Origin of the sequence: Nocardiopsis sp. FR4 (assembly GCF_009830945.1) — a bacterium.
Classification (GTDB): Bacteria; Actinomycetota; Actinomycetes; order Streptosporangiales; family Streptosporangiaceae; genus Nocardiopsis.
Genome location: NZ_VWVV01000013.1, coordinates 113,905 through 171,575, shown reverse-complemented (window position 1 = coordinate 171,575; position 57,671 = coordinate 113,905). Strand labels below are relative to the sequence as shown.

The following is a 57,671-nucleotide window of genomic DNA, read 5'->3' as shown; positions in this document are numbered from 1 at the left end:
TGGGACTCCCCGAACTCCGCGGGCATCATCATCGACGCCGTCCGCGCGGCGAAGATCGCCAAGGACCGCGGGATCGGCGGCCCCGTCCTGGAGCCGTCCTCCTACTTCATGAAGTCCCCGCCCGTGCAGTACAGCGACTCCGAGGCGCACGAGAAGGTCGAGCGCTTCATCGCGGGCGAGTAGCCCCCGGGCGGACGCCCAGCGCGCCGCGGCGGACCCGGTCGGGGGGTTCGGAGCCGCCGCGGCCGTGCCCCCTCCCGTGCGCGCCCTACCCTGGGAGCGTGTCCTTCTTCGGCGATCTGCGCACGGTCCTCCGGGGACCCCGGTTCCGTCGGCTGTTCGGTACCCGGCTGGTCTCGCAGTTCTCCGACGGGGTCTACCAGGCCGGACTGGCCGGTTTCGTCTTCTTCAACCCCGAGCAGCACACGAGCGCCGGGGCCGTCGCCGCGGCCTTCGCGGTCCTGCTCCTGCCGTTCTCGGTGGTGGCCCCGTTCGCCGGGGTCCTGATCGACCGGTGGCCCCGCCGCCAGGTGCTGCTGCTGTCCGCCCTGGCCAAGGCGGCGCTCGCCGCGGTGAGCGCGCTCCTGGTCGCGGGCGGCGAGGGCCCGGCCTTCTTCGTCGCGGCGCTCCTGGTGCTGAGCGTCAACCGCTTCTTCCTGTCCGGACTGTCCGCCGGGCTGCCGTACGTGGTGCCCCGGGAGAAGCTGATGATGGCCAACGCGGTGACACCGACCAGCGGCACCGCGGCGAGCTTCCTCGGCGCCGGGACGGGTGCCGCGATCGGACTGCTCGGCGGGGACGACGCACTCGGCACGGGGGCCGTCCTCCTCGTGGCCGCGCTGGGCTTCGCGGGAGCGGGTCTGGTCTCGCTGACCCTGGGGTACCGGGAGCTGGGGCCGCACCTGGAGCGGGAGCCCGAGGAGGTCCGCGCTGCCGTGCGCGACGTGGTGCGGGGCATGGTGTCCGGCGTGCGGCACCTGTGGTCCCGTCCGGAGGCGCGTGACGCGCTGGCCACGATCGGCGGCCACCGGATCCTGTTCGGCATATCCACCCTGGTCACACTGCTGCTCTACAACAACACGTTCACCGACGGCGGGGTGGCCGGTCTGGCCGGTTTCTCGGTGGCGATGGGCCTGTCCGGGGCGGGGTTCCTCCTCGGCGCGGTGGCCACGCCGTGGGCGACCGCCCGGATGGCGCCGGGGACCTGGATCGCCCTGCAGCTGGCCGCGGCGGCCGCGGTGCTGGTGGTGTTCGGACTGCCCTTCTCCCCCGCCCTGTTCCCGGTGGCCGCGTTCTCGCTGGGCTTCGTCTCCCAGGGGGTGAAGGTCACGGTCGACACGTTGGTTCAGCGACATGTCGACGACGCGTTCCGCGGGCGGGTGTTCTCGGTCTACGACGTGCTGTTCAACGCCACGTTCGTGCTGGGCGCGGCGCTGTCGGCCGCGCTGGTCCCGCCCTCGGGGGCCAGCACCCCCGTGGTCTCCGCGATGGCCGCCGCCTACCTGGCGATGGGCGCGGCCTGGGCCGCGCGGGGACGGCGCACGGACCCGAACGCGACCGCGGTCCGCGAGGGCGCCGCCTAGCCGGCCGGAGGGGCCGCTGCGGCGGAGGGGGTCCGGGCACCGGGCGCTCTCCGGGTACGGGGGGCGCGCAGGGCACCGAGGGCCGGCGGCATGTCGACAGGACGGCTTGTCGTCCTGTCCCCCAGTCGGCACGTCGACGCAGGTGAGAGCTCTTCGTCGCTTTGTGGTCACCTGCTGTAGTGTCCCCGCAGGGAAGTCGTCGACACAGCGGGGATGGTGGGGTATGACCGTCGATCACGCACCGGGGAACGCCTCCAGCGCCTTCGGCTCGCGCGGGGTGACCAGGCGGATCGGCGCGCTGGCCCGGCACCTGCCCTTCCACGGCGACCGGCTGCTCGACGTGGGCTGCGGGGACGGCACCTACACGGTCGAACTGGCCGGGGGCTACGTGCGGGTGGACGCCGTCGACCTGGAACCGGACCGGCTCAACGCCTTCGCCCGCCGGATCGCCGGAACCGCCCTGGAGGACCGCGTCGGCGTCCACAAGATGTCCGCCGACGGGCTGGCCTTCGAGGCGAACACGTTCGACCGGGTGACCGCGTTCGACCTGTTCGAGCACGTCGACGACCCGGAGGCGGGGCTGCGGGAGGTCCGCCGCGTGCTCCGGCCCGGCGGCGCGCTCTCCCTGACCGCGCCCAACCGCTGGTTCCCCTTCGAGACCCACGGCGTGCTGTGGGGCCGACGGCGCCGCTCGACGCTGACCGCGCCCTTCCTGCCGTGGATCCGCCCGCTGCACGAGCGCATGTCGGACACGCGGGCGTTCACCACCCAGCAGATGGGCCGCCTGCTGCGCGGCGTCGGGCTGCGGGTGTGCGCCATCGACTACCTGATGCCGCCGCTGGAGCGGCGGCCCGCGGGCCTGCAGACCCTGTCCGACACGATGGAGGAGACGCCGCTGCGGGTGTTCGGCATGGCCATGGCGGTCACGGCGGTCAAGCCCGGCCGCTGACGCCCGGTACGGGAGGGCGCGACCTACATGTGCTCGGCCGCCCAGGCGCGCAGCGCCTCGGTGGCGGCCTCCCGGCCCATCGGCCCGTTCTCCAGGCGCAGCTCCAGCAGGAAGCGGTACGCGCGGCCCACCACCGGCCCCGGACCGATCCCCAGGACCTCCTGGATCTCGTTGCCGTCCAGGTCCGGGCGGATGCGGTCCAGCTCCTCCTGCTCGGCCAGCTCCTTGATGCGGCGCTCGATGTCGTCGTAGGCGCGCGCCAGGGCGGCGGCCTTGCGCCGGTTGCGGGTGGTGCAGTCGGCACGGGTGAGGATGTGCAGCCGCTCCAGCTGGGAACCGGCGTCTCGGGCGTAGCGCCGCACCGCCGAGTCGGTCCACTCCCCCTTGCCGTAGCCGTGGAAGCGCAGGTGCAGGCCGACCAGGGTGCTGACGTCGGACACGACGTCCTTGGGGAAGCGCAGCGCGCTCAACCGCTTGCGGCTCATCGAGGCGCCCACCACCTCGTGGTGGTGGAAGGTGACCCGGCCGCCGGACTCGAAGGCCCGCGTCTTGGGCTTGCCGACGTCGTGCAGCAGCGCCGCCAGGCGCAGCACGAGGTCGGGTTCGTGCCCGCGCTCCCGCTCCAGCTCGATGGCCTGGTCCAGCACGGTGAGGGAGTGCTCGTAGACGTCCTTGTGCCGGTGGTGCTCGTCGATCTCCAGGCGCAGCTTGGGGATCTCGGGCAGCACGTACGGCGCGATGCCCAGGTCCACCATGAGCTCGATGCCGCGCCGGGGGTCGGGGCTGAGCATGAGCTTGGTCAGCTCGTCGCGGATGCGCTCGGCGGAGACGATGGACAGTCGCTCGGCCATGTTCCGGGCGGCCTCGGCCACCTCGGGGGCCAGGGAGAAGCCGAGCTGCGCGGCGAAGCGGACGGCGCGCATGATGCGCAGCGGGTCGTCGCCGAAGGAGTCCTCCGGTCTGCCGGGGGTGCGCAGCACCCCGGCCCGCAGGTCGGCCAGGCCGCCGAAGGGGTCGACGAACTCCAGGCCGGGCAGGCGCACCGCCATGGCGTTGACGGTGAAGTCGCGGCGCAGGAGGTCGTCGTGGATGTCCGTGCCGTAGGCCACCTCGGGCTTGCGGGACTTGGGCGAGTAGGACTCGCTGCGGTAGGTGGTGATCTCCAGCTGCAGGCCCTTCTTGCGCAGGCCCACCGTGCCGAAGTCGATGCCGACGGTCCACACGGCGTCGGCCCAGCCGTCCACGATTTCCAGGATGCGCTGGGGCACGGCGTCGGTGGTCAGGTCGACGTCGTTGGAGGTCCGCCCCAGGAGCGCGTCGCGTACCGGCCCGCCGACGAGGGCGAGCTGCTGGTCGTGCCCGGCGAAGCGCTCGCCCAGCTCCTCGGAGACGAGGGGGAAGGAGTCGGCCAGCGCTGTGACCGCCGCCCGCTGCGCGCCGGTCAGCGAGGCCGCCCCCGGGGAGGCCTCGGCGTCGTGCTGCCGGGCGGTGTCGCTCTCTCGCGAAAACTCTGTGTTCGGCACGGATACGAGACTAGGCGGCGCCCGAGGCAAACCGCGAATCGTCCCTGTCCGGACCGGGTGCCGGTACACGGATCGGGTCCTTCCCCGCCCGGCCGCCGCCGTTCGACGCGGGAGCGCGCCCCCGGGACACGTCGCACGGCTGTGGACAACCGACCTGGGGAGCGGTGGAGGCGGTATCTTCGGGGGAACGGTAGGACGCCCCGGTTGCGCCGCGTCCACCCCACCCGCGTACGCCGTCGCGCCGTGCGGGTGCTACCACCGTCCCCTCCACCGCGATCCCGGCGGGACGGCCATCTGGACCCGACTCAGGAAACCGGTCAAGCGTTGCGTCGATTTGCCTCCGCGTCGGTGGTCACGGCCATGGCCACCGCGCTGTTCCCGATACCGGCCACACCCGCGCACGCGGAGCCCGAGGGCGACGGGGCGGCCGAGCCGCTCGTCGTCGAGCGCGTCACCCCGGACGCCCTCGGCGAGGACAGCACCCTGCGGGTCACGGGTGAGGTGACCAACACCACCGACCACGGTCTGAGCGACGTCACCGTGCGGATGCGCTACTCGCGGCACCCCTTCACCGACCGCGGCGAACTGGACGAGTTCGCCTCGGGCGAGGGGTGGCAGCCCAACGCCTCCGGCCCGGACGACGAGGTGGCCGGGGAGCTGGCGCCGCTGGACAGCCGGGGGTACTCCCTGAGCGTTCCGGTCGAGGACCTGGGCCTGGACGCCTACGGCGTCTACCCGCTGGTCGTGGAGGCCGTGGACGGCCGCGGGGAGGTCATCGGCGCCCAGTACACCTTCCTGCCCTACACGGGCGGCGACGACGTGCCCTCGGTCGGGGTGGCCTGGGTGTGGCCGCTCATGGCCCGGCCCCAGCGGGCGGACGACGACACCTTCCTCAGCGACGAGCTGAACGCGGCCGTGGCCGCCGACGGCCGCCTGGGGCGCCTGCTGGCCGCGGGCGCGCAGACACCGCTGTCCTTCGAGGCCGGTGAGGGGGACCTGGTCGAGGAGCTCGGCCTCGGCGAGGACTCCGAGGCCCCGCCGTCCGACGGCGAGGCCACCGCGGAGGAGACCGCCGAGGCCCTGCCCACCGGCGAGGCCTCGCCCTCGGAGGGGACCGATCCGGCGGCGGAGGACGGGGAGGAGTCCGGGGACGGCGGCCAGGAGGGCGGAGAGGACGCGGAGGGCGGAGAGAGCCCAAGCACCCCCGCGCGGACCGAGGGCACGCCCGTCACCTGGGCCGTGGACCCCGGCACGCTCGACGACGTCCTGCGCATGGCCAGCGCGGGCCACGAGGTCCTGCGGGACCCGCTCGCGGTGCCCGCCGGGGCCGACCCGGTGCGCGAGGGCGCCGGGCCGAGCGAGGCGGCCCAGGTGTGGCTGCGCGAGGCGCGCCGCGTCCTGGCCGCCGACGGCGTGGTGGCCGCCCCCTACGCCAACACCGACCTGGCCGCCCTGCTGCACAACGGCATGGACGCCGACGCCGAGGCCTCCCTGCGGGTCGGGCAGGAGGCCGTGCTGCGCGCGCTGGCGCTGGAGGCGGACGAGTCCTTCGCCCTGCCCCCCGAGGGCCTGATGGACGAGGAGGTCTACGCGCTGCTCTCCTCCTACGGCGCCACCCGCTTCCTGCTGGACGAGTCCGCCATGCCCGCCGCCTCCTGGATGTCGGCCACCCCCGGCGCCCGGGCCCCGCTGCCCGCCGCCCCGACCGGGTCGGACGGGGAACCCTTCGCCCTGGTCGCCGACGCGGGGCTCACCGAGATCCTGTCGATGCCCACGTGGGGGCCGGGGCAGTCCGAGCTCGCCCTCCAGCGCTTCGCCGCCGAGACCGCGATGATCGCGGGCGAGAACGCCGGCGACGACCGGGTGGTCGTCGCCTACCCGGACCCGGCCTGGGACCCCAGCCCCGCGTTCGCGGAGGGGGTGCTGGCCGCCTCCGAGGACCTGCCCTGGCTGTCCCCCGAGCGCCTGGACGAGGTGGGGGCGCCCGAGGCCGGTGAGGGCGGGAACACCCGCGCGTCCCTCTCCTACCCCGGGAGCGCCGCCGGGGATGAGCTCAGCTCCACCTACCTCGACCAGGTCGAGGACGTGGGCCGGGACGTGCGCCTGTTCAACAGCATCCTGGTCGGCGACAGCGACCCGTTCCGCCCGGCCCTGCTGCGCCTGGAGTCGGTGTACTGGCGGGAGGAGGAGGCCCTGGCGGGGGCCACCCGCTCCCTGGTCTCGGCCACCCTTCAGGACCGTATGGACGACGTGCGGATCATCCCCGGCGAGCCGGTCACGCTGGCCAGCCGGACCGGCACCACCGGGATCCTGGTCGCCAACGACCTGGAGGACGAGTCCGTCTACGTGCACCTGTCGGTGTTCTCGGAGAACTCCGAGCGCCTGAGCGTCGGCGAGTACACGCACTCCTTCGAGATCCAGCCCGGCGCCAAGACCACGGTGTACGTGCCGCTCTCGGCCCGCATCAACGGCCGCACGGTGCTGAACGTGAGCCTGCAGAACGCCGAGGGGGAGCCGATCAGCAGCCAGGACACCGAGATCCCGGTGAACGCCACCGGCCTGGGCACGCAGGCCCTGATGGTCAGCGGTATCGGCCTGTTGATCCTGGTCGCCGCGCTGGCCCCGCGCGCGGTGCGCAAGTGGGCGCGCAAGCGGGTGCGCACCGAGGGCGCGGCGGAGACGGCGGCCGGTGGTCCGGCCGCCGGGGAGGTACCAGTAGTCTCCGACCGGGCGGAGGACTCCTCGAAGGAGGAGGCCGGGGACGCCGGGGGCGACGCGCGACGCGACTCCGGCGGTACGGGTTGATGGTCCCGCTCCTTCGGCCGGCCGGTGGGTGACATGGCCCCCCACCGACAGGACGCCTTGTCGACACACCCGCACGTCGCCATGTCGGCACGTGCCGCACGCGTACCCGGTCCGCGGCCGCCCCTGCGCCGCGCCGGACATTCCCCAGTCGGACGAAAGGAACCCTGATCCACGGTGGTCACCGACTCTCCGAACGGCGGCGGGAAGCACCGCCGTTCCCCCCAGCCCGAAGGCGCGCTCCCCGGTGAGAGCGCGGTCCGCCCCCGCGGCGGTCCGACGTCCTCCTTCGAGGGGGGCGAACTGCCCGAGGCGGACGCGGCCCCCGTCCCCGGCTCCGGGGCCGCCGACGGTTCCGGGAGCGGCCGGGGTGCGGGCGGAGGCTCCGAAACGGGCTCGGGGGGCGGCATGATGCGCTCCAGCGCCGTCATGGCCGTGGGCACCATGGCCTCCCGGATCACCGGGTTCGCCCGCACGATCGTGCTGGGCGCCGCCATCGGCACCCACCTGCTCGGTGACGCCTACCACACGGCGCACACGATCCCGTTCATCCTCAACGACCTGCTCATCGGCGGGCTGATGGCCAGCGTCATCATCCCGTTCCTGGTCAAGCGGCGTAAGCGGGACGCGGACGGCGGCAAGGCCACCGAGGACCGGCTGTTCACCACCACGGTGCTGGCACTGCTGGTGCTCACCGCGGCCGCGATCCTGGCCGCCGAGTTCCTCATCCTGATGTACGGCTCCCGGTTCACCCCGGTCCAGTTCGAGGTCTCGGTCCACCTGGCGCGCTACCTGCTCGCGCAGATCTTCTTCGTCGGGCTGAGCGGCCTGCTCAGCGCCATGCTCAACACCCGGGGCAGGTTCGGCGCCGCCGTCTGGGCGCCGGTGCTGAACAACATCGTCATCATGTGCGTGGCGGGCGTCTTCCTGTGGGTGGCGGGCCCCGGCCGCACGCCCGAGACCGTCACGGACGGCCAGCTCACCCTGCTGGGCGCCGGCACCGCGGGCGGCATGGCGCTGCAGGCTCTGGTGCTGTTCGTGGCCCTGACCCGGACCGGTTACCGGTGGCGTCCCCGCATGGACCTGCGCGGCTCCGGACTCGGGGAGGCCCTGCGCACCGCCGGGTGGATGATGATGTACACCCTGCTCACGCAGGCCGGGCTGTGGATCACCACCAACATCGCCAACGCCGCGAACGTGGCGAGCATCGAGCAGGGACTGGACGTCGGCGCGGGCATCAGCGCCTACAACCTGGCGTACCAGCTCTTCCAGCTGCCGTACGCGATCATCGCGGTCTCCCTCATCACCGTGCTGCTGCCCCGGATGAGCGCCCACGCCGACGACCGGAACTGGGACGCCGTGCGCGCGGACTTCTCCCGCACGATGCGCGTCTCGGCCTTCGTCCTGGTGCCGACCGCGTTCGCGGTGGCGATGTTCGCCGAACCGCTGTCCGTCCTGGCCTTCGCCCGCGGGTCCATCTCCGTGGGCGACGCCGCCAACATCGGCCAGATCCTCGCGGTCATGTCCCTGGGCCTGGTGCCGTTCACCACGTTCCAGCTGATGCTGCGGGTGTTCTTCGCCATGGGCGACACCCGCACCCCGGCGATGATCGGTCTGGCCAACCTGGCCGTCCACGGCGGTCTGGCCGCGGCGTCCTACCTGCTGCTGCCGCCGCACCTGGTGGTCGTGGGCGTGGCCGCGGGCTTCATGGTCTCGTTCGTCTCCGGCCTGACCATCGCGGGGCTGGTGCTGAGCAGGCGGATCGGAGGACTTGACGGAAAGCACGTCATTGGCACATTGTTGCGCCTGCACCTGGCCGTCGTTCCGAGCATCGCGGCGGGCTTCGGTGTGCTCTGGGCCTTCGACACCCACGTCGGCCCCGGTCTGGTCACCTACGTCGGCGCCCCGGCCGCCGGATGCCTTCTGGGCGCGCTGCTCTTCCTCGGGTCGGCGCGCCTGCTGCGCGTTCCGGAGCTGAGCGCGGCGGTGGAACTGGTCCGCGGTCGTCTGCGTCGTTGATGCCGTACCGATCCCCCGGCTCTGAACCCGCCGAGGCCCCGAAGCCGCCGCAACGAGAGTGAAGGACAGCCGACGGTGTCCAGCGACCCACCCCAGCAGGTAGCCGGCGACCATTCCCCGGAACGGCCGGAGGAGCCCTCCCCGTCGGCGGACCCCGCGACCCCGGCGGAGCCGGTCCGGGAGACCCTGGGCGCCCCGGCGGGTCCGGGCGGCGCGACCGGGGCCCGCCGACGGCACCTGGTAATGCCCGAGGACGTCCTCGACACCTACGAGCGCGAGGAGCCGGACACCGAGCCCGAGACGGGTCTGAGCACGGTCCGGGACCCGAGCGAGATCGGTGACGTCGGTACCGCCGACCGCTACGAGGACGGCGACGAGATCGGCGGCAGCGCCCACACGGCGCCGGGCAACATCGCCAGGTCCAGCATGGTCATGGCGCTGGGCACCATCGTCTCCCGCGTCACGGGCTTCGTGCGCACCATCATCCTGGCCGCGGCGATCGGCACCCAGCTGCTGGGCGACGCGTACCAGACCGCGGGCATGGTCCCGTACATGATCTACGACCTGCTCATCGGCGGGTTGCTGGCCAGCGTGTTCGTCCCCTTCCTCGTCAAGCGGCGCAAGCTGGACGCCGACGGCGGGAACGGGGTCGAGCAGCGCCTGGTCACGCTGATGCTGCTGGCGCTGTTCGCGCTCACGGTCGTGTCGGTGCTGGTCGCGGAGTGGTTCATCCGGATCTACGCGGGCGGCTTCACCGGGGCCCAGTACGAGGTCTCGGTGGTCCTGGCCCGGTTCCTGGTCACCCAGATCTTCTTCATCGGCGCGAGCGGCCTGGCCGGCGCCATGCTCAACGCGCGGGGCAGGTTCGGCGCCCCCATGTGGGCGCCGGTGCTGAACAACCTGGTCATCATCGGCGTCTGCGTGTGGTTCCTGAACCTGGCCGGTCCCGGCCGCACGCCGGAGACGGTGACCTCGGGCGAGCTCATGCTGCTGGGCCTGGGCACGGCCGCGGGCCAGGTGGTCCAGGCCGCCGTGCTGGTGTGGGCCCTGGCCGCGGCGGGCTTCCGCTGGCGCCCCCGCCTGGACCTGCGCGGCTCGGGCCTGGGCGAGGCGGCCGGCGCGGCCTCGTGGATGATGCTCTACATCGTCGTGGCGCAGCTGGGCGCGCTCGTGTCCACCAACGTGGCCACCCGGGCCGGTGCGCGGGCCGCCGAGGCGGGTTTCGACTCCGGCGCCGGTATCGCCGCCTACAAGTTCGCCTCGATGCTGTTCCAGCTGCCGTACGCGATCATCGCGGTCTCGGTGATCACCGCGCTGCTGCCGCGGATGAGCGAGCACGTCGCCGCCGGGCGCAGGGACCAGGTCCGCAGCGACTTCTCCCGGGGCTTCCGGCTGTCCTCGGTGCTGATCGTGCCGATCTCTGTGGCGATGATCGTCTTCGCGGTCCCGTTCTGCGTGATGATCTACGCGCAGGGCAGCACGAGCGCGCAGGACGCGGCGGCCATCGGGCGCATCCTCATGGTCTTCTGCGTGATGCTGATCCCGTTCACGCTGTTCCAGCTCCAGATGCGCGTGTTCTACGCGCTGGGCGACACCCGCACCCCGGCCCTGGTGTCGATCCCCTCGGAGATCGCGCACGCGACCACGGCGATCGCCCTGCTGTTCGTCATGGAGCCGCAGCACATCGTGGTGTGGCTGCCGGTGCCCTACGGGCTGTACTACATCGTGGGTTCGGTCGTCATGTGGTACCTGCTGCACCGGAAGCTGAACGGCCTCGACGGCCGCAGGACCGCGGCGACCCTGTTCAGACTGCACCTGGCCACCGTTCCGGCGGCGGTCTTCGGTGTGGTGGCGATCCACCTCTTCCGGGGGCTCCCCGGGGACGTGTGGCCGGGGCTGGCCGCGATGGCGACGGGCGGCCTCGTCGGCGCGGTGCTGTTCGTGGCCACCGCCAGACTGCTCAATGTGACCGAAGTCACATCATTCCTCGATTTGCTCAGGACGCGGCTGCTACGCCGCTGATCACCAGGAATACCCGATGTTGGGTGGTCACGCACCGATAGGCCCAGGAAGGGGTATGCGTATCCCATGTCCTCCGAAGATGCTGTTCAGGCGTCCTAGCATGGACAGGCATCGCTTTATCGCCACAGCAATGTTCAACCGAGCTGCCCGAAGGGAGGCTGGGGACAGCAGGCAGGGCCGACGGCCCCCGCGCACGCACCCCGTACCGCTTCAGTCCCGGTCCTCAGGACCGGAGAGACCCGCGCGACCGTTCCGGTCCGCGGGCGGACACGAGGCGACGGAGCGGGCGAACCAACGGCACTTGCGCCCGTCACTCCCATCATGAGCACCTTCCTCATCGAACCCGGGGCGAAGCTGGCCAACCGCTACCGCCTCGACCAGGTGGTGAGCGAGACCGGCGGAGCCACTCGCTGGAAGGCCACCGACGAGACGCTCGCGCGCCCCGTCGCCGTGTGGACCTTCGCCGAAGGCTTCCCGCGCACGTCCGAGGTCGTGCGCGCCGCCAGGGCCACGAGCCGCATCCCCGACGCCCGCGTCACCCAGGTCTTCGACGCCGACGACTCCTCCCCCGTCCCCTACGTCGTCGAGGAGTGGGTCATCGGCTCCTCCCTCGCCGACCTCGTCGCGCAGGGCCCCATGGAGCCCGAGCGCGCCGCCGGCCTGGTCGCCGAGGCGGCCGAGGCCATCGCCGCCGCGCACGCGGGCGGCCTGCACCACCTCTGCCTGACCCCGAGCAAGCTCATGTGGAGCAGCGGGGGCGCGGTCAAGGTGACCGGTATCGGTGTGGACGCCGCGCTGTTGGGCGCCGCCACCGCCAACCCCGCCGCCGACGACGCCCGGGGGCTGGGCAACCTGCTCTACGCGGCGCTCACCGGGCACTGGCCCGGCGGCCCGCAGAGCGGTCTGCCCGCCGCCCCGCAGGGGCCCGCGGGCCCCTACCCGCCCCACCACATCCGGCAGGGCATCAACGAGACCCTCGGGACCATCACCACGCGCGCCGCCCTGCCGCAGCTCGCGGGGCAGACGGTGCCCGGCGGTCCGATCACCTCACCGGCCGACTTCTGCGCGGCCATGGCCGAGGTCCCCCGCCTCATCCCGCTCCCGGTCGCCCCGGCCGAGTCGACGCCGCCGCCCGAGCCCGGGACCTCCCGGCGCACCGGCGAGTTCGACAGCACGGGCAACGGCCGGTCGGGGTACGACCGCGACTCCGGCCCCCACCGCGGCGCCCGTGCCTCCGCCGCGCGCGGGGGCACCGGACCGCAGCGGGGCTCCGGCGTCCGGACCGCGTCCGCCCAGCGCGGCGCGGGGCCGGACGGGGGCCGCGGGCACTCGGCCCCCTCACGCATGGACCGGCGGGCGGAGCGCACCCAGCCCTCCGCCCGGAAGATCCTCATCGGCGCGCTGGCCACGGTGCTGTTCGCCGTCGTGGTGGTGGGCGCCTGGACGGTGGGGGCGAACATGCGCGACGCCGACGACCCGGCCGTGCCGAGCGGTGACACCAGCGACGACGTCTCCGGGGGCGGCTCCTCCGAGGACCTGGTCCCGTTGGACGTCACCGGGGCCCGCGGGTTCGACCCCTTCGGTGACAACGACGAGCACTCGGACAAGGCCGGGAACGCGATCGACGGCGACCCGGCCACCGTGTGGAACACCGAGGGCTACAAGGACCCCCTCCCGAACCTGAAGGAGGGTGTGGGGCTCCTCCTCGAACTCGACTCCGGCCGGGAGGTCCACGCGGTCGACCTGGACATGCCCGCGCACGACTACGCGGTGCAGATCCGTGTCGGCGACAGCGACTCCGTGAGCGACCAGGCCAGTCTGGACGCCAGCCTGCCCGTGGCCGCGGAGCGGACGGTGAGCGGCTCCACGACCGTGGAGATCGAGGGCGGGGCCACCGGGAGCTACGTTCTCATCTGGTTCACCGATCTGCCCAACGTGGACGGTGACTGGCGCGGAACCGTGAACGGGGTCGAGGTGCTCGGCATCACATGACGCAGGGGTTCGGGAGGGCCGACCGGTTCCGGGCCGGACGGTCCTCCCGTATCCTCGCGGACCCAAGGACGCCGATGTGTGGGGATACGTGATCGGAACTGATGGACGCGGCCCAGGAGCCTCCTGACCAGGAGCTGTTGACCAGGCACGCTCAGGGTGACGACCAGGCCTTCGCGGTACTGGTGCGCCGTCACCGTGAGCGCCTGTGGGCTGTCGCCGTACGCATGCTGGGCGACCCCGAGGAGGCCTCCGACGCGCTCCAGGACGCGTTCGTGTCCGCGTTCCGCGCGGCCGACCGCTTCCGCGGCGAGTCCCAGGTCACCACGTGGCTGCACCGGATCGTGGTCAACGCCTGCCACGACCGCCTGCGCCGGCGGAAGGTGCGCCCGGCCACCCCCACCGAGGACTCCGCCCTGGACGTCATGTCCAACGAGCGGCTGGGCCGCATGGGCGGCGCCCCCGACCACGCCGCGCAGACCGAGGCCCGGCTGGACGTGCACGCGGCCCTGGAGGAGCTCCCCCTGGACCAGCGCATGGCGCTCACCCTCGTGGACATGCTCGGCTACCGGGTGGAGGAGGCCGCACAGATCCTGGACGTGGCGTCGGGAACGGTGAAGAGCCGGTGTGCGCGAGGTCGCGCGAAACTTCTGCCCTCACTGGCCCATCTGAGGAACCCTCAGCACCGCGGAGACGTCACAACTGGGAGAGGAGGTGCCAACCCATCGTGACGTCGCATCCAGACGTGGAGGCGCTCGCCTTCTTCGCCGAGGAGCTCCTGGAGCCCGACGAGGAACGCACCGTCGCCGCCCACGTGGACACATGCCCCATCTGCGCGGCGACCCTGGGCGAACTCACCGGGGTGAGCGAGGCGTTGGCCGCCGCGCCGACGCCCCCCATGCCCAGGGACGTCGCCGACCTCCTCGACCAGCGCGTCGCCGAGGCGGTGCGCGAACGGTCGGCGCGGACCGGGGCCGGGGAGGAGCCGCCGGGCGCGGCCCGGGTCGGACCCGTACCCCCGGTCGGCGGCGCCGGGGCCACCGTGGTCCCGCTGTCGCGCGTGCGCCGGGGCCCGGGCGGGGTCAACACGGCCCGGCTGCTGATGGTGGCCGCCGCCGCGGTCGTCGTCGGAGGCGGCGGCGCGGCGGTGTTCAACGGCCTCGTGGCGGGCCAGCAGGACCAGGCCGGGGTCGCGGCGCCGTTGTCCGAGGACGGAGGCGAGGAGGCCGCCCCGGACACCGCCCAGTCCTACACGCCCCAGGTGGTCTCCAGCGGCACGGTCTACGACGGGGCCTCCCTGTCCGCACAGGCCGAGCGCACGCTCGACCTGTCGCCCGTGCACGGCGTGCCCGCGGACGGCGGGGCCGAGCCGATGACCGCGGCGGAGACCGCGCCCCCGGGGGTGGCGGAGTGCGCCGCGCTGCTCGGTGAGGAGCTCGGGACGTCCTTCGCCCTGGTGGACGACGCCCACTACGGCGACGCGGACTCCCGCGCCTGGGTGCTGTTCACCGCGCCCGCGGACGAGGAGGTCGACGTGTACGTGGTCGACCCGCGCTGCGCCCAGGGCGCTCGGGCCGAGCAGAGCGTCCTCGCCCGGGAGACCGTCCAGGCCCCCTGACCGGATCCCCGGCGGGCCTCCGCCGGGTCCTCCTGTCGCCTCACCGATCCGTCGACGTGTCGCCGTGTCGACAGAGCGACCCGTCCCCGGTGTGCCCGGGCCCCTCACCGGCCCGGGCGCACCAGCCCCGTCTCGTAGGCGATCACCACCAGGTTGACCCGGTCCCGGGCCCCGAGTTTGGCCAGGACCCGGCCCACGTGGGTGCGCGCGGTGGCCGGGCTCAGGTGCAGCCGCGCCCCGATCTCCTGGTTCGACAGGCCCCGGCCGACCAGGGCGAGCACCTGCCGCTCCCGGTCGGTGAGCACGCGGAGCCGCTCGGCCGCCTCGGGGGCCACGGAGGTGTCGGCCAGCCGCTCGATCACCCGTCGCGTGACCCCGGGCGAGAGCAGGGCCTCCCCCGCCGCGACCGTGCGGACCCCCTCGCGCAGCTCGTCCGGGCCCGCGTCCTTGAGGAGGAAGCCGGAGGCGCCCAGCCGCAGGGCGGTGAACACGTTGTCGTCCTCGCCGAAGGTGGTGAGCACCACCACCCGGGGCCCGCCGCGCGCCGACGTGTCGACATGACCGTCCGTCGACCTGTCGGCCTCCCGCACCGCACCCGGTGCGGGCCTCCCCCGGCGCCCCAGCTCGCGCAGCACGGACAGGCCGTCCAGGGCGGGCATCTGGAGGTCGAGCAGGACGACGTCGGGGCGGTGGCGGTCGATGTCCGCCAGTGCCTCGCGGCCGTCGGACGACTCGGCCACCACCTCGATGCCGTCGTCGCGCTCCAGGAGGGCGCGCACCCCGGTGCGGACGAGGGGCTGGTCGTCCACCAGCAGGACCCGGATCACCGCTCACCTCCCAGGGGCAGCCGCGCGCGCACGCCGAACCCTCCCCCGAGCCCGGGGCCCGCCTCCAGGGAACCGCCGACCAGGCGCACGCGCTCGCGCATCCCCGCCAGCCCGCTGCCGACCGCGGTGCCGTCTGGTACCGCCTCCCCGCCGCCGTCGTCGGCCACCGTGACTCCGAGCACTCCGCCCTCCCTCGTGAAGTCCACCCGGGCCGTTCGGGCCCGGGCATGGCGCAGGGTGTTGGTGAGCGCCTCCTGGACGATCCGGTAGGCGGTCGCGTCCACCACCCCCGGCAGTTCGCCGGGACGGGGCGCACCGGTCACCGTCACGTCCACCCCGGCGGCGCGGACCGTGTCCGCCAGCTCGTCCAGGTGCGCCAGGGAGGCGATCCGGCCGTCCCCGGGGTCGGCCTCGCGCAGTGCCCGCACGGTGGCGCGCAGCTCGCGCAGGCCCGCACGGGAGGACCGGGTCACGTGCTCCAGCTCGTCGCGGGCGGCGGCCGTGTCCGCCGGATCCTCGGCCAGGGCCTCGGCGGCCACGGAGGCGTGCAGGGACACCACGGACAGGTGGTGGCCCACCGCGTCGTGCAGGTCGCGGGCGACGCGGGCGCGTTCGAGGGACAGCCGCTCGGCCGCCTCGTGCTCACGGGCCCGCCGGTCCAGCAGCTCCATCCGCGCGCGCTGGTGCCCGGCCACGCGGTTCTGCCACCGTGCGTGCCCCAGGGCGACGGCCGCGCCCATGACCGCCACGGTGGAGGCCAGCTCGTACCCGAGCAGGTAGGCGGGGTCCTGTCCCTCGCCCAGGCGGACCGCGGTCGAGACCGCGACCAGGGCGGCCCCCGTCGCCGCCGCCCAGAGCGCGCGTCCGGCCTCGGCGGTGGAGTACAGGGCGGCGGCCATGGGGACCGCCAGCCCGATGACGGGCAGGTCGAGGACGTAGTTGGCGATGACGAGCACCGAGGTGGCCGCCAGGACCGCGACCGGCCAGCGGCGGCGCAGGAGCATGAGCGCCCCGAGCAGCGCGGCCAGCCCGTAGCCCAGCGGCAGGTTGCCCGTGCCGCTGACGTCGGACGCGACCGCGATCGCCACCACGGCGAAGACGGCGAACCCCAGGAGGGCGTCGACGATGGCTTCCTGGCGGTCGCTGGGCATGCGGCGATTCTACGGAGCCGGGGCCCGGCCGTCCGGCGTCCGCGCGCCCGCGCCGTTACGCGTCCGGGCGTAGGCGGCGGGGGCCGGGGGACGTAGGGGCCCGGGGCCGGGAACGGAGGCGCGCGGACGCCCGCGCTTCCTAGCGTGGGGGTGAGGCGGCCCGTCGATCTGTCGACGTGTCGCCTCACCGACACGGCGACCAGCCCGTCCCGACCTGTGAGGCAGACGTGAACCCCGAACCGACACCGTCCGCGCCCTCCCCCGCCGGTCCCTCCACCGACATCCCGTGGTCGCTGGTGCTGGGGCTCGGCGCGCTCGCCCTGCTGCGTCCGCTCCTCAACATCACGGGGGTGAGCGAGTCCCTGGACGCGGGACCGGTCCTGCCGGTGGGGACCACCCTGCTCATCACCGCCGCCTGGGTGCTGGCCGCGGTGCTCGCCCGCGTCCCGCGCCCCGTGCTGACCCTGGTGTACACGGGACTGGCCTACGGTGTGCTCGCCATCGTGCTGAGCGCGGTCCTGTCCCCCCTGACGGGTGAGGGGCTCCGGGGCCCGCTCACCAGCCCGTTCGGGTTCGCGGGCGTGCTGGCGGTGAACGCCGCCTGGGGGCTCGTGGCGGGTGCCGCCGCCTGGGCGGTGCGGGCGGCCCTGCCCTGGCGGTAGGGCGCGTCACCGGGCTTCTGGGCCGCGCCTGGGCGGCGACCCGGCGCCGACCCTGCCCCCGGTCCACCCGGGCGGCGCCGACCCCTCCTGGGACGTCTGAGGCGCTCCCGGGTCCGCGGTCGGCCCCGAGGCCGGTCCGCAACGGCCCCGGGACGGCTCAACACACCGTCCCGGCCCCGCCCCGATACCCCGCCCCCGTAGCCTGGGACGGTGTCCGAGGGGGAATGCCCTACGCCTACCATCGGTTGTGCTAACCATCTTCCCCTGGGGTCACACCGCGTGGCCAGGGCAGTGACTGTGTGAAGGGCCAACGAGCGTGAGTGACGTCCGCAATGTCATCATCATCGGTTCCGGACCGGCCGGGTACACCGCCGCCGTGTACGCCGCCCGTGCCGAGCTGCGCCCCCTGGTGTTCGAGGGGTCCATCACCGCAGGCGGCGCGCTGATGAACACCACCGAGGTCGAGAACTTCCCCGGCTTCCCCGACGGCATCATGGGTCCCGACCTGATGGACAGCATGCGCAAGCAGGCCGAGCGCTTCGGCGCCGAGCTGGTCCCCGAGGACGTGACCTCCGTCGACCTGGCCAAGCCGGTCAAGGAGGTCGTCGCGGGCGGTGAGACCTTCCTCGCGCACACGGTCATCCTCGCCACCGGCTCCGGGTACCGCGAGCTGGGCGTGCCCGGTGAGAAGGAGCTGTCCGGGCGCGGCACCTCCTGGTGCGCCACCTGCGACGGCTTCTTCTTCCGCGACCAGGACATCGCGGTGGTCGGCGGCGGCGACACCGCCATGGAGGAGGCTCTCTTCCTCACCCGCTTCGCCAAGTCCGTCACCGTGATCCACCGCCGCGGCGAGCTGCGCGCCAGTCGCATCATGGCCGAGCGGGCCCAGGCCAACGAGAAGATCAGCTTCCTCTGGAACACCGAGGTCACCGCGGTGCTGGGCGAGGAGCGCGTCACCGGACTGAGCATCCGGAACAACCAGACGGACGAGGCCGGCACCCTGGACGTGACCGGGCTGTTCGTCGCGATCGGCCACGACCCCCGGGTGGAGCTCTTCGCCAAGCAGCTGGAGCTGGACGAGGAGGGCTACGTGAAGGTGGACTTCCCGTCCACGCGCACCAGCCTGGAGGGCGTCTTCGCCGCGGGCGACGTGGTCGACCACCAGTACCGCCAGGCCATCACCGCCGCCGGCACCGGGTGCGCCGCCTCCCTGGACGCCGAGCGCTACCTCGCCGAGCGAGGCAACTGACCATCCCCGGGCGGCTTCCCCGGGGCGACCGGAAAGCCGCCCACCCACCCCCCGCCATCCCGGTTTCGTCGAACCAAGGAGAACCATGTCCACTGTCAAGCACGTTACCGACGACTCCTTCAAGGACGACGTCCTCGCCAGCGACAAGCCGGTCCTGGTGGACTTCTGGGCCGACTGGTGCGGCCCGTGCAAGCAGATGGCCCCGGTCCTGGACAAGATGGCCGAGGAGTACGGCGACAAGATCGAGATCGTCAAGCTCAACACCGACCAGAACCCCAACACGCCGCGCGCCTACAACGTGATGTCCCTGCCGACGATGAACGTCTACAAGGACGGTGAGGTCGTCAAGCAGATCATCGGCGCCAAGCCCAAGCGCGTCCTGGAGAAGGACCTGGCCGAGTTCCTGTAACCCCCGGCCCGACCGCGCTCCGCCGGAGGCCCCCGGACTACTGCTGGAACCTCAGCGTCCGGGGGCCTTCGCCTGCCCGGGGAGCGTGCGGGGCGCCCTCGCGCCCGGAGCGCGCCCGGACGTTTCACGTGAAACAGCGCTCGCGCGGGGCGGCCCCGAGGCCGTGTTTCACGTGAAACACGGCCTCGGGGATCAGGTGTCCATCTGGCCGATGATGCGCTCCAGGTCCTCCATCGTCGCGAACTCCACGACGATCTTGCCCTTCCTCCGGCCGATGTCCACCTTCACGGTGGTGTCCAGGCGGTCCGCCAGACGGGTGGCCCACTCCTCCACCTGGGGCGGGTTGGCGATCCGGGCCGAGGTGCGCCGCGGCCTGTCCTCGTCCGGCGCCTCCCGGAGCGCGACCATCTCCTCCAGGGAGCGCACCGAGATACCCTCCTGGACCACCCGGGCCGCGAGCCGGTCCTGGAGGTCGGGGTCCTCCACGCCCAGCAGGGCGCGCGCGTGTCCGGCGCTGAGCACACCGGCGGCCACGCGCGTCTGCACCTTCGGCGTCAGGTTCAGCAGGCGCAGGGTGTTGGTGATGTGCGAGCGGGACCGACCGATCCGCTGGGCCAGCTCCCCGTGGGTGGCGCCGAAGTCGTCCAACAGCTGCTGATACGCCGCGGCCTCCTCCAGCGGGTTGAGCTCCTGCCGGTGCAGGTTCTCCAGGAGGGCGTCCCGGAGGAGTTCGTCGTCGCTGGTGCTCCGGACGATCGCGGGGATCCGGTCGAGGCCGGCCTCCTTGCTCGCCCGCCACCGGCGCTCGCCCATGATCAGCTCGTACCGGGGCGCGCCCCCGCCCTCCAGCTTGCGCACCACGACGGGCTGGAGGAGGCCGACCTCGCTGATCGAGTCGCGCAGCTCCTCCAGGGCCTGGTCGTCGAAGTAGTGCCGCGGCTGTCGGGGGTTCGGCGTGATCGCGCCGAGCTCGATCTCCTCCAGGTACGTCCCGTCCGGCATCGCCGACACGTGCTGCTCGACCTGCTCGACGGCCTCGGGTTCCGCTGGTTCCCGTACGCTCTCCGACGGAGCGGGGCCCTGGGGGATGAGCGCTCCCAGTCCCCTGCCCAGACCTCGCCGCTGCTGGCTCACCGGCAATTTTCCTTCCTCACGAACTAGGCCCGCCGGGCCGTCTCACTGTGCCCGTCTCGCTGTGCCCGGTGGGCGATCTCCCGGGCGGCCCGCAGGTAGGCCACCGCGCCGGTGGACGCCGGGTCGTAGGTCATCACCGACTGGCCGTAGCTGGGCGCCTCCGACACGCGGACGCTGCGGGGGATCAGCGTCTCCAGGACGGTGTCCCCGAAGTGCGAGCGCACCTCGTCGGCGACCTGCTGCGAGAGCCGGGTGCGGCCGTCGTACATCGTCAGCAGGATGGTGCTGATCGCCAGCCCGGGGTTGAGGTGGGACTGGACGAGCTCCACGTTGCGCAGCAGCTGGCCCAGACCCTCCAGGGCGTAGTACTCGCACTGGATCGGGATCATGACCTCGTCGCACGCCACCATCGCGTTGACCGTGAGCAGTCCGAGCGAGGGCGGGCAGTCGATGAGGATGTAGTCCAGGTCCGAGGTGTCGTAGGCGGCGAAGGCCCGCTTGAGCCGTGCCTCGCGCGCGACGAGGGAGACGAGCTCGATCTCGGCTCCGGCCAGGTCGATGGTGGCCGGGGCGCACCACAGGTTGGGGATGTCCGGCACCGGCTGGGCGAGCTTGCGGATCTCCTCGTCCTCCACCAGGCAGTGGTAGATGGACCGGGTCTGGTTGTCGCGCTCCATGCCGAGGGCCGTGGAGGCGTTGCCCTGCGGGTCCAGGTCCACCACGAGGACGCGCTGTCCGTGCATCGCCAGGGCCGCCGCGATGTTGACCGTGGTGGTGGTCTTGCCGACGCCGCCCTTCTGGTTGGCGACACCGATCACCCGGCAGGAGGCGGGGCGGGGCCAGGTCTCGTCGTGCCGGCGGGCCGCCATGGCCGCGCGGGCGAGCGGGGATTCGGGGGCACCGGCCGGTGTTTCACGTGAAACATCGAGCAGGTCCCCGTAGCCGGGCGACGTTTCACGTGAAACATCGGCGTTGTTGTGGGACACGAATGAGTTCACCTCTTCCGTCCGCGCTTCTTCTTGCCGCTCCGGGGCGGACCACCGTCGGATGTCACCGTGACGCGAACGACCGTGGTAGCGGGATCGACTTTACCCCGACCCACCCTGATCACATCGCTAACGCTAGGCCGCAGTTTCGAAACGTCTTGCCCCGCCGCGGCCAACTCGGCCTCCGCCTGCTCGCCCTTGAGCGCGAGGAGGCTGCCGTCCTTGCGCAACAGCGGCAGGGCCCATCCCGCGAGCCGGGACAGCGGGGCGACCGCGCGCGCGGTCACGAAGTCGGTGTAGAGCTCCCCGTGCGCCTCCTCGGCCCGGCCCCGCCGCACCTCGACGTTGGGCAGGTCCAGGAGCTCGACCGCCTCGTTGAGGAAGACGGTCCTGCGCAGGAGGGGTTCGAGGAGGACCATCCGGATGTCGGGGCGCATCAGGCCGAGCACCAGGCCGGGCAGGCCAGCCCCCGAGCCGATGTCCACCACCTCGGCACCCTCGGGGAGGAGCTCCTCGACGACGGCGCAGTTGATGAGATGGCGCTCCCACAGGCGCGGCACCTCACGGGGACCGATCAGGCCCCGCCGCACCCCGTCATCGGCGAGCAGTTCGGCGTAGCGCCGCGCCTTCGGCAGGGAGTTCCCGAAAACGGCCTCCGCCACGCCGGATTCCTCAGCGCCCGAGGTCATCGGTCACCACCTGTACTCGTTCATCGTCGTTTCCTTGGCCCCGCGCTGGAGCCAGCGCGGCCCTCCATGATCCTACGCGCGGGGAGCACCGGGGTTTCACGTGAAACAGGAAGGGGGTGGCGACGTTTCACGTGAAACATCGCCACCCCCTCGGGGTGCCCGCTCCCTCAGGAGGCGGGGTGCACCACCACGTAGCGGTTCGGCTCCTCGCCCTCGGACTCGCTGCGCAGACCGGCGGCGGCCACCGCGTCGTGCACCACCTTGCGCTCGAACGGGGTCATCGGCTCCAGCGAGTACGCCTCGCCGGACTCCTTGACCTTGTCGGCGGCCTCGGTACCGACCTGGAAGAGCACCCTGCGCCGGCCCTCGCGGTAACCGCCGATGTCCAGCATCAGACGGCTGCGCTCACCGGTCTCCCGGTGCACGGCCAGGCGGGTGAGCTCCTGGAGGGCCTCCAGGACCTCGCCTCTCTCGCCGATGAGCTCGTCGAGGGTGGCGCCGACGACGGAGACCAGCGCGCGGTCTCCCTCGACGTCCATGTCGATGTCGCCGTCGAAGTCGGCGATGTCGAGGAGTCCCTCGATGTAGTCCGCGGCGATGTCGCCCTCGTTCTCCAGGGCCTCGATGTCGATTCCGGCCTCAGGCGCCTCAGCCACCGCTACTCCACCGCTCTCTTCCACGCTACTTGCCACAGCGATCCCGTCTCCTCATCCCGCCGTACGCCTCAGGGGCATCGTCGCCTGCGCACTCGAACGCGTCTCCAAGCGACGCTAGCGGGAACCGCCACCGGAGCGCTTGGAACGCGGCTGCTTCTTGGGCTGCTTGCGTTCGATCTTAGGCTCTTCCTTCGGCTCAGGCGCGGATTCGGCCGTCTTCTTCCGGCTGAGCATCCCCTTGGCGGAGCCGTTGGCCTTGGTGGCGTCCTTGGCCGGTTCGCCGGGCTCCGGCTGCCTGCTGTAGAGGAAGTGCTGCTGCCCCATGGTCCAGACGTTGGAGGTGACCCAGTAGACGAGCACGCCGACCGGCATCATGAGACCGAAGAGCCCGAAGAGGGGCGCCATGTACATCATGATCTTCTGGGTCTGCATCATGGGGTTGTCGGGCATCTGCGTGATGCTGCGCTTCATGCTCTGGCGCATGGTGAGGAAGGTCGTCGTGCCCATGACCACACAGGCGATGGCGATGATCACCTTGGCCATGATCGGGTCGCTGGATCCGAGCGCGAGGAGGTCGTCGGGGGAGCTGTTGAACTGCGCCGCGATGGGGGCCTCGAAGATCAGCGCCGAACGCGCGCTCTCGACCAGCTCCTCGGTGAAGCCGTAGCGCACGTTGCCCTCGGCGACGCTGCGCAGCACGCTGAAGAGCGCGAAGAAGACGGGCATCTGCAGGAGGAGCGGAAGGCAGCCCATGATCGGGTTGGTTCCGCTCTCCTGGTAGAGCTTCATCGACTCCTTCTGCAGGCGCTCCTTGTCGTGCTTGTAGCGCTCCCGCAGCTTCATGATCTTGGGTTGGATGTCCTGCATCTTGCGCTGCGTGTTCATCTGCTTGACGAACAGCGGCACCAGCAGGAGCCGCATCAGCACGGTGAGCAGGACGATCGACAGGCCCCAGGCCCAGCCGCTGTCAGTGTCGAGGCCGATGAAGGTCAGACCCGCGTGGATCTGGACCAAGATCCAGCCGACGATGTTGTAAAGCCAGTCCAGCACCGGCCAACTCCTATGTGATTCGGTTCAGCTACTGATCCTCGGGAGCGGTTCCGGTGTGCCCGGCTCCGCCCGCGGTCCGGCGCCCCCCGCGAGGCGGAACCGGATCCAGACCTCCGGGGTTGAAGGGGTGGCACCGGGCGATGCGCCGGGCCCCCAGCCACAACCCGTAGAGGGCGCCGTGCACGCGCAGCGCCTCGACGGCGTAGGCGCTGCACGAAGGGTAGAAACGGCACACCGGGGGGAAGAGCGGGCTGATGAAACGCTGGTAGCCCCGGATCGGCAGGATCAGCGCACGTGCCAGCACCGTCGGTCTGTGCTCGGTCATCAGCCCGTCCACCGTTCTCCGCCCGCGTCGGGGCAGCGGTTCCCCACTGTTCGGCTTCTCGCCGGGGAGCGGCGGCGCGACGACGTTCCCCGGGGACGCGTCGCCGCGGCGATCGCGTCGTCGAGTTGCGCGGCCAGCTCCCGGTGCCGCGCGGTGGCGGCGGAGGGTCTGGCGCGCACTACCAGCAGGCTACCGGTTGGCAGAACCGCCAACCGGGGCCGCATCAGGTGGCGCAGTCTGCGCTGCACGCGCTTGCGCACGACCGCTCCCCCGACCGCCTTGCTCACCACGAAGCCGACCCGTGGCGGGTCGTCGGACGCGGCGCGGGCGAGGTAGACCACGCCCAGGGCGTCCCGGGACGAGCGCCGTCCCGAGCGCATGACGGAGCCGAACTCCGCGCTGTGGCGCATCCGGTTCCTCGGCGAGAGCATCGGGTTCCTTCCACGAAAAAGGGACCGGCCGGCGAAGAGGCCGGACCGGTCCGAAGAAACGTGGGGCTGAGCGTGGCCTAGTGGCTCACGGTCAGCGCCGCGCGCCCCTTGCGGCGACGCGAGGCGATGATGGCGCGACCGGCGCGCGTACGCATGCGCAGCCGGAAGCCGTGGACCTTCGCGCGACGCCGGTTGTTCGGCTGGTACGTACGCTTGCTCACTACTGGCTCCAGGGGCGTGTCAGGAAAGTACTACGACAGACCCCCAGGATATGCGGGGCCTCAGGGTGCATGAGCCGTCACCGCGCCACCGTGGGATCACGGGCGCAGGCAGATCAGCGGCATAAGCATAAAGAAGATACGACCTGGTCCCGTCGCGGTCAAATCGGCCGCCCGCCGGGTCCCGTCCTCGGGGCCCGGGTCCCGGGCACTTCCCGGGACCCGTGGTTGTCCACAGGCGTGTGCGACTTCCCCAGCCCCCCGCCTCTGTGGATAACCTCAGCCTGTGGATAACGCGGCGCCCACCCCCGCCGTTCCGGCCCCGGGCGGCGCAGAAGCTCTCGCACACGCCATCTGACCTGCAGATTGTGGATAACTCTGCACTGTGGACGAAGATCTGCCATCCTGTGGATAACCCTGTGGAAAACCTGTGGACAACGTCCCGAACCTGTGGATACCGGAGGTAGTCAAAGGCTTGGTGTCTTCCGTCGCAGTGAAGTTATCCACAAGCCCATACCCCCCAGAAGCACCGACACCTCCCGGCAGGGGGGACAATGGGAAGTCGCTCCCGGCACCCCCTTCCCACTCCGCACCGCACCGAAGGGACTGAACCCATGGCAGGTCACCTTGGCTGACGCACAGGTCAACCTCGCAGTGGTCTGGTCCAGCGTGCTGGACGGGATCGACAACGACTCACTGCCCGCGCACCAGCGCGCGTGGCTGCCGCAGACCCGTCCGCTGGGTCTGATCGAGGACACCGCGCTCATCGCGGCGCCCAACGAGTTCACCAAGAAGGTGCTGGAGACCCGCCTGTACCCGGCGATCAGCAAGGCGCTGTCCGCCCACCTGGGCCGGGAGATCCGGGTCGCGGTCACGGTCGACCCCACCGCCGTGCAGACACCGCCGCCCACCCCCGCGCCCCCCGGCGCCTACGGACGCCCGGCACCGCCCCAGCAGAGCTCCTTCCCGCCGCCGGAGGCGCCGCGCGGGCAGCACGCGCGCCCGGTGGCCGTCGAGCGGCCCGACCCCCCGGCGCCCGGGCCGGAGAACCAGGCCGACCTGCTCAGCCCCGCGCCCTCCGGCACCGAGGAGGAGCCGCACACGGTCCGCGACGCCCCCGCGCCCTGGGTCCAGCAGACCTTCGCCTCTCCCCAGGAGACGCCCACCGCCCCGCCGCTGTGGGAGCAGCCCTCCGCGCTGGAGCAGCAGTCCTGGTCCGGCCCCGAGTGGGACCGGCCCAACCGCTGGGAGACCCCGAAGGAGGAGCCCGCCGAGGCCGCGGTGGAGGAGGGGGAGCCCCCGGCCGAGGAGCCGGAGGAGCCCGCCGCCGAGAGCGAGCCGGCCCCCGCTCCCCCGGGCCGCTCCCAGGAGGCCCCGGCCGGCGAGCACGCGCACCTGAACCCCAAGTACACCTTCGACACCTTCGTCATCGGCTCCAGCAACCGGTTCGCGCACGCCGCGTCGGTGGCGGCGGCCGAGGCCCCGGCCAAGGCCTACAACCCGCTGTTCATCCACGGCGGCTCCGGGCTGGGCAAGACCCACCTGCTGCACGCCATCGGGCACTACACGCACCGCCTGTACGAGGGCTCGCGGGTGCGCTACGTCAGCTCCGAGGAGTTCACCAACGAGTTCATCAACTCGATCCGGGACGGCAAGGCCGACGGCTTCCGCCGCCGCTACCGGGACATCGACGTGCTCCTGGTGGACGACATCCAGTTCCTGGAGAACAAGGAGCAGACGCAGGAGGAGTTCTTCCACACCTTCAACACGCTGCACAACTCCGACAAGCAGATCGTCATCTCCAGCGACCGGCCGCCCAAGCAGCTGACCACGCTGGAGGACCGGATGCGCAGCCGGTTCGAGTGGGGGCTGCTCACCGACGTCCAGCCGCCCGAGCTGGAGACGCGGATCGCCATCCTGCGCAAGAAGGCGGCGCAGGAGGGGCTGGCCGCACCGCCGGAGGTGCTGGAGTTCATCGCCAGCAAGATCTCCACCAACATCCGGGAGCTGGAGGGCGCGCTGATCCGGGTCACCGCGTTCGCGAGCCTGAACCGGCAGTCGGTGGACCTGGACCTGACCAGCCAGGTGCTGCGGGACCTGGTGCCCAGCACCGAGGTGCCCGAGGTGACCGCCGGGGCGATCATGTCCCAGACGGCCGCCTACTTCGGCCTGACGGTCGAGGACCTGTGCGGGACCTCGCGCTCGCGGGTGCTGGTGACCGCCCGACAGATCGCCATGTACCTGTGCCGGGAGCTGACCGAGCTCTCCCTCCCCAAGATCGGGCAGCAGTTCGGCCGCGACCACACCACGGTGATGCACGCCGACCGCAAGGTGCGCGCGCTGATGGCCGAGCGCCGGTCCATCTACAACCAGGTGCACGAGCTCACCAGCCGGATCAAGGACCAGCCCTCGATGGGCTGACCCGGCCGCTCCGCCGGTTCCCCGGCCGCATCGGTTCGACGACTCCACCGGTCCCGCTCCACCGGTTCCACAGGTTGTGCACAGGGCCGCCCCGCCACGGGGCGGCCCGCTGTTATCCACAGGTTCCGCGCCCTTTCGCGGGGTTATCCACAGGCTTGTGCGGGCGTACGTCCCGGTTGGGATGTCTCGTCGGCCGTGACCCGGCTGGTGCCTCGAAGGTGCCGGATCACCCTGTTCGCCGAGGCTGTTGCCCTTCCCACACCGGTTCCGGCGGCCACTGTGCCAACGACCGTTGCACAGAAGAGGAAGGGGTCCTGTGGACAAACCTGTGCACAGCCTCTTTGCCCGGGTTCGGGCGTTCTGCGGAAGCGGTCAGAAAAAAATTTTGCGCCTCTTCGGCGAAGTTATCCACAGGAGAGGGGTCAATTCTGTGGACAACCCTGTGGATAACTTGTGGAAAACCGCTTCTAGGCTGTGGGTAACTGCCCCCGTTCCTGTGGACAGGAGAGCACGTGATCCCATCACCTCACCACCGGCTGTTGTGGACAACCTGGGGAAAACCTGTGGACGGAGCTGTGGACGGAGTGTGGAAAACCTGGGGACGGCTCGAACTGTCCACAGGCGGCCCGAGTTACCCACAGGGTTACCCACAGGGCCTGTGGACAGAAATCCCGGCTCTGACCAGCGAAAACAAGGGTTATCCACATTATCCACAGGCCCTACTACTACTGCGCACCTTCATTAACCCAGATGTGGCTTCACAACCGCTCCGCGGAAAATCTGTGGACAACGCTCCGAGTCGGGTGCGACGACAGCACGGTGCCGAGCTGTCAGCGGCAGCGGGTGAATCCGGGTAACGTGTGGTCTCGCCCCTGTCCTCCGCCGCCCGGGTCCGGACGGTGACACACACGGGATCCGGGGAGGCTCCCCGCGGCACCGGCCGCCCGCGCTCCGGCGCGGTCGTCCACACCCTGTGGAGGGAGCCCCCGGCAGACCCACAGATCCACGACCTGCAACGTTGAGGCTTCGACCGGCACAACCGGTCGTGCGGAAAGTGAGTCGGAAAGTGAAGTTCCGGGTCGAACGCGACGTACTGGCCGAGGCGGTCGCCTGGACCGCGCGCACACTCCCGACACGCCCGTCGGTCCCGGTGCTCGTCGGGATCCTGTTGGAGGCCGGTGAGTTCGACGGCCGCCAGCAGCTGCGCCTGTCGGGCTTCGACTACGAGGTCTCCACCCAGGCCGCGGTGGACGTCGAGGTCGAGGAGCCGGGCAAGGTCCTGGTCACCGGCAAGCTCCTGGCCGAGATCACCCGCAACCTCCCCCCGCAGCCGGTGCAGGTCGCCACCGAGGGCCCGAAGGTCGTGGTCACCGGCGGCAGCGCCAAGTTCACCCTGACCACCATGCCGGTGGAGGACTACCCCACGCTCCCGGAGATGCCCGGTGTGAGCGGGACCGTCGGCAGCGACGCCTTCGCCGCCGCGGTCAGCCAGGTGGCCGTCGCCGCGGGCCGGGACGACACCCTGCCCATGCTCACCGGTGTGCGCGTGGAGATCGAGGGCGAGACCATCACGCTCGCCTCCACCGACCGCTACCGCCTGGCCGTGCGCGAACTCACCTGGAAGCCGGAGAACCCCGACCTGTCCGCGGTCGCGCTGGTCCCGGCCAAGACCCTCCACGACACCGCCAAGTCGCTCACCTCGGGCGCCGAGATCTCGATCGCCCTCTCCAACAGCGGCGGCGGCGAGGGCATGATCGGCTTCGAGGGCGGCGGCCGCCGCACCACCACCCGCCTGCTGGACGGCGAGTTCCCCAAGTACCGCTCCCTGCTGCCGGACACGTTCAACTCCGTCGCCGAGGTCAGCCGCTCGGAGTTCGTGGAGGCCGTCAAGCGCGTCTCGCTGGTCGCCGAGCGCAACACCCCGCTGCGGCTGTCCTTCACCCAGGGACAGCTCGTCCTGGAGGCGGGCACCGGCGAGGAGGCCCAGGCCGTGGAGGTCCTGGAGGCGGACCTGGAGGGCGACGACATCCAGATCGCGTTCAACTCCGGCTTCCTGCTGGACGGGCTCGGCGCCATCGGCACCGACGTGGCCCGGATGAACTTCACCACCTCGACCAAGCCGTCGATCCTCACCGGCAAGCCCGCGGAGGAGGGCTCCTCCCCCGAGTACCGCTACCTGATCATGCCGGTGCGTCAGCCGGGCTGATCCGCGATTGGTTCGATTGACTGGCACCAGCCTGACCCGGTCCGCGCCCCGGAGCGGGTCAGGCCTCCAACCACAGGCGGCGAAGGGGAGCAACCACATGCAGCTCGGAATGATCGGCCTCGGCAAGATGGGCGGCAACATGGCCGCCCGCCTGAGGGACAAGGGCCACGAGGTCGTCGGCTACGACGTCGCCTCGCCGGAGCGCGACGTCGACACCCTGGCCGCGCTCGTGGACCGCCTGGCCGCCCCGCGGGTGGTCTGGGTGATGGTCCCCGCGGGCGACCCCACCGCCGCGACCGTCGCCGAACTGGGCGACCTGCTGGATTCGGGCGACCTCATCATCGAGGGCGGCAACTCCCACTACGCGGACGACCGCGTCCGGGCCAAGGCGCTGGCGGAGAAGGGGATCGGCTACCTCGACGCCGGGGTCAGCGGCGGCGTCTGGGGGCGCGAGAACGGCTACGGCATCATGGTCGGCGGCCCGGCCGAGGACGTCGAGCGGGCCCGCCCGGTCTTCGACTCGCTGACCCCCGACGAGGGCGGCGGCTTCGTCCACGCCGGGCTCGTCGGCGCCGGGCACTTCGTGAAGATGGTGCACAACGGCATCGAGTACGGCATGATGCAGGCCTTCGGCGAGGGCTACGAGCTCATGGTCGCCTCGGGCCTGGTGGACGACGTCCCCGGCACCTTCGAGAGCTGGCGCGAGGGCACCGTGGTGCGCTCCTGGCTGCTCGACCTGCTCTCCCGGGCCTTGGAGGAGGACCCGGACCTGTCCCGGCTGCGCGGCTACGCCGACGACTCCGGCGAGGGCCGCTGGACCGTCCAGGCCGCCGTGGACCTGGCCGTGCCCGCCCCGGCGATCACCTCCTCCCTCTTCGCCCGCTTCTCCTCCCGCCAGGACGACAGCCCGGCCATGAAGGTCGTGGCGGCCCTGCGCCAGCAGTTCGGCGGACACGCCGTGCACCGGGCCGAGACCTCGGACGACGTCTGAGGCGACCCGCCGCCACGCGTTCTCCCACCCTTCCGGGGACGCGCCCGTACCGGGCCGTCCCCGTGCCCCACCCTTCCCCCGCACCTTTTCCGCGCCACCGCCCCAGGAGGAAGGCCGGATGTACGTATCCCACCTGCAACTGGCCGACTTCCGGTCCTACGCCCAGGCCCTTCTGGAGATGGGCCCCGGCGTGAACGTGTTCGTCGGCGCCAACGGCCAGGGAAAGACCAACCTGGTCGAGGCGATCGGCTACGTCGCCACCCTCGGCAGCCACCGGGTCTCCTCCGACACCCCGCTCGTGCGCCTGGGCGCGCCCCGCGCGATCATCCGGGCCAAGGTGGTGCGCGACGAGCGGTCCATGGTGGTGGACCTGGAGCTCAACCCCGGCAGGGCCAACCGCGCCCGGATCAACCAGGCGCCCGCGCCCCGTCCGCGCGAGGTCCTCGGGATCCTGCGCACGGTGCTGTTCGCCCCCGAGGACCTGGCCCTGGTCAAGGGCGACCCGGGCGAGCGGCGCCGCTTCCTGGACGACCTGCTGGTGGCCCGCGCCCCCCGGATGGCGGGCGTGCGCGCCGACTACGACCGGGTGCTCAAGCAGCGCAACGCCCTGCTCAAGTCGGTCTCGGGCCGCATGTTCAAGCAGCGCTCCGCGCCCGACCTGAGCACGCTGGAGGTGTGGGGCGACCACCTGGCCGAGGCGGGGGCCGAGCTGCTGGCCGCACGACTGGAGTTGGTGGAGGAGCTGCGCCCGCGGGTGGACCGCGCCTACGCCGGCCTGGCCGACTCCGGCGGCCCGGCGGTCCCGAGCTACCGCAGCGGGGCGGCGGCCGAGGGCGAGGGGTTGCCCGCCGACCGTCCACAGCTTGTGGAAATCCTGCGCTCGGCCATGGCCCGGGAGCGCGACCGCGAACTCCAGCGCGGGATCAGCCTGGTGGGGCCGCACCGCGACGACCTGCACCTGCGGCTGGGCGACCTGCCAGCCAAGGGCTACGCCAGCCAGGGCGAGTCGTGGTCCTACGCGCTCTCCCTCAAGCTGGCCGCCTTCGACCTCCTGCGCTCCGACGGCGACGACCCGGTGCTCATCCTGGACGACGTGTTCGCCGAACTGGACACCGAGCGCCGGCGCAGGCTCGCCGAGCGGGTGCGCGACGCCGAGCAGGTCCTGGTGACCGCGGCCGTGCCCGAGGACATCCCCGAGGAGCTGGACGGGGCCCGCTTCGGCGTGCGCGAGGGGGGCGTCGAGAGTGAGTGAGCGCTATCCACACCCTGTGGACGGTCCGTCGGCGCCCGGGCCGGACGCGTCCGGCCCGGGCGGCCTGCGTCCACAGCCTGTGGACGGGGCGCCCGCCTCCCCCGGGTCCGGCGCCTCCGCTCCCCCGAGCGCATCCGGTGCGGACCTGGCCCGGCAGGCGCTGGCCCGCGCCCGGGCCGAGGCCCGGGACCGGGGCGCGGTGCCCCGCGGCGCCCCCCGCGCGCGGCGGCGTGGCCGGTTGCGGTCACGCAACGAGCCCCAGATGTTCGGTGAGGCCGTGCGTACCTGGCTGATCGAGCACGGCTGGCAGGAGCAGGTGGCCGTCGGCGGGGTGTTCGGCCGCTGGGCCGACATCGTTGGCGAGTTCAACGCCAAAAGGCTCCGTCCGGAAAGTTATTCGGAAGGTGAACTGGTCCTGGTAGCTGATTCACCGACGATGGCCACGCAGGCGCGAACGATGACGCGTGATCTCATCCGCCGCCTGAACCAGGAGTTGGGCGACGGCACGGTGGTGTCCATCAAGGTCCGCGGCCCCGGCGCCCGCCGCCGCTGAGCCCCGCCCGTTTCCGGGGCGCTCCGCTCCCGGCCGTCCACAGCCTGTGGATATCCGCAGGTGAACGGGGTTTCCCGCGGCCGGAGCCCGCTCGGCGGGCTCCGGCCGACCGTCCGTTCGACCTCCGGGGTCGGTCCGCGCAGGCGCCACTCAACCGCACCGGGACTTGCGTGGAGGGCTTCCCGCGTGTAGGGACTCGACTCCCTCCCCGAACGTTCGTTGTGAGGCGGCACAGGGCCGCCAATGCCACTTTGTCGCACCGCGCGGGGTATCATGGAGACGGTTCTTCAGACGCCTGTAGCCGGTACCACGCCCCCAGAAGAGGGTGGGCGGACGGACGCTGCGGTGAACGGTGATCCCCCAGGTGTCGCGGCACGCCGACCCTCTCGATCACCCTGCCGCGGGTTGGCGGTCGTCCGCTCGGCCGCGCACGGCAGGCGTCCCCAGCAGGAGGGTGTACCCACTTGGCCTACGACGCTCGATCAATCACGGTTCTGGAGGGGCTTGAGGCAGTCCGCAAGCGCCCCGGAATGTACATCGGTTCCACCGGGGAGCGGGGCCTGCACCACCTGGTCTACGAGGTGGTCGACAACTCGGTCGACGAGGCCCTGGCGGGGCACGCCAGCGCCATCGAGGTGACCCTGCTGGCCGACGGCGGCGTGTGCGTGGCCGACAACGGCCGCGGCATCCCCACCGACCTCCACCCGGTGGAGAAGCGCCCCGCGGTCGAAGTCGTGCTCACCACGCTGCACGCGGGCGGCAAGTTCGACGGCAAGTCCTACGCGGTCTCCGGCGGTCTGCACGGTGTCGGCGTCTCGGTCGTCAACGCGCTGTCCACCGCCCTGGACGTGGAGATCCGCCGCGACGGCCACGTGTGGCGCCAGCGCTACGAGATGACCGCGCCCACCGGCGAGCTGGTCCGGGGCGAGGAGACCGAAGAGACCGGTACCCAGATCACCTTCTGGCCGGACGACTCCATCTTCGAGACCACCGACTTCACCTTCGAGACGCTCGCCCGCCGCATGCAGGAGATGGCCTTCCTCAACAAGGGGCTGTCCATCACCATCCGAGACGAGCGGCCCGAGCACACCGACGGCGGCCCGACGGTCAACACCTTCCACTACGAGGAGGGGCTGTCCGACTTCGTCAAGCACATCAACGCGAAGAAGGAACCCGCGCACGCCTCGATCATCTCCTTCGAGGAGGAGGGAGAGGGCATCTCGGTCGAGATCGCGATGCAGTGGAACCAGTCCTACACCTCGTCGGTGCACACCTTCGCCAACACCATCAACACGGCTGAGGGCGGCACCCACGAGGAGGGCTTCCGCTCCGCGCTGACCACCCTGGTCAACCGGTACGCCCGCGACCAGAAGCTGCTGAGGGAGAAGGACGACAACCTCACCGGCGACGACATCCGCGAGGGCCTGACCGCGATCATCTCGGTCAAGCTGGCCGATCCGCAGTTCGAGGGCCAGACCAAGACCAAGCTGGGCAACACCGAGGCCAAGTCCTTCGTCCAGAAGGTCACCAACGAGCACCTGCGCGACTGGTTCGAGCGCAACCCCGGCGAGGCCAAGGACATCGTGTCCAAGGCCAGCCAGGCGGCGCGCGCCCGTATCGCGGCCCGCCAGGCGCGCGACCTCACCCGGCGCAAGACCCTGCTGGAGTCCACCTCCCTCCCCGGCAAGCTGTCCGACTGCCAGTCGACCAACCCGGAGGAGTGCGAGCTCTACATCGTGGAGGGCGACTCCGCGGGCGGCTCGGCCAAGGGCGGCCGCAACCCGCACAACCAGGCCATCCTGCCCATCCGGGGCAAGATCCTGAACGTCGAGAAGTCCCGGATCGACCGCATCCTCAAGAACCAGGAGGTCCAGGCGATCATCACCGCCCTGGGCACCGGCATCCACGAGGACTTCGACGCCAGCAAGCTCCGGTACCACAAGATCATCCTCATGGCCGACGCCGACGTCGACGGCCAGCACATCCGCACGCTGCTGCTCACCCTGCTCTTCCGCTTCATGAAGCCGCTGGTCGAGGCGGGCAACGTGTACCTCGCCTCGCCGCCGCTGTACAAGATCAAGTGGGACCAGCGCGGCAGCGACTCGGACTACGCCTTCTCCGACGCCGAGCGGGACCGCCTCATCGAGGCCGGGATCGCCGCGGGCAAGAAGGACCCGCGCCCGCGCGACCTGGTCCAGCGCTTCAAGGGTCTGGGCGAGATGAACGCCAACGAGCTGTGGGACACCACGATGGACCCCGATCACCGGCTGCTGCTCCAGGTCAGCCTGGAGGACGCCGCCCAGGCCGACGAGATGTTCAGCGTGCTCATGGGCGAGGACGTCGAGTCCCGGCGCTCCTTCATCCAGCGCAACGCCAAGGACGTCCGCTTCCTGGACATCTAGGGAGTCCCCGGTCCGGGATCCGCCCGGACGGGAACCACGCTCAAACAAGCTTCGTAGAAGGGATCGACATCCGTGACGGATGCGAACAACCCGGACGTTCCCGAGGGACCTGAGGGAGCGGACTCCGCCGTGGAGGCCGCGCTGCGGACCACCGACCGGATCGAACCGGTCGACATCCAGGTCGAGATGCAGCGCAGCTACCTCGACTACGCCATGTCGGTCATCGTCGGCCGCGCCCTGCCCGACGTGCGCGACGGCCTCAAACCGGTGCACCAGCGCGTGCTCTACGCGATGTACGACGGCGGATACCGCCCCGACCGGGGGTTCTTCAAGTGCGCCCGCGTCGTCGGCGACGTGATGGGCAACTACCACCCGCACGGTGACAGCGCCATCTACGACACCCTGGTGCGCCTCGCCCAGTGGTGGTCCATGCGGATGCCGCTGGTCGACCCCAACGGCAACTTCGGCTCCCCGGGCAACGACCCGGCCGCCGCCATGCGCTACACCGAGTGCAAGCTCGCGCCGCTGGCCATGGAGATGCTCCGGGACATCGACAAGGAGACCGTCGACTTCCGGCCCAACTACGACGGCCGCTCCTCCGAGCCCGTCGTGCTGCCCGCCCGCTTCCCGAACCTCCTGGTCAACGGTTCCTCGGGCATCGCGGTCGGTATGGCCACCAACATCCCGCCGCACAACCTCCGCGAGGTGGCCGAGGGCGTCTACTGGTTCCTGGAGCACCCCGAGGCCGAGGACGAGGAGCTGCTGGACGCGCTCATCGCCCGGATCAAGGGCCCGGACTTCCCCACCCGCGGGCTCATCGTCGGCACGCGCGGCATCGAGGAGGCCTACCGGACCGGGCGCGGCTCCATCACCATGCGCGCCGTGGTCGAGGTCGAGGAGGACCGGCGCGGCCGCCAGACGCTGGTCATCACCGAGTTGCCCTACCAGGTCAACCCGGACAACCTCGCGCTCAAGATCGCCGACCTGGTCAAGGACGGCAAGATCACCGGCATCGCCGACGTGCGCGACGAGAGCAGCGGCCGCACCGGCCGGCGCCTGGTCATCGTGCTCAAGCGCGACGCCGTGGCCAAGGTCGTGCTGAACAACCTCTACAAGCACACCCAGCTCCAGGAGACCTTCGGCGCGAACATGCTCGCGCTGGTCGACGGGGTGCCGCGGACCCTGCGCCTGGACCAGATGATCCGCTACTGGGTCAGGCACCAGGTCGAGGTCATCGTCCGCCGGACCCGCTACCTGCTGCGCAAGGCGGAGGAGCGGGTGCACATCCTGCGCGCGCTGCTGCGGGCCTTGGACCGCATCGACGAGGTGATCAGCCTCATCCGGGCCAGCGCCTCGGCCGACGAGGCCCGCACCGGCCTGATGGGCCTCCTGGAGATCGACGACGTCCAGGCCCGCGCCATCCTCGACATGCAGCTGCGCAAGCTGGCCGCCCTGGAGCGCAATCAGCTCACGTCCGAGTACGACGAGCTGATGGCGCAGATCGCCGACTACAACGACATCCTCTCCTCGGACTCGCGCCAGCGGAGCATCATCCGCGAGGAGCTCGGCGAGATCGTCGAGAAGTACGGCGACGAGCGGCGCACGCACATCATCCCCTTCGAGGGCGACATGCGCATGGAGGACTTCATCGCCGAGGAGGACGTGGTCGTCACGATCTCCCGCGGCGGGTACGCCAAGCGCACGCGCATCGACAACTACCGCGCCCAGAAGCGCGGCGGCAAGGGCGTGCGGGGGGCCCAGCTCAAGCAGGACGACATCGTCCAGCACTTCTTCGTCACCACCACCCACCACTGGATCCTGTGCTTCACCAACCAGGGCCGGGTGTACCGCACGAAGGCCTACGAGCTGCCCGAGGCCGCCCGTGACGCGCGCGGCCAGCACGTGGCCAACCTGCTCCCGTTCCAGCCGGGTGAGGAGATCGCGCAGATCATGGCGCTGCGCGACTACGAGGCGGCCCCCTACCTGGTGCTCGCCACCCGCGAGGGCCTGGTCAAGAAGTCCCGGCTGGAGGACTTCGACTCCTCGCGCTCCTCGGGCATCATCGCGATCAACCTGCGCGAGGGCGACGAGCTCATCGCCGCCCGGCTGGTCTTCCCCGACGACGACCTGCTGCTGATCTCCAGCGACGCCCAGGCGATCCGATTCCCGGCCTCCGACGAGTCGCTGCGTCCCATGGGCCGCGCCACCAGCGGAGTGATCGGCATGCGCTTCCTGGAGGGCGACTACCTGCTGAGCATGGACGTCATCCGCCCCGAGGACGGCTCCACGGACGTCCTGGTGGCCACCGAGAACGGCTACGCCAAGCGCACCCCCTCCGAGCAGTACCCGGTGCAGAACCGGGGCGGCAAGGGCGTGCTCACGGCCAAGGTCGTCGAGGCGCGCGGCAAGCTGGTCGGCGCCATGATGGTCGACCCCGAGGTGGACGAGATCTTCGCGATCACCTCCGCGGGCGGGGTCATCCGCACCGGTGCCGGCGAGATCAAGCGCTCCGGCCGCACCACCATGGGCGTCCGCCTGATGAACCTGGACAGCGGCAACAAGATCGTGGCCGTGGCCCGCAACGCCGAGGCCGCCGAGGAGGAGGCCGTCGACACGGCCGAGACCGCGGTCGCCGGGGAAGGCAACCCGCAGGCCTAGACTGCGCGTTAGGCCCCACAAGGGTCGCGGGGCCCGGCGGAACCGACCCCGCGACCCTCGGTAGTGCCCATCACCCGTTCTCAAGGAAAGTCCAGCGGTAACGTTTCTATGTCTGACAACCAGCGGAACACCACCACGAACGAGTCCGACCCGGAGACCGCCGGGGACGTGGAGACGGCCGAGAAGGACACGGCAGCGGGGGCCGCCGTGACCGACGAAGCCGACGAGGCGTCCGCTGAGGCGTCGGAGGCTCCGGCAGAGGACGTGGCCGACGAGACGGCCGCGGAGCCCACCGACGTGGCGGAGGACCGCTCCCAAGCGGGGGGAACACCAGTGTCCGAAGCCAAGTCCTCGGTGCCGCAGGGACCGAGTGCCGTGAAGGCGAGCATGTCCAGCCGCAAAGCGCACCTGACGGTCTCCCGGGTGGAGCCGTGGTCGGTGATGAAGTTCAGCTTCGTCGTCTCGCTGGTCTGCTTCATCGTCCTGTTCGTGGCGATCGCGGTGATCTACGCGACGCTGTCCATGCTCGGCGTCTTCGAAGAGCTGACCAACATGATCACCGCGCTCCTGGAGGGCGACGGCGGCGAGGACGAGCTCGGCCTCAACCCGGCCGCGTGGTTCTCCCCCGGCCGGGTGCTGGGCTACACCGGCGTGGTCGGCGCGCTGAACATCGTGCTGATCACCGCTCTGTCCACCGTGGGCGCCATGCTCTACAACCTGGTCGCCGACCTGGTCGGCGGCATCGACGTGACGCTCTCCGAGGCCGAGTAGGCCCCACCCGCGCGGCCCGGTCCGGACCGGGCCGCGCGCCCTCCCGCTCCGTCCCGAGCACTTCCGGACGGGGGTAAAATGGGAGGTGGAGAGGGACGCGGACACCGCGTCCCGCCTCACGTCCGCCCCGCTTCAGCCGGTTCGCCCCGGTCCCGCGGATGCGGTAGAGTTCCACTCGGAACGAGGGCGTATAGCTCAGTCGGTTAGAGCGCATCCCTGATAAGGATGAGGCCCCAGGTTCAAGTCCTGGTACGCCCACACGGTTTGTGCAGTTCAGAGCCTTGTTCTCCCATGCGGAGAGCGGGGCTCTTCCTCTTTTGACCGTCATCTGACCGTGGGAGCCCACGGCATCTCCTGTCAGAGCGGGCACTTCCCCGGCACTGAGCGGTACCGACAGGACGCCAAGTCGACAACAGATCGAATCGCTATGTCGACTCGACTCTATCTGACGCACCCCTCTCCGGCAGGGGTACGCCCAGCAGCTCCAGGAGCTCCGCTGTGACCACCCGGTAGGTCCCGCCGTAGCGGAGCAGCCGACAGGGGAACTCACCACTGCCGGCGAGCTTGTAGGCCGTCGTTCGCCCCATGTGCAGAGCGCGAGCGGCCGTCATCAGATCGACCGCGGCGGGCAGCTCGTACAGCTCATGGATCGTGAAAGCCCTGCGCTCCTCGGCCACTGGCTCTCCCCTGTGTTGGTTTCGTCGTCAAGGGGAGTAAGCCTCTGTCGCCACAGCTCGTGACAGCGATGTCGGCCGCAGGCATCTTCGCTGGTTCGAGAAAGTTGTAGCTTCTCCTTCCTCCCTGGAACGAAAGCGCTTCGAACTGTCGTGATGTAGGTATGACACAGACACACGGCGCACCGGACACGGCGACGAACGAGGACCACGGGCCGACGGCGGCTGAGATCGGGACATGGCAACGAGAGGGCTTCTTCCTTCCCGCGTGTGGTCCCCGCGAAGGACGGTACCGTGGCGCCCTCACTCCCTGAGGCCGCTGCGGCGCAGCAGGCCGTCCTCCCTGACACGAGCGAGAAGATCCAGCTTGGTGTAGGTGGGGCGGCCAGCCCCTGGAGGAGCATGCGGTCGTCGTCGACGGCCGCGACCGTGATCACCGCGGCCACCTCAGTTCCACGGTCGTGCTCTCGCCCGGGACACTGCGCACACGCACTGATCCGCCGACCTCCTCCACAGGTCGGCGGATCGAGTGGCACAGGCCGAATCCCCGCCCGCGGTCGACGACGGAGACCATGACACCTCCCCGGCGGAGACGCGCGGTAACCCAGGCCGTCGTGGTCCCGGAGTGGCGGGCCACGTTGTTCAACGCCTCGCGGGTCGCCGTGCCGAGCGCTCGCACGACCTCACGCGGTGGTTCCTCGGAGACGTCCCGCACATCACGTGTACCTGTGCGCCGAGGTCGTGCGCCTGCCGTGCCGTATCCGCCAGGGTGCCGCGAAGACCGTCCGGCGGCCCCGCGTCCTTCCCCTGGAGGAGAAGGCGTAGCCGGACCGCGTCGCTGGCGCATCGGGCGCGTACCTGCGCCGTGCGGTGGTCCAGCCCGCCGCGTGCGATCGCGGTGAGGGTCGCCAGCGCGGTCTCGTGCAGTACGCGGCGCTGGGCCTCCCGCTCCTGTCGGCGTGCGCGTTCCACGGCGCGTCGGACCTCGGCCTCACCCGCTCCACGCCCGGATTCGCGAAGCCGCCGGTAGGAGTCGAACAGCCGGGAAGCGAGCCAGGCGACGAGAGTGACCCACAGCAGAACGCTGACCTGGGTCAGCACGCCCATCGGGGACTCAGCGTGGCTCCCGGTGGGGTACCAGGCCGCAGCGAGGCGTGCACCCGCCAGGAATGCGACCGCCAGAACCGTCTGCGCTCCCCGCAGACCGATGCCCGCCACGGCCGCCGTCGCCAACTGGTGCTTGTACGCCCACTCCTGCCACGCCCCGCCCTACAGGGGGGCCGCCACCACGGTCAGGACGCACGCCAACAGTGGGTCCGACCATGCCAGCCGGGCGCGTACCCCAACCCGAAACCATCCCCGCAGAGCAAGGACGACGCTCCACGTTCCCACCACCGCCCACGCCCCGATCTCGGGCAGCGCTGCTACGTGCATTGTCCCCGGAATGGCCACCGCCGCGGTGAGGATCATGACCAACAAGCACAGCAGGCGCTCAAGCCCCACCCCTATGAGCAGGTAATGGCGCGGATCCGGAAGACCGGCCGCGGCGCGGCTCCCCGCACCCCGGCCCACGACCGTCCAACTCATCGGTACGTCCTTCCTGAACATCCTGCGGCTGGGCTTGTCGCACACTGGCGGACGTAACCGGAGTACTCGTTCGCCCGTGGGCGAACCCCGGGGAGAAGTGCTGCCGCGGGGGGAGGGACGAACCCGTGGGATCGCCTTCCTGGTGCGCCCACGTCCGCTCGCCAGAGCCGTCGTGGCGCGGAGCCTACAAGGCCTGCGTCACCCCGTCCGCACGGAGTGTCAGGCGTACGACACTTCTTCGGAGACACCATGACGGTCCCCGCACCGGCAGGGAGCCGCGGAAAGCATTCTTTCTCGAATTTTTCCGCCACTGGACCGTAAAACACGAGAAGCCTCCCGTAGGCCGGTTTTTGTCTCCTCGATTTCCTTGGTCAGGCTTCTGACAGTCTCCTCGAAACGTCTCCAGATACCGGGTTCGCTGGAGATGTGTTGACGTCGGCTGACATCCTCCCCGAAAGAGGGAAGTGAGACGGGGCGGTGTCGACACGATCCGGACGCATCCGCGCGACGGCGCGGCACCAGAAAGGATGCGAGGACGATGAACACCAACAGGAAGAGGGTCCGCCGGATCGCGGTCGCCGTTCTGGCGGCTCCCGTCATCGCGGTTTCGGCCTCGTCGATGGCGGCGGCCGGTACCAGCTACGGCGGTTCGGGCGGCGCCTACTACTACAGCAGCAGCTCCTACGCCGGCCCTGGCGGCGCGTACCACTACAGCACCAGCAGCAGCGCCGGCCACCACGGCGGTTACTACGGTGTCCACCACAGCGGCTACCACGGGCACGGCGGCCTGATCGGTCTGGGATTCCGGAACCGGTAGGCGAGGACGTCGAATCTCGTCACACCTGAGGCAACCGCGTTCAGCGGGCCGGTGCGAGGACGCGGTCCTCGCACCGGCCCGCTCTCCTGTGCCCCTGTCTTCGGCGACCGGTCAAAGAACGCTGGAGCGGCAGCCTCCGACACGGGAAGCAAAACCCCGCATTACCCGCACCGCCCCCGCACGCCTTTCGCTTTCGATCGAAGAAAGCACGATGCGTTATTTATGCGCGCATCTGCCAGGAAAATTAACCTTTTTTCCAGAAGGGTGAGACGGGACGGGAGAGCGGGTCGGCCGTCCGCCGCGCGTTTCGGAGGCAGGCGGGTTTCTCCGAAACGCGCAATCCCCACCCAACTCCGTGAGCACCACGACACCCTGTCCGTCTGTCATCAGGGTGACACTTTGCATAACCGAGTGCTCCTCTCGCGCGGCCGCCCTGGCCAATCGGCGAGATCCCTCGCAGTGTCAGGGCGATGACACTTCCGTCGGAACACCCTTCCTTTCTCACCTCCGCTTTGACCAGTGAAAACACAGAATCGCCAGCACGGACGCATGCGATGGGGGCGCACCCTCCTCCACCTCCTGCTAATACTTACCGAGACTTTCTGATCACTTTGTGTGCTCACAAGGAGGGTGGGGCATGCGGAGGAGGAACGCGCTGCTCGCGGGCGGCTGCCTGCTGACCGGAGCCGCGCTCACCGCGCTCGGCGTACTGCCACGGGCACGGGACAGCGAACTCATGGCGGGGTCCGGCGGTTCGGGTGGGCAGCCGCTACGGGACCTACCGGAGTTCCGCAGCGAGAACGGTGTGCTGGAGTACGACCTGCGCGTGGCGCCGGAACACCTCAGGATCGGGGACCTGCGGGTACACGTGGAGACCTACAACGGGATGCTGCCCGGAGCGGTCCTGCGCATCCGACCGGGCGACACGATGCGCATCGACCTGCACAACCACATGGTGCCCATCGGCGTACCGCTGAACGCGGCACCGCCGGTGTGCGCCGCGCGGCCGGGCGAGAACGCGGGAGGGGCGACGGAGTGCCTGCACGCGGTCGGCAAGGTCGCCGAGGGGGAGACCCTCGTGCAGGTCATGACGTCGACGAACCTGCACACCCACGGACTGCAGGTCTCCCCCGAGGACCCGGCCGACAACGTGTTCCTGAAGCTGGGCCCCGGCGAGAGCCACGCGTACGAGTACCACGTCCCCGACGACCATCCGGCCGGACTGCACTGGTACCACCCGCACTCCCACGGCAGCACCTCCCACCAGTCGTGGATGGGGCTGTCCGGGCCGATCGTGGTGGAGGGGGACATCGACGAGGTCCCGGAGGTCGCCACGGCGCGGGAGCGGATCATGGTCATCAACGCCCTGTGGCTCAGCGAGTCCGACGGTGAAGTGCCCACCGCGGTCGTCGTCCCCAGCGCGGGCGAGGTCCCCTTCAGCTCGATCCCCGCCGTGCCCACGAGGATGGTCTTCCCCGTCAACGGCCAGCTACAGCCGGACATCACCATCCGCCCCGGCGAGACACAGCGCTGGCGGGTCCTCAACGCCGCCCCGCACCGCGCCATGTGGCTGCACGTCGAGGAGCACCCGCTGCACCAGATCGGTCAGGACGGCATCCCCTTCGGCCGCACCCGGCGGGTACCCGCCATCATGCTCTCCTCGGCCAACCGCGCCGAGTTCATCGTCAGGGGCGGCTCGCCCGGCCGGTACCGGGTCTTCGCCCGGGCGTACGACCAGGGCCACCCGGGGGGCGAACGCGCCACCATCGAGCTCGCCAGGCTCGTCGTCGAGGGCGCGACCGCCGACGGCGTGGTCCCCGACCGCCTGGTGGACCCGCCCAGGATGCCCGACCAACCGGTGACCCGGCGCCGCACGCTCACCTTCAGCGGCGACATCTCCGGCCACCACGGGATGGGGGTGCGGTTCTACATCGACGACCAGCTCTTCGACCACCACCGCGTCGACCAGGAGGTCCGCGCCGGAACCGTCGAGGAGTGGCGACTGGTCAACGAGGACGTCTTCCAACACCCCGTCCACATCCACGTCAACCCCTTCCAGGTGGTGGACGTCAAGGGCATCCCCGCCGGTGACACGTCCTGGCAGACCGATCCCGAGATCTGGTGGGACACCGTCCGGTTGCCGCCCAACGGCGAGGTGACGATCCGCACCTACTTCCGCCCCGACATCACCGGTAAGACCGTCTTCCACTGCCACATCCTGCCCCACGAGGACAACGGAATGATGGGTGTCCTGCTGATCACTGACGGGAAGCACGAGTGAGGAAACCGTCCCCCGCCATGGCCCTGGCCGCCACGGTCACGCTCGCCGCCTCCCCCGCCAGCGGCGCCGTCCTGGACTCCGAACCGGACTACCTGTTCACCCAGCAGCACCGCGACGCCCTGTACTGGTGGAACGGCACCTGGCTGCCGCAGACCCTGCCCTCGGGATCACACATCCAGATCCAGCTTCCGGCCACCCCCGTGCACTGGGAACCTGATCTCGGTCCCGGGTGCCGACCGACCCCGGTGCCCCCTCTGCCGGAGGGAGTCGACACCGTCGCGGGCATCGAGGTGCCCCTGGAAGCTCTGGAGGGGATCGACCTTCCCCTCGGCGGAGAGGTCACACCGCTGGGAAGGGAGGAGTTCCCCAACGAGGGCCGCAACATGGGGAACTCCTCCACCATCGAAGCCTTCGACTTCCAGGTCAGCGGTACCGGGGTCGTGGCGATCTGCCTCAACCCCGACCCCCCGAACCAGGACCCCCGGGAGATGGGTTTGCCGGCCGGACCGACGGACTACGTCCTCACCCTCCTCGTGGGAGTGCCGCAGACCGACCTGTTCTGACACCGCACAGGACCGACACCACCGGAGGTCGCCCGGGGGAGGGAACCGCGCTACGCGTGCTCCCTCGCCGGTTCACTCCGCCCGGGCGCCTGGCGACGTGTGCCGTCCCCGTGCCAGGGGGGCGCCGCGGCCAAGGCCATCAGCTCAGGCCGCGCGACTCCCGCGGCCGCGTACCGGCACCCGACGGGAAAAGGCTTCCACTCCCAGGGCGCTCACGGCCAACCGCCGCTCCAGCAGACACTGCGGCAACGCTGCGGCACCGCTGGGCAGCGTGAACAGGAGGACCCCGTCTCACGTAGCACACCCGCGAACCACACGGATAACAGGTACGCGCACCCCCGCCTCTCCGAAACCGTCCCCAGCGGAGACAGCCCGTTGGGTGGTTGGGGGAGGGTGCCGCCACGGTGGTCTGTCGGATCACAACCCAAGGCGCTCGATCGCTTTGAGGTAGGCCTCGCTGTAGGTGGGGAACTGGGCGATGCCGTCGAGCAGGGTGTCGATCGGGATCTGGGCGCGGATGACCAGAGCGGCCTGGTGGATCCACTCCCCGGCCAGCGGTGCGACGGCCCAGGCTCCGACGAGGAGGCGGCGGTCGCGGTCGGCGACCAGCTCGCCCAGCCGCGGTTCCTCGCGGTCCAGCAGGCGCGGGCCGCGCTGGACGATGGTGACGCGGGTTCGCATACGGGCCAGGAACTGGCCTTGGGCCCATGAGGAGAACCGGCTGCGGCAGGAAGACTTCATCGAAGCCACGACACATCCGGTTAGGGCACGGACGCGCGGGCAGGGGGTGGTGATGATGGAGTCACACACGGTTTCGGTGGACGGTGTTCCCGTGCGCTGGGAGGAGACGGGTCCGGGACCCGCGACCGCGGTGGTGCTCGTCCACGGCATCCCCACCTCCCCCAGCCTGTGGCGCGACGTGGTCACGCACGTGAAGGCCGCGCGCTGCCTGGCCTTTGAGATGGTGGGTTACGGCGAGAGCGTCCCCGCCGGTCAAGGCCGCGATATATCCGTGTCCCGCCAGGCCGACTACCTTCTGGGATGGCTGGAGGCGATCGGTGTTGAGCGCGCCGTTCTCGTCGGCCACGACCTCGGCGGCGGAGTGGCGCAGATCGCGGCGGTGCGGCGACCGGGGAGCTGCGCGGGCCTGTTGCTCACCAACGCCATCGCCTACGATTCCTGGCCGATCCCCTCGGTGAGGGCGCTCCAGCGTTCGGGGAGACTCCTGGAGAAACTGCCGCCGACGGCCCTGGGGCCGCTGCTCGCCTCCCTCATCGTGCGCGGCCATGATGACCTGGCCACGGCATGGCGCTCCTACCACGTGCACTGGCGCCACTACGCGGCCCATGGCGGGGCGGCGCTGGCTCGCCAGGTCCAAGCCCTCGACGTGGAGGACACGCTGGCCGTAGGCGAGGCGCTGCCCCGTCTGCGGGTGCCCACCCGAGTGGTGTGGGGAACCGCTGATCGGTTCCAGAAGCTTTCCTACGGCGAGCGACTCGCGGCTGTTTTGGACGCTCCACTGCTGCGCATCCCTGGCGGGCGCCACTTCACTCCCGAAGACCACCCGGGCCTCATCGCAGCAGCCATCAACGACCTCGTCCGTACGGTCAGGGCAGGGTGACGCAACTGCGCTGAAGGGAGGCCGCTCCGCGCAAGGCCGTAAGGGGCCGTGGGAACCGCCGTTCGTGGCGTTGAGACGCACCGGGCCGTGGCCTCGGCCTGAGTGAGTCGCCGATCAGGGGTACGGGCTTGCGGGCCCGCGCCCAAACCCGGCGTCCTGCACCTGGTCGACAAGGTGCTGCGCGTCTACACCCCCACCGTGCTCACCGTCTCCGCTCTCGCCCTGGTCGGCTGGATGGCCGCGGGCTGGCTGCTGTCCGGGGAACCCGACGTGCGCCGCGCGGTCTTCGCCGCCCTGGCCGTACTGGTGATGGGCCACCCCTGCGCGGTGGGCATCGCCGCACCACTGGCGATCGTGCGCGGCACCGCCGCCGACTCCGGCATCGTCATGCGTACCGGGGGAAGCCTTCCAGACCTTCCCGCTGGTGCGCCGCATCGTGCTGGACAAGCCCGGGACCCTGACCCAGGGTTCGGCCGAGCGTCCGTGGTGTGGAGGCCGTCGACGGCGACGAGCGGCACCTGCTGCGCCGGGCCACTGCTGCGGAGACCCCTCCGAACACCCCTTGGCCCGCGCTGCCGTGGCCCAACGCCTCCCCTCGGCCGCCTGCTCACGCGTCGCCGCGTCCCAGGGTCCTGCCTGCGGGACCAGGGCCGTATACGTGAGTCGGTACCGAAGGAACCAGCTATGCACACGATCGTGGGCGCTGCGGTCAAGGCCGCCGGGATCAGCGCCCAAAGCCGTCCGGTCCTGGGAGTCCGAAGAGCTGCTGCCCGGCGCACCGGGGTCGGTCACCGTCTCTTCACCACCACCGCCCACGGCCGGTCCGGGCGTGGGGCGCGGCCACCAGGCCCCACGGAGGCTGCACGTGATGGCTGCGTTCGCCGAAACGGCTGCCGCTCCACCGGTGTCCGCGGCCAACGCGGCGCCGCGAGCACATCCGTTCGCTACCCGGCGCTGCCGGAACCGAGGAAGCCGCTGCCTCGCCCGTGCCCCGTGCGAGAAGTGTCCGCGAGAGGCGCCGACGCGGTTCAGGCGCGGTCGTCGTCTCCCCTCACCATGTCCTTGGCCTTGCCGGCTGCCTGGTGGGCCATGGCGCCGGCGATCCCCGATTCGTCGGGATCGCCGGTCTCCTCCTCCGGCGGGGTGAACAACAGGCGCTCGGTGTAGGGAGCGGAACGGCCCATGGTGTGCGCGGCGGCGTTCTCCGCGTACACCGAACGGGCCTCCTCCACACTCCTGGCTCCCCGCACGATGTCGTGCATGAGGTTGAGCGTGAGGATGTTCATCGCCTCGGAGTCGCACCGGGCCGCGGCCTCGCCCGCCGTGCGGTCGGCCAGGCAGCTGCCGTCGAACCGGGCCAGGTCGCTGAAGCGCTCGACCGGAACCCGGTAGTCGACGTACTGGGTGAGGAAGTCGGTGTGCGCCGTCGGGAAGTGGTGGACGATCTCGTCCCGGGTCAGCAACGTCCTCCTCCACGGACCGTTGCGGTACCACAGCAGCCTGGTCGGAGTGGCCTCGTTCGGCGCGCCGTACTGGTCGAGCATCTGTCCCGCGACCTTCTTGGGACCGGCTGGCCAGTCCGCGACCAGGGACCGCACCTCGCGCAGGTCCGTGGTGAGGTCCCGACCCGCCTCACTTCCGCGCTCCCCGCGGAGCCTGTGCCTGAGGGCGTCGGACTTGGCGGCCCCCAGGGTGGCCATCCTTTCGCCGGTGCCGATGTCCTCTGGGCCGTGCCTTCGTGGTGACATGTCGTCCCGCCTTTCCTGGTCACCGTGCGACACGCCGTTCAGGCGCCCTGCCCGGTGTTCTGCATGAGGCCGCCGTCCATCACGTAGGTGGAGCCGGTCACGTAGTCGGCCTCCTGTGAGGCCAGGAAGACCGCCAGCGAGGCGATCTCCTGCGGCTCGGCGGCACGCTTCCACGGGATGCTCCGCACCTGCTCCTGGCGCACCTTCGGGTCGTCGACGGCCTCCTGGTTGAAGGGGGTCAGGACCATTCCCGGGGCGAGGTTGTTGACGTTGATGTGCAGCGGTGCCAGCTCCAGAGCCAGGGTTCGGGTGAGGTTGCGCAGGGCGCCCTTGCCGCAGTCGTAGTCGGCCGCGCCCGCACGCGGCTGCTCCTCGTGCACGGACGTGACGTTGATGATCTTGCCGCCGCCACCATCCTGCCTGCGGATGTTGACGAACCGGCGGCTGCACCAGAACGGCGCGTAGACGTAGGTCTTGATCCGTTCGTCGAACTCCTCGGTCGACAGGTCGGCGACCTCGGTGCCCGAGGCGTCCACACCGGCGTTGTTCACCAGGATGTGCACGGTGCCGAACACGGAGACGGCCTCGTCGAAGAGCCGCTCCACCTCGCCCTCGAGGCGCAGGTCGGCCTGGACGACGGTGCCGCGCCGCCCCTGGGCCTCGACCTCCTTGCGGGTCTGCTCGGCCCCCTGCGCGTCGTGCAGGTAGGTGATCACCACGTCCGCGCCCTCCTTGGCGAACCGGATCGCGGTGGCCTGCCCGATGCCGGAGTCCGAACCCGTGATGAGTGCGATCTTGTCGGTGAGCTTGCCCATCGCTCCTCCGTCCGTTCCCCTTCAGGGAAGTCGTTCCTGGTCAGTGTGGCTCCCGGGGGCGCTCGCACGGTGCCGGGCGAGCGCGGCCCGGGCCTCCGGCAGCGACGCGGGAACCATCGCGAGGTTGGCGATCGCCGCGAGAGTGCACCACGAGCACACGCGCCGGTGCCTGCTCACCTGTTCGGCGAACAGGATCAGCGACACCACCGCGTCCGCCGCGGCCTTGCCCGCCAGCGCCAGGGGTATCCATCGGCGATCGCGCGCACGATCCTCGCCGCCCATCCCCGCCAGCAGGAGGGTCAGCGCACTGCTGACCATGCCCAGGGCGGCGTCGGGCGTGGTGAGGACTCCGTAGGCCTCGCCGCTGGCGTCCACCCGGTCGGCGTCCAGGCCCGGAAGCCGGGGCTCCGGGACCCTCCGTAGCAGTCCGAACTGGTAGAGGGCGACGACGGTGTAGGCGCCGCTCGCCGTGAGCGCGAGGGCCGCGACGCGCCGCCGAGCGCGAACGAACGGTGCCGTTCCCAGCCGCAAGGCGTCGCTCACCCGTTCCCCGGCCGCCGACGAGGAACGGCCGATCCCGGTCGAGCGCGGGCGGAACAGCCTGGCAGGCGCTGCTGAGGGCCTCCTGCGAGGTGATGCGGATCGCATGGAGGCGCCACTACCCGAGGCACCGCCCCGTACACGCGGAAAGCAGGGCACACCTCGGGCGCGGTCGTGCAGGGGCCTCAGGAGGTACTGTCGGACAACTCGTAGGCCAGCGCGGTGGCCAGTCCGAACGACAGATGCGGGACGATGTCAGAGACCCATGACTCGGCCGACCACTCGCGGGGATCGGTGACCCCCAGCGCGGCCATCGGGGCGGTGCTGCCCACGTTGGCCGCGACACCGGCTCCGACCGCGAGCAGGGCGACCGGCAGCCTCGGCCAGCGAGAACGCGCGGCACCGTAGAGCATCCCCGAGGCCACCCCCGTGGCGATCCCGAGCAGGGGTCCGATGCCAGAGCGACGGTTGGCCTCCTCCTCGGAGTCGTTCCCGGCCTCGGACAGCCTCGCCCCGGTCAGCTCCTCCAGTTTCCGGATGGTCGTTTCCGGAGTCGTGCTGGCCGGTCTGGCCCGCAGCGCCATGTCCAGGTAGGTGACCGTGTTGAGTGCCGTGGTCCCCGCGGCCCCGGCCATCGCGCCGCGAAGCAGGTAGTGGGTCATGGCCTTCCCCCGCACGTCGGTTTTGTGCACCTTGTGGTGGGACTCCCCTATCCGCGATGGAAACCGTCAAACCGGGAGTGGGAGCGGCCCTTTTGCCGGTGGCACTCTCAGGAGGCGCGGCAGGAGAGCTTGGCCACGGCGCGGGCGAAGGCCTGGGCGACTAGTTCCAGCCCTTCGGCCCCAGTCAGATACGGGCACCAGGTCTCGGCCGTGTGCTCCACCGTCATCCCGGCCTGCACCGCGTAGACCGCGACGGCGATCACGCCGGTCCAGCACGGCAGCACCCCCTGGAACGCGTCCAGGACCTGGTACAGACTCAGACCGACGCCGATCCGGGTCCAGCCTGCGCAGGGTCAGGAACGTCTGCGCCGTGCTGACCAGGGTGACATGGTGGTACCAGCCCCGACAGGTCCGCCCCTCGTAGCGGTCCAATCCCAAACCGCGCTTGGGCTCGCGGTAGTCGTGCTCGGTCCGCCACCGGATCTTGGCCCACCGCGCCAGGTGCCGCGACACGATGTCGGCGGGCAGGCTGGACAGCCAGTAGTCCGTGGGCACCTCCTCATGGGGCGGCCACCCGGCGATCAGCGTCTCGACCGGCAGCACTCCATCCCCGGCCGGCCGTCCGCCCGCCCGGGTCAGAGCAGCCCTGCGGGCCGCGACCCCTGCCGGACGCACTTCCATGACCAGGAACCGGCCCCGCAACGCCCCCCGTGACCCCTGCCGCCACGTGCACCTGCGCAACGCGGTGCGCCCCCGCTCCAGGACCAGGTCCTTGAGTGAGCGGGCCAGGGTCCGGTAGCGCGGTTGCGCTGGGCGAACCGCACCGCCGACCCGTTCGGGTGCCTCGGGCACCGCATGTCCGGGGTGGGCGTTCAGGCCACCGCGTACCGCGATCACGTAGTCCACACCGCGCTCGGCCAGAGCGTCGCGGAAGCCGTGGATCTGCCCGTACCCGGCATTGGCCACCACCACCCGGTCCCGCAGGTGCCAGGAGCGGACCTGGTCGATCATGTCCAGGGCCAGCCGCCACTTCTCGCGGTGGCCGATGCGCTCGGGCATCCCGCTCTCGGCCCGACACGGATCATCCGGGTCCGCCCACTCCTTGGGTGGGTAGAGCCGCCAGGTCAGCGGCATCGAGGCGGCGTCGATGACCGCGTGCAGGCTGACCACGCTCTGGCACACCGCCTGCTTGCCCAACGCGCCGCACCACTGGTGGGCCGCAACGGACACCAACCGCGCACCGCCCTGAGGACGGTGTTCCACACCGATCCCGAGGTTCGGGCCCTGGACCTTCACACGCCGAGCAAGGAGTTCGGGCTGCTGCCCTCGATGGGGTCGGATCGGGGACTGCTACGACTGTCGGCGGACGGCATAGTCGTCGGCGCCTCCATGACGCTGCTGAGCAACGCCCGAGCGGCCAACGCCATGGTCGCCACCCCAAGATGTGGTCGAGGGTCATCAACGTGTGACCGGGTTTCGCGCTGATCGGTGCATACGAACTGCACATGGGTGACTTCCGTGCGGCCGCGAGAGGCGTACGTGGTGTTGACGCAGCGGGTACGCATCTCGAAGAGGAAAGCGAGAGCGAGGACGAAGCGAGGGGACTTCATATGTGAGTGAAGCGGCCCCTGGGGACTCAGCTGTCTCCAAGGGCCGGGACGTCAACTGACAGCCCCACGCACCGAACCACACCGCGCGGTTGATGATGTATCCCGGGCCGACCGGTGATGTGTGCTTGGTCGGGCAGCCCCTGATCGCGGGTTGGGGCCACCGCGACCAGGATCATGAGGATCGAACGCGGCAGCGCCGATCCCGAAGTCAGGAGCCCGTTCCCTGTCGCACGGGCTCCACGGTGGAATGAAGGCCCCCGTCGGCGAAAAGGGCCAGCCCCGGCCGGTCCAGCACCAGAAGCCTGCCCCGACGAGGGCGCAGCAGACCCCGTTTGGCGAGTTCGCTCAGAGCCCTGGTGGTACGCTCCCTCGTCGTTCCGGTCAGGCGGGCCAGTTGTTCGTGGGTGAGACGGACGGTGATGGGGCCGTGCCCGGATCCGACCGGGTCGACGAGCGTGCACAGGGTCGTCGCGGTCCGCTCGGCCACGCTCTTGTACATGGTGTCGGCCAGGCGCTGTTCCAGGTCGGCCAGCCGGGCACCGAGCTGTTCCGCGACACGCAGGGCCGCGCGCGGGTTCGACAGCAGCAGATGCCGGACGTCGTCACGGCCCATCACGCACAGCAAGCCGTCCTCCACCGCCTCGGCCCAGCTGCCGCCCATGCGCAACCCGAGCCACGGCATATGACCGAACACCGCGTCGGGTCCGGCGATCGCCGTGGTGACCGTCCTGCCGTCCTCAAGGATCCGGTAGAGGCGTACGCGGCCGCGTTTGACGACATAGAGCGCCTCCACCGTTTCGTGTGGGGCCCGCACGACCTGCGCGGTGCGCAGGGGACGTGCGGGGGCCCGGGCGGCGAACCGGTCCATCTCCGCTGGGCTGAGGTCCTGGAACAGGGCCGTCTCGGAAAGGCACCCGTAGTCAGCCACGGCGGTCCCGGGTCGTGGTCGTCGTCTCGTTCACCCCTAGACCTCGCGGCGGCTCAGGGCGTAGAGCACCAGCGCGGCCACCAGCCCGTAGACGAGATGGCCCATCAGGCTCATCATCGCCGCCTGGTCCATGGGGAACAGCGGCATCCCGAGCGCCGCGGGCATCAGGACGAGCCCGCCGAGCACCCACCACGCCAGACCGTAGGCCAGACCCGCGGCCAGGACCGGCAACAGGCGGTCGGCGAAGGCCCCGGCCAGGACGCCGAACCCCAGACCGATGGCCGCGGAGATCGCCAGGTGCACCACCGCCCCGACCGCGGGGCTCTGGCTGCCCACCAGCATGGCGACCATGGGGAGCATTCCCGCCGTCGCCATGAGGATCCCGAAGACGGCTCCGCCGGCGAGTCCCGCCACCACACCCCGCCATGCGTGGGTGAGCGCGTGGGAACGGGCGTGCGCGATCGTGGACATGCTTGTTCACCTCCCACCCCGAGCCCGCCTGCACGGGCCCGGCCCTCGTGCCTCCCGAGCGGTCCCCGCGCGGGAGGCACCGGCCGTTCGCCGTGTACGAGCAGCCGTTTCCCCCATTCGACCACCGTGGTCCGATACGTCAGGGGCGCTGTGTCATCCGTCTGACACTTCCCCCGGCCGTTGCGGGGCCGGCGGGGTTTCCGGTCACGGCGCCTCGGGGAGGCGGGCGACGACGCGCCGCAACGGCAGCGGCAGGAGGCGTCCGGGCCGGGCCCACGACGCGAGCGCGCGCTCGGCCGCCTCCAACCGCCCGGCTCCCGTGTCGGGCAGGTACAGGGCCCGCACCAGGAGCGAGGCGCGGTCCGGGTCGCTCACCGAGAGCCGCAGCACGCGCCGTTCGTCGGACAGGACCGTCCAGCCACGTGATCGCAGGAGTCGCGCCGCGCCCTCGCACGCCTGCGGGTTGGGCCAGGACAGGCGGGGCGTACGCAGGGAGTACAGCACCCGCGCCCAGCCCAGCAGGCCGCGGGTGGGCGGGAACGGGCTCGCCGGGACGAGCGCGGCCATCGTCCCGCCCGGACGCAGAACGCGTTCCACCTCCCGAAGGACGGTGTCGAGCGGGGTGAGGACCTGTAGGGACATCGCCGCGCACACCGCGGCCACGGACCGGTCCGCCAGGGGCAGCGCCGCCGCGTCCGCCCGGACGAGCGGGCGGCGGCCCGCCGCGGCCGCGCACGCCAGCTCCGAGCCGGAGGCGTCCACTCCCACCCAGCGCACGGCGGGTAGTTCGGCGCGGGTGGGGGCCGACCCGCAGCCCAGGTCGAGGACCGGACCGGGTGACGGGCACAGCGGTTCGGCCAGCCAGGAGTAGGGGCGGCCGTCGCTCAGGCCGAGGAGCCGTTCGGTGACCGCGGGCCGCTCCGCGTGGAAGTCCGCGAGGTAGCGCTCCCATCGGTAGCCGTCCGCGTTCCCCGCTCCCGGCATCAGCGCCCCTTCCCTTCCATGGCCGTCAGAGCCGGGACCCGTCCTGGTCGACCGGCCGGGCGACGCGCCCGCCGTACCCGCCCACGAACTGGGCGGCGGCCTGTTGGACGCCGACCGCGTAGGTGGGGTAGGCGTGCACGGTCTGGGCGAGGCGCCCGGTGAACATGCCGGTGCGCATGGCCAGGGCCAGTTCGTGGACCATCTCTCCGGCGCGTTCGCTGACGATGGTCGCTCCCAGGACACGGCCGCCGCCCGTGTCGCCCAGGAGCCGGCGGGGTCCCGCGATGATCTTGACGAACCCGTCCGTGCGTCCGGTCACCACAGCGCGGTCGACCTCGTTCAGGGGGAGGTAGGCCACCCGGGCGCGCGGGTGTGTCCGGGCCGCCTCCCGTTCGGTGACGCCGACGTGGGCCACCTCCGGATCGGTGAACGTCACGCGGGGGATGACGGAGTCGTCCAGGCGCGCGGGCGGGCCGCGGCGCAGAGCGTTGCGCGCGGCGACCCGGCCCATGAGGTGGGCGGCGTGGGTGAGCGCGACGCGGCCGGTGACGTCACCCGCCGCGTAGACCCGGGAGGGCGAGGTCGTGGCCAGGCAGGCAGAGGTCACCACCGCCCCGCGCCGGTCCAGGTCCACCTGTGCGGCGGCCAGGCGCAGCGATCCCGTGGTCGGTCGGCGTCCCACCGCGACCAGGACCCGCTCGGCCTCCACCCGGCCTCCGTCGGCCAGCTCCAGTACCGCCGTGCCGTCCGTGCGGGAGGCGCCCGAGACCTCAGCCCCGGTGCGCACCCCGATCCCCTCGGCGGCGAAGCGGGCGGCGAGGACCCCGGACGCCTCGGGGTCCTCGTTCGGCAGCAGCCGGCCGGCGGCCTCCACCACGGTCACCGCCGTGCCCAGGCGCGCGAAGGCCTGGGCGAGCTCGCAGCCGATCGCCCCGCCGCCCAGGACCGCCAGGCTGCGCGGACGCCGGCGCAGGGAGAAGACGGTGTCGCTGGTCAGCGGATCCAGACCGCGCAGTCCGGGCACTGGCGGCAGCAGCGGGGCGCTTCCGGTGGCGATCACGACGCGGTCGGGGGTCAGCACGCGGGTGCCGACCTCCACCTCGTAGGGGGAGAGGAACATGGCGCGTCCGCGCACCACCTCGATGCCCTCGCCGGTCAGGGCCGCCTCGTTCTCGGTGGCGGCGACGGTGTCGACGGCACCGCGGACCCGCCGCATCGCGGCGGTGAAGTCCTCGCCGCGCGCGGCGGCCTCGATCAGGGCCTTGGAGGGCACACAGCCGGTGAAGGTGCAGTCGCCGCCGGGCGGTCCCTCGGTCACCAGGGTCGGGCGGGCCCCCGCCGCCACGGCCGTGCGGGCGGCCGACAGTCCGGCGCTACCGCCGCCGATCACCAGCAACTCTCTGCTCACCGTGGCCCTTTCGAAGCGGATGTCGTCCCGTGGCCCGGACGGCGGTGCCGCTTTCCGGCCACGGCCATGTCCCTGGCACCCGGATCCCATCCAACACACTCCTTGGCCGAGGCGGGCAACAGTGTCAGCGACACGACACCTGTTCCGCAGGCGCGCCTGTCCCGCCACGAACGGCGAGCGCGGCCGGTGCCGTCGCGCGGGTGGGAACTGTCGGCGCGCCGACACTCCTCTCCGCGGGCCCGGCGATGTGGGATGGACTGTGGTGCGTTGCGCACGAGAGCACCGACGGGGAAGGCGGGCCGCACGTGGCCGACAAAGCGAGGGACCGGGACGAGATCTTCGTCGAGTACACCAAGAGCGTCTGCCCGGTGTGCAAGGTGGTGGTCGACGCCCAGGTCAACATCCGCGACAACAAGGTCTACCTGCGCAAACGATGCAAGGACCACGGCTGGTTCGAGGCGCTGGTCTACGGGGACGCCCAGCTGTACACCGAGTCCACACGGTTCAACAAGCCGGGCACGCTGCCGCTGGCCTTCCAGACCGAGGTCAGGGACGGATGCCCCTCCGACTGCGGGCTGTGCCCCGAGCACAAGCAGCACGCCTGCCTGGGCATCATCGAGGTGAACACGGGCTGCAACCTGGACTGTCCGATCTGCTTCGCCGACTCCGGGCGCCAGCAGGAGAGAAGGGGACCGGACACCGGAGGCTACTCCATCACCCGTGAGCAGTGCGCGCTGATGCTCGACACCTTCGTCGAGGCCGAGGGCGAACCCGAGGTGGTGATGTTCTCCGGCGGCGAGCCCACCATCCACGCCGATATCCTGGACTTCGTGGACATGGCGATCGAGCGGCCCATCAAGATCGTCAACATCAACACCAACGGCATCCGCCTGGCCACCGACCCCAAGTTCGTGGACGCGCTCGCCGGGCGCAACGGGCGCAACGGCACGGCGGTCAACGTCTACCTCCAGTTCGACGGCTTCGAGGAGGCCACCCACCGCGCGATCCGCGGCACCGACCTGCGCGAGCGCAAACGGCGGGCCCTGGACAACTGCGCCGAGGCGGGCCTGACCGTCACCCTGGTCGCCGCGGTCGAACGCGACCTCAACGACCACGAACTCGGCGACATCATCGCGTTCGGCGTCGACCACCCCGCCGTGTACGCCGTCACGTTCCAGCCGGTCACCCACTCCGGCCGCCACGTGGAGTTCGACCCGCTCACCCGGCTGACCAACTCCGACGTCATGGAGATGATCACCGAGCAACGCCCCGACTGGTTCCGCCCCGGCGACTTCGTCCCCGTCCCCTGCTGCTTCCCCACCTGCCGCTCGGTGACCTACCTGCTCGTGGACCGCAAGGACGACCGCACCGACGTCATCCCCCTGCCCCGTCTGGTCGACGTGGACGACTACCTCGACTACGCCAGCAACCGCGTCCTTCCCGACCCCGAGCTACGCGCCTCCCTGGAACGGCTGTGGAGCGCCTCGGCGTTCATGAACGCCCCCACCACCATGGACGGATTGGCCGCGGCCACCGCCAACGCCGAGTGCGCCGCCTGCGGCATCGACCTTCCCGAGGCGGCCAAGGACCTGGGCGACCGGGTGTTCATGATCGTGGTCCAGGACTTCCTCGACCCCTACACCCTCAACGTCAAACAACTCATGAAGTGCTGCGTGGAGGAGATCACTCCCGACGGGCGGATCATCCCCTTCTGCGCCTACAACTCCGTGGGCTACCGCGAGCAGGTCCGCGCCCGGATGTCCGGGGTCGAGGTCGCCGACGTCGTCCCCAACTCCCGCCAGTTGGCCGACGTCACCGTGGAGTCGCCCTACGGCTCCCGCATCGCCCGCGACGGGCACCGCGAGGAGGCGGGCGAACAGCCCCCGGTCGCCCCGGACCACACCAACGTCGGACGACGCGCGGTGGAGGAGCCGTGACCGAACGACCGCTACCCGCTCCCGGACCCGACGCGGTCAAGTCCTGCTGCGCCGCCGCCTACGGCACCGACGCCGTGGCCCTGCTGCTCGGGGAGTCCTACCACCCCGGGGGCCTGGCCCTCACCCGCCGTCTCGCCGACTCCCTCGCCCCGGCCCCCGGTGCCCGGGTGCTCGACGTCGCCTCCGGTCCCGGCACCACCGCCCGGCTCCTGGCCGCCGAGTACGGCGCCCGGGTGGACGGCGTCGATCTCGGCCCCGCCACCGTGGCAACGGCCCGCGCGGTGACCGAGCGGGCGGGCCTGGCCGACCGGGTCCGCTTCCACGAGGGCGACGCCGAACGCCTGCCCTTCGCCGCCGGTACCTTCGACGCCCTGGTGTGCGAGTGCGCCCTGTGCACCTTCCCCGACAAGGAGGCCGCCGCAGCCGAGTTCGCGCGGGTGCTGAGGCCGGGCGGCCGGGTCGGGATCACCGACGTCACCGTCGCCGAGGGGGGTCTCCCCGAGGAGTTGGCGGGGATCGCGGGGTGGGTGTCCTGTATTGCCGACGCGCGCTCCGAGGAGGGGTACCGGGCTCTCCTGGAACAGGCCGGTCTGCGGGTGAGGAGGGCGGAGCGGCACGTCACGGCGATCGCGCGCATGGTCGAGCAGATCGATGCCCGTCTGCGCCTGCTGGGGATGACCGCGCCCGAACGGCTGGCCGAGGCGGGCGTGGACGCGCGGGCCCTGACCCCCTACCTGGAGGCCGCGCGCGCCGCGGTCGCCGACGGCACGGTGGGCTACTCCCTCCTCCTCGCGGACAAACCGGGGTCGGCGGGGTCCTGACGGATGCCGTGGGTCCCTTCCGGACCCACCGTGGTGGGGAGGAGCGTCCGGCCGCGGCGGGCCGGGGGCGCCTCCCCGTCTCAGGCGAAGGTCCCCAACCACGTGGTCACGGCGTAGAGCAGGGCGTAGGTGGCCATGGCGATCCCCAGGGCCGCCGTGATCCGTCCCCGGGCTCGGCGCGCCCCGTCCAACGAGCACATCCCGCGGCGGCGCAGCGACCACCACACCAGAGCGCCGAGAACGCCCAGGCCCGCCAGTCGGAACAGCCAGGCGTAGCCGTCGTAGAGGTCGGTGGCCCAGGCGAACGCCGTCGCGGCGCTCACCACTCCCAGCAGCGCCAGGACCGTCGGGCCCACGCAGCACAGCATGCCGACCAGCCCCGACGCCAGGCCGATGCGTACGGCGGACAGGGGGCCGCGTCCGGTCGGGACCGCTCCGGCGGAGTCCTCCGTCCGCTCCTCGCCTGTTGGAAGGTTCCCGCTCACCGGTGGCCGTCTCGCTCGACGCGCACGCCGGGCCAGAAGGCCACGTGCTCCTTGATCCGGCGCGCCAGCGGGCTGGGGCGCGGATAGTACCACGCCGCTCCCGGATAGGTCTGGCCGTCCACAGTGACGTCGTAGTAGTGGGCGATCCCCTTCCAGAAACACAGGGTGCGACC

50 protein-coding genes, 1 tRNA gene and 2 pseudogenes (2 of these 53 only partly in view) are annotated in these 57,671 nt (G+C 71.2%); 28 read left to right on the top strand and 25 right to left on the bottom strand.

The window, feature by feature from the left end:
• The 3 genes from FYW95_RS14735 to FYW95_RS14725 form a co-directional block, all read left to right on the top strand.
• A protein-coding gene (locus FYW95_RS14735; RefSeq protein WP_159943389.1) for an inositol-3-phosphate synthase crosses the window boundary here: on the top strand, window positions 1–183 show its 3' end. It extends 888 nt beyond the left edge of the window; only the last 183 of its 1,071 coding nucleotides appear in the window; its start codon lies beyond the left edge, outside the window; it ends in the stop codon at window positions 181–183.
• 98 nt (window positions 184–281) lie between these two features.
• Window positions 282–1,583, top strand: a complete 1,302-nt coding sequence (locus FYW95_RS14730; protein ID WP_159943388.1) for an MFS transporter — start codon at window positions 282–284, stop codon at window positions 1,581–1,583.
• Between the two features lie 223 nt (window positions 1,584–1,806).
• Window positions 1,807–2,532: a class I SAM-dependent methyltransferase gene (locus FYW95_RS14725; RefSeq protein WP_159943387.1), complete on the top strand. Its 726-nt coding sequence runs from the start codon at window positions 1,807–1,809 to the stop codon at window positions 2,530–2,532.
• Between the two features lie 23 nt (window positions 2,533–2,555).
• Here the strand turns inward: FYW95_RS14725 and FYW95_RS14720 are convergent, their stop codons facing one another.
• Window positions 2,556–4,055, bottom strand: a complete 1,500-nt coding sequence (locus FYW95_RS14720; protein WP_159943386.1) for a CCA tRNA nucleotidyltransferase — start codon at window positions 4,053–4,055, stop codon at window positions 2,556–2,558.
• 324 nt (window positions 4,056–4,379) lie between these two features.
• On the opposite strand from FYW95_RS14720, the gene FYW95_RS14715 reads away from it, so the two are divergent.
• The 6 genes from FYW95_RS14715 (at window position 4,380) to FYW95_RS14690 (ending at window position 14,505) form a co-directional block, all read left to right on the top strand.
• Window positions 4,380–6,860: a DUF6049 family protein gene (locus FYW95_RS14715; RefSeq protein ID WP_370462397.1), complete on the top strand. Its 2,481-nt coding sequence runs from the start codon at window positions 4,380–4,382 to the stop codon at window positions 6,858–6,860.
• Between the two features lie 174 nt (window positions 6,861–7,034).
• A complete protein-coding gene (murJ, locus tag FYW95_RS14710; RefSeq protein WP_160050424.1) occupies window positions 7,035–8,876 on the top strand; it encodes a murein biosynthesis integral membrane protein MurJ in 1,842 nt (613 codons plus the stop codon).
• Window positions 8,877–9,119: 243 nt separating this feature from the next.
• On the top strand, window positions 9,120–10,898 hold the full coding sequence (murJ, locus tag FYW95_RS14705; protein ID WP_236567866.1) for a murein biosynthesis integral membrane protein MurJ: 1,779 nt from the start codon (window positions 9,120–9,122) through the stop codon (window positions 10,896–10,898).
• Between the two features lie 321 nt (window positions 10,899–11,219).
• On the top strand, window positions 11,220–12,890 hold the full coding sequence (locus FYW95_RS14700) for a protein kinase family protein (RefSeq protein WP_159943384.1): 1,671 nt from the start codon (window positions 11,220–11,222) through the stop codon (window positions 12,888–12,890).
• A 101-nt stretch (window positions 12,891–12,991) separates the two neighbouring features.
• On the top strand, window positions 12,992–13,618 hold the full coding sequence (sigM, locus tag FYW95_RS14695; protein WP_159943383.1) for an RNA polymerase sigma factor SigM: 627 nt from the start codon (window positions 12,992–12,994) through the stop codon (window positions 13,616–13,618).
• Entirely contained in the window at window positions 13,615–14,505 is an 891-nt protein-coding gene (locus FYW95_RS14690) for an anti-sigma factor family protein (protein ID WP_236567862.1), read from the top strand. The genes sigM and FYW95_RS14690 overlap by 4 nt, the downstream gene beginning before the upstream one ends.
• A 104-nt stretch (window positions 14,506–14,609) precedes the next feature.
• On the opposite strand, the gene FYW95_RS14685 is transcribed toward FYW95_RS14690, so the two are convergent.
• On the bottom strand, window positions 14,610–15,332 hold the full coding sequence (locus FYW95_RS14685; protein ID WP_159943382.1) for a response regulator: 723 nt from the start codon (window positions 15,330–15,332) through the stop codon (window positions 14,610–14,612).
• Window positions 15,329–16,483 (bottom strand): sensor histidine kinase, encoded by a 1,155-nt coding sequence (locus tag FYW95_RS14680; protein ID WP_159943381.1) that lies wholly within the window; start codon window positions 16,481–16,483, stop codon window positions 15,329–15,331. Before FYW95_RS14680 ends, FYW95_RS14685 begins: the two co-directional genes overlap by 4 nt.
• A 227-nt stretch (window positions 16,484–16,710) precedes the next feature.
• Here FYW95_RS14680 and FYW95_RS14675 point away from each other — a divergent pair, with 227 nt between their 5' ends.
• The 3 genes from FYW95_RS14675 (at window position 16,711) to trxA (ending at window position 18,803) form a co-directional block, all read left to right on the top strand.
• Entirely contained in the window at window positions 16,711–17,145 is a 435-nt protein-coding gene (locus tag FYW95_RS14675) for a hypothetical protein (protein ID WP_159943380.1), read from the top strand.
• Between the two features lie 316 nt (window positions 17,146–17,461).
• A complete protein-coding gene (gene trxB, locus FYW95_RS14670) occupies window positions 17,462–18,394 on the top strand; it encodes a thioredoxin-disulfide reductase (protein WP_159943379.1) in 933 nt (310 codons plus the stop codon).
• A gap of 85 nt (window positions 18,395–18,479) precedes the next feature.
• The gene (gene trxA / locus FYW95_RS14665; protein ID WP_159943378.1) at window positions 18,480–18,803 is read left to right on the top strand and encodes a thioredoxin; all 324 of its coding nucleotides are present in this window, start codon (window positions 18,480–18,482) and stop codon (window positions 18,801–18,803) included.
• Window positions 18,804–18,995: 192 nt separating this feature from the next.
• On the opposite strand, the gene FYW95_RS14660 is transcribed toward trxA, so the two are convergent.
• The 8 genes from FYW95_RS14660 to rpmH form a co-directional block, all read right to left on the bottom strand.
• Complete coding sequence (locus FYW95_RS14660; RefSeq protein ID WP_159943377.1) at window positions 18,996–19,937, bottom strand: ParB/RepB/Spo0J family partition protein; 942 nt, start codon at window positions 19,935–19,937, stop codon at window positions 18,996–18,998.
• 23 nt (window positions 19,938–19,960) lie between these two features.
• Window positions 19,961–20,806, bottom strand: coding sequence for a ParA family protein (locus tag FYW95_RS14655; RefSeq protein ID WP_201294873.1), 846 nt, complete (start codon window positions 20,804–20,806; stop codon window positions 19,961–19,963).
• Between the two features lie 125 nt (window positions 20,807–20,931).
• Entirely contained in the window at window positions 20,932–21,612 is a 681-nt protein-coding gene (gene rsmG / locus FYW95_RS14650; RefSeq protein ID WP_159943376.1) for a 16S rRNA (guanine(527)-N(7))-methyltransferase RsmG, read from the bottom strand.
• A gap of 167 nt (window positions 21,613–21,779) precedes the next feature.
• Window positions 21,780–22,268 (bottom strand): Jag family protein, encoded by a 489-nt coding sequence (locus FYW95_RS14645; RefSeq protein ID WP_159943375.1) that lies wholly within the window; start codon window positions 22,266–22,268, stop codon window positions 21,780–21,782.
• Between the two features lie 114 nt (window positions 22,269–22,382).
• Window positions 22,383–23,318 carry a membrane protein insertase YidC gene (gene yidC / locus FYW95_RS14640; protein ID WP_159943374.1) on the bottom strand — a complete coding sequence of 312 codons (936 nt, stop codon included), beginning with the start codon at window positions 23,316–23,318 and terminating at the stop codon, window positions 22,383–22,385.
• 28 nt (window positions 23,319–23,346) lie between these two features.
• Window positions 23,347–23,643, bottom strand: a complete 297-nt coding sequence (gene yidD / locus FYW95_RS14635; protein ID WP_159943373.1) for a membrane protein insertion efficiency factor YidD — start codon at window positions 23,641–23,643, stop codon at window positions 23,347–23,349.
• The gene (gene rnpA, locus FYW95_RS14630; RefSeq protein ID WP_159943372.1) at window positions 23,643–24,074 is read right to left on the bottom strand and encodes a ribonuclease P protein component; all 432 of its coding nucleotides are present in this window, start codon (window positions 24,072–24,074) and stop codon (window positions 23,643–23,645) included. Before rnpA ends, yidD begins: the two co-directional genes overlap by 1 nt.
• Before the next feature lie 77 nt (window positions 24,075–24,151).
• Window positions 24,152–24,295 carry a 50S ribosomal protein L34 gene (gene rpmH, locus FYW95_RS14625; protein WP_013155858.1) on the bottom strand — a complete coding sequence of 48 codons (144 nt, stop codon included), beginning with the start codon at window positions 24,293–24,295 and terminating at the stop codon, window positions 24,152–24,154.
• A gap of 651 nt (window positions 24,296–24,946) precedes the next feature.
• Here rpmH and dnaA point away from each other — a divergent pair.
• From dnaA to FYW95_RS14580, 9 genes are all read left to right on the top strand, one after another.
• The gene (dnaA, locus tag FYW95_RS14620; RefSeq protein WP_236567865.1) at window positions 24,947–26,713 is read left to right on the top strand and encodes a chromosomal replication initiator protein DnaA; all 1,767 of its coding nucleotides are present in this window, start codon (window positions 24,947–24,949) and stop codon (window positions 26,711–26,713) included.
• Between the two features lie 1,066 nt (window positions 26,714–27,779).
• The gene (gene dnaN / locus FYW95_RS14615) at window positions 27,780–28,919 is read left to right on the top strand and encodes a DNA polymerase III subunit beta (RefSeq protein ID WP_159943370.1); all 1,140 of its coding nucleotides are present in this window, start codon (window positions 27,780–27,782) and stop codon (window positions 28,917–28,919) included.
• Window positions 28,920–29,016: 97 nt separating this feature from the next.
• Window positions 29,017–29,910 carry a phosphogluconate dehydrogenase (NAD(+)-dependent, decarboxylating) gene (gene gnd, locus FYW95_RS14610; protein ID WP_159943369.1) on the top strand — a complete coding sequence of 298 codons (894 nt, stop codon included), beginning with the start codon at window positions 29,017–29,019 and terminating at the stop codon, window positions 29,908–29,910.
• Between the two features lie 118 nt (window positions 29,911–30,028).
• A complete protein-coding gene (gene recF, locus FYW95_RS14605; RefSeq protein WP_159943368.1) occupies window positions 30,029–31,162 on the top strand; it encodes a DNA replication/repair protein RecF in 1,134 nt (377 codons plus the stop codon).
• Window positions 31,163–31,226: 64 nt separating this feature from the next.
• Window positions 31,227–31,715, top strand: a complete 489-nt coding sequence (locus FYW95_RS14600) for a DciA family protein (RefSeq protein WP_159943402.1) — start codon at window positions 31,227–31,229, stop codon at window positions 31,713–31,715.
• A 464-nt stretch (window positions 31,716–32,179) separates the two neighbouring features.
• Window positions 32,180–34,117: a DNA topoisomerase (ATP-hydrolyzing) subunit B gene (gene gyrB / locus FYW95_RS14595; protein WP_159943367.1), complete on the top strand. Its 1,938-nt coding sequence runs from the start codon at window positions 32,180–32,182 to the stop codon at window positions 34,115–34,117.
• A 72-nt stretch (window positions 34,118–34,189) separates the two neighbouring features.
• Window positions 34,190–36,775, top strand: a complete 2,586-nt coding sequence (gene gyrA, locus FYW95_RS14590; protein ID WP_201294869.1) for a DNA gyrase subunit A — start codon at window positions 34,190–34,192, stop codon at window positions 36,773–36,775.
• A 108-nt stretch (window positions 36,776–36,883) separates the two neighbouring features.
• Window positions 36,884–37,546 (top strand): DUF3566 domain-containing protein, encoded by a 663-nt coding sequence (locus tag FYW95_RS14585; protein ID WP_159943366.1) that lies wholly within the window; start codon window positions 36,884–36,886, stop codon window positions 37,544–37,546.
• A gap of 184 nt (window positions 37,547–37,730) precedes the next feature.
• Window positions 37,731–37,804: transfer RNA gene (locus FYW95_RS14580), tRNA-Ile, on the top strand.
• Between the two features lie 167 nt (window positions 37,805–37,971).
• Here FYW95_RS14580 and FYW95_RS14575 read toward each other — a convergent pair.
• A complete protein-coding gene (locus FYW95_RS14575; RefSeq protein WP_159943365.1) occupies window positions 37,972–38,223 on the bottom strand; it encodes a MerR family transcriptional regulator in 252 nt (83 codons plus the stop codon).
• A 639-nt stretch (window positions 38,224–38,862) separates the two neighbouring features.
• Complete coding sequence (locus FYW95_RS14570) at window positions 38,863–39,453, bottom strand: hypothetical protein (RefSeq protein ID WP_159943364.1); 591 nt, start codon at window positions 39,451–39,453, stop codon at window positions 38,863–38,865.
• 892 nt (window positions 39,454–40,345) lie between these two features.
• Between FYW95_RS14570 and FYW95_RS14565 the strand changes: the two genes are divergently transcribed.
• The 3 genes from FYW95_RS14565 (at window position 40,346) to FYW95_RS14555 (ending at window position 43,468) form a co-directional block, all read left to right on the top strand.
• Window positions 40,346–40,624 (top strand): hypothetical protein, encoded by a 279-nt coding sequence (locus FYW95_RS14565; RefSeq protein ID WP_201294868.1) that lies wholly within the window; start codon window positions 40,346–40,348, stop codon window positions 40,622–40,624.
• A gap of 637 nt (window positions 40,625–41,261) precedes the next feature.
• Window positions 41,262–42,905, top strand: coding sequence for a multicopper oxidase family protein (locus FYW95_RS14560; protein ID WP_201294867.1), 1,644 nt, complete (start codon window positions 41,262–41,264; stop codon window positions 42,903–42,905).
• A complete protein-coding gene (locus FYW95_RS14555) occupies window positions 42,902–43,468 on the top strand; it encodes a hypothetical protein (RefSeq protein ID WP_160050423.1) in 567 nt (188 codons plus the stop codon). Before FYW95_RS14560 ends, FYW95_RS14555 begins: the two co-directional genes overlap by 4 nt.
• 417 nt (window positions 43,469–43,885) lie before the next feature.
• Here the strand turns inward: FYW95_RS14555 and FYW95_RS28220 are convergent.
• A pseudogene (locus FYW95_RS28220) lies at window positions 43,886–44,167 on the bottom strand (hypothetical protein); the annotation flags it as partial.
• A 94-nt stretch (window positions 44,168–44,261) separates the two neighbouring features.
• Here FYW95_RS28220 and FYW95_RS14545 point away from each other — a divergent pair.
• Window positions 44,262–45,089, top strand: coding sequence for an alpha/beta fold hydrolase (locus FYW95_RS14545; protein ID WP_236567861.1), 828 nt, complete (start codon window positions 44,262–44,264; stop codon window positions 45,087–45,089).
• A gap of 102 nt (window positions 45,090–45,191) precedes the next feature.
• Window positions 45,192–45,398, top strand: a pseudogene (locus FYW95_RS28920) (hypothetical protein); the annotation flags it as partial.
• A gap of 719 nt (window positions 45,399–46,117) precedes the next feature.
• On the opposite strand, the gene FYW95_RS28210 reads toward FYW95_RS28920, so the two are convergent.
• The 9 genes from FYW95_RS28210 to FYW95_RS14495 all read right to left on the bottom strand — a co-directional run bounded on the left by FYW95_RS28210 (window position 46,118) and on the right by FYW95_RS14495 (window position 54,255).
• Entirely contained in the window at window positions 46,118–46,837 is a 720-nt protein-coding gene (locus FYW95_RS28210) for a hypothetical protein (protein WP_159943362.1), read from the bottom strand.
• Window positions 46,838–46,875: 38 nt separating this feature from the next.
• Window positions 46,876–47,652, bottom strand: coding sequence for an SDR family NAD(P)-dependent oxidoreductase (locus FYW95_RS14530; protein WP_159943361.1), 777 nt, complete (start codon window positions 47,650–47,652; stop codon window positions 46,876–46,878).
• A gap of 21 nt (window positions 47,653–47,673) precedes the next feature.
• Window positions 47,674–48,195, bottom strand: coding sequence for a vitamin K epoxide reductase family protein (locus tag FYW95_RS14525; RefSeq protein ID WP_201294863.1), 522 nt, complete (start codon window positions 48,193–48,195; stop codon window positions 47,674–47,676).
• Between the two features lie 182 nt (window positions 48,196–48,377).
• A complete protein-coding gene (locus tag FYW95_RS14520) occupies window positions 48,378–48,854 on the bottom strand; it encodes a hypothetical protein (RefSeq protein WP_159943359.1) in 477 nt (158 codons plus the stop codon).
• Between the two features lie 66 nt (window positions 48,855–48,920).
• Complete coding sequence (locus FYW95_RS14515; RefSeq protein WP_159943358.1) at window positions 48,921–50,084, bottom strand: IS701 family transposase; 1,164 nt, start codon at window positions 50,082–50,084, stop codon at window positions 48,921–48,923.
• Between the two features lie 588 nt (window positions 50,085–50,672).
• Window positions 50,673–51,392, bottom strand: a complete 720-nt coding sequence (locus FYW95_RS14510; RefSeq protein ID WP_159943357.1) for a Crp/Fnr family transcriptional regulator — start codon at window positions 51,390–51,392, stop codon at window positions 50,673–50,675.
• A 36-nt stretch (window positions 51,393–51,428) separates the two neighbouring features.
• Complete coding sequence (locus FYW95_RS14505) at window positions 51,429–51,863, bottom strand: hypothetical protein (protein WP_160050422.1); 435 nt, start codon at window positions 51,861–51,863, stop codon at window positions 51,429–51,431.
• A 204-nt stretch (window positions 51,864–52,067) separates the two neighbouring features.
• On the bottom strand, window positions 52,068–52,847 hold the full coding sequence (locus FYW95_RS14500; RefSeq protein WP_159943355.1) for a class I SAM-dependent methyltransferase: 780 nt from the start codon (window positions 52,845–52,847) through the stop codon (window positions 52,068–52,070).
• A 25-nt stretch (window positions 52,848–52,872) separates the two neighbouring features.
• Window positions 52,873–54,255, bottom strand: coding sequence for a dihydrolipoyl dehydrogenase family protein (locus FYW95_RS14495; protein ID WP_201294862.1), 1,383 nt, complete (start codon window positions 54,253–54,255; stop codon window positions 52,873–52,875).
• Window positions 54,256–54,560: 305 nt separating this feature from the next.
• Here FYW95_RS14495 and FYW95_RS14490 point away from each other — a divergent pair, with 305 nt between their 5' ends.
• Together FYW95_RS14490 and FYW95_RS14485 are read left to right on the top strand one after the other, a co-directional pair.
• Complete coding sequence (locus FYW95_RS14490) at window positions 54,561–56,192, top strand: radical SAM protein (protein WP_201294861.1); 1,632 nt, start codon at window positions 54,561–54,563, stop codon at window positions 56,190–56,192.
• A complete protein-coding gene (locus FYW95_RS14485) occupies window positions 56,189–57,013 on the top strand; it encodes a class I SAM-dependent methyltransferase (protein ID WP_159943353.1) in 825 nt (274 codons plus the stop codon). Before FYW95_RS14490 ends, FYW95_RS14485 begins: the two co-directional genes overlap by 4 nt.
• Window positions 57,014–57,093: 80 nt before the next feature.
• On the opposite strand, the gene FYW95_RS14480 is transcribed toward FYW95_RS14485, so the two are convergent.
• Entirely contained in the window at window positions 57,094–57,498 is a 405-nt protein-coding gene (locus tag FYW95_RS14480) for a hypothetical protein (protein ID WP_201294860.1), read from the bottom strand.
• Window positions 57,495–57,671, bottom strand: partial view of a DUF427 domain-containing protein gene (locus FYW95_RS14475; RefSeq protein WP_159943352.1) — the 3' portion only. The gene runs 120 nt beyond the window's last position; 177 of the gene's 297 nt are visible here — the last part of the coding sequence; its start codon lies beyond the right edge, outside the window; its stop codon occupies window positions 57,495–57,497. The genes FYW95_RS14480 and FYW95_RS14475 overlap by 4 nt, the downstream gene beginning before the upstream one ends.

What these genes read in the sequence shown, in the direction of transcription:
- FYW95_RS14680 (WP_159943381.1), bottom strand. Translation starts at nt 16,483, where the DNA reads ATGCCCAGCGACCGCCAGGAAGCCATCGTCGACGCCCTCCTGGGGTTC.
- FYW95_RS14560 (WP_201294867.1), top strand. Translation starts at nt 41,262, where the DNA reads ATGCGGAGGAGGAACGCGCTGCTCGCGGGCGGCTGCCTGCTGACCGGA.
- FYW95_RS14655 (WP_201294873.1), bottom strand. Translation starts at nt 20,806, where the DNA reads ATGGCGGCCCGCCGGCACGACGAGACCTGGCCCCGCCCCGCCTCCTGC.
- sigM (WP_159943383.1), top strand. Translation starts at nt 12,992, where the DNA reads ATGGACGCGGCCCAGGAGCCTCCTGACCAGGAGCTGTTGACCAGGCAC.
- FYW95_RS28210 (WP_159943362.1), bottom strand. Translation starts at nt 46,837, where the DNA reads ATGTCACCACGAAGGCACGGCCCAGAGGACATCGGCACCGGCGAAAGG.
- FYW95_RS14530 (WP_159943361.1), bottom strand. Translation starts at nt 47,652, where the DNA reads ATGGGCAAGCTCACCGACAAGATCGCACTCATCACGGGTTCGGACTCC.
- rsmG (WP_159943376.1), bottom strand. Translation starts at nt 21,612, where the DNA reads ATGACCTCGGGCGCTGAGGAATCCGGCGTGGCGGAGGCCGTTTTCGGG.
- FYW95_RS14565 (WP_201294868.1), top strand. Translation starts at nt 40,346, where the DNA reads ATGAACACCAACAGGAAGAGGGTCCGCCGGATCGCGGTCGCCGTTCTG.
- rnpA (WP_159943372.1), bottom strand. Translation starts at nt 24,074, where the DNA reads ATGCTCTCGCCGAGGAACCGGATGCGCCACAGCGCGGAGTTCGGCTCC.
- FYW95_RS14700 (WP_159943384.1), top strand. Translation starts at nt 11,220, where the DNA reads ATGAGCACCTTCCTCATCGAACCCGGGGCGAAGCTGGCCAACCGCTAC.
- FYW95_RS14545 (WP_236567861.1), top strand. Translation starts at nt 44,262, where the DNA reads ATGATGGAGTCACACACGGTTTCGGTGGACGGTGTTCCCGTGCGCTGG.
- FYW95_RS14505 (WP_160050422.1), bottom strand. Translation starts at nt 51,863, where the DNA reads ATGTCCACGATCGCGCACGCCCGTTCCCACGCGCTCACCCACGCATGG.
- FYW95_RS14725 (WP_159943387.1), top strand. Translation starts at nt 1,807, where the DNA reads ATGACCGTCGATCACGCACCGGGGAACGCCTCCAGCGCCTTCGGCTCG.
- murJ (WP_236567866.1), top strand. Translation starts at nt 9,120, where the DNA reads ATGCCCGAGGACGTCCTCGACACCTACGAGCGCGAGGAGCCGGACACC.
- gnd (WP_159943369.1), top strand. Translation starts at nt 29,017, where the DNA reads ATGCAGCTCGGAATGATCGGCCTCGGCAAGATGGGCGGCAACATGGCC.
- FYW95_RS14585 (WP_159943366.1), top strand. Translation starts at nt 36,884, where the DNA reads ATGTCTGACAACCAGCGGAACACCACCACGAACGAGTCCGACCCGGAG.
- yidD (WP_159943373.1), bottom strand. Translation starts at nt 23,643, where the DNA reads ATGACCGAGCACAGACCGACGGTGCTGGCACGTGCGCTGATCCTGCCG.
- trxA (WP_159943378.1), top strand. Translation starts at nt 18,480, where the DNA reads ATGTCCACTGTCAAGCACGTTACCGACGACTCCTTCAAGGACGACGTC.
- recF (WP_159943368.1), top strand. Translation starts at nt 30,029, where the DNA reads ATGTACGTATCCCACCTGCAACTGGCCGACTTCCGGTCCTACGCCCAG.
- FYW95_RS14520 (WP_159943359.1), bottom strand. Translation starts at nt 48,854, where the DNA reads ATGACCCACTACCTGCTTCGCGGCGCGATGGCCGGGGCCGCGGGGACC.
- FYW95_RS14500 (WP_159943355.1), bottom strand. Translation starts at nt 52,847, where the DNA reads ATGCCGGGAGCGGGGAACGCGGACGGCTACCGATGGGAGCGCTACCTC.